The 57,671-nt window shown below is 62.4% G+C and carries 48 protein-coding genes and 1 tRNA gene (1 of these 49 running past the window's edge); 25 read left to right on the top strand and 24 right to left on the bottom strand.

What is annotated here, in order from left to right; translation table 11 throughout:
* From ACLKMW_RS12685 to ACLKMW_RS12640, 10 genes are all read left to right on the top strand, one after another.
* Positions 1-395: the end of a M3 family oligoendopeptidase gene (locus tag ACLKMW_RS12685; RefSeq protein WP_415724824.1), read on the top strand. The gene continues 1,441 nt to the left of window position 1, outside the view; the window shows 395 of its 1,836 coding nt (coding positions 1,442-1,836); its start codon lies beyond the left edge, outside the window; its stop codon occupies positions 393-395.
* 32 nt (positions 396-427) lie between these two features.
* Complete coding sequence (locus ACLKMW_RS12680) at positions 428-1,576, top strand: aminodeoxychorismate synthase component I (protein ID WP_415724823.1); 1,149 nt, start codon at positions 428-430, stop codon at positions 1,574-1,576.
* Positions 1,525-2,184: an aminotransferase class IV family protein gene (locus tag ACLKMW_RS12675; RefSeq protein WP_415724822.1), complete on the top strand. Its 660-nt coding sequence runs from the start codon at positions 1,525-1,527 to the stop codon at positions 2,182-2,184. The genes ACLKMW_RS12680 and ACLKMW_RS12675 overlap by 52 nt, the downstream gene beginning before the upstream one ends.
* Before the next feature lie 111 nt (positions 2,185-2,295).
* A complete protein-coding gene (locus ACLKMW_RS12670; RefSeq protein WP_415724821.1) occupies positions 2,296-3,741 on the top strand; it encodes a homospermidine synthase in 1,446 nt (481 codons plus the stop codon).
* Positions 3,742-3,908: 167 nt separating this feature from the next.
* Positions 3,909-4,298, top strand: coding sequence for a hypothetical protein (locus ACLKMW_RS12665; protein WP_415724931.1), 390 nt, complete (start codon positions 3,909-3,911; stop codon positions 4,296-4,298).
* Between the two features lie 39 nt (positions 4,299-4,337).
* Entirely contained in the window at positions 4,338-5,591 is a 1,254-nt protein-coding gene (locus ACLKMW_RS12660; RefSeq protein ID WP_415724820.1) for a phenylacetate--CoA ligase family protein, read from the top strand.
* A 123-nt stretch (positions 5,592-5,714) separates the two neighbouring features.
* Complete coding sequence (locus tag ACLKMW_RS12655; RefSeq protein WP_415724819.1) at positions 5,715-7,556, top strand: 5'-nucleotidase C-terminal domain-containing protein; 1,842 nt, start codon at positions 5,715-5,717, stop codon at positions 7,554-7,556.
* Between the two features lie 109 nt (positions 7,557-7,665).
* Complete coding sequence (gene hemH / locus ACLKMW_RS12650) at positions 7,666-8,730, top strand: ferrochelatase (protein WP_415724818.1); 1,065 nt, start codon at positions 7,666-7,668, stop codon at positions 8,728-8,730.
* A gap of 120 nt (positions 8,731-8,850) precedes the next feature.
* Positions 8,851-9,804 carry an SPFH domain-containing protein gene (locus ACLKMW_RS12645; protein ID WP_415724817.1) on the top strand — a complete coding sequence of 318 codons (954 nt, stop codon included), beginning with the start codon at positions 8,851-8,853 and terminating at the stop codon, positions 9,802-9,804.
* Between the two features lie 12 nt (positions 9,805-9,816).
* Positions 9,817-10,275, top strand: a complete 459-nt coding sequence (locus ACLKMW_RS12640) for an NfeD family protein (RefSeq protein ID WP_415724816.1) — start codon at positions 9,817-9,819, stop codon at positions 10,273-10,275.
* Between the two features lie 4 nt (positions 10,276-10,279).
* Here the strand turns inward: ACLKMW_RS12640 and ACLKMW_RS12635 are convergent, their stop codons facing one another.
* On the bottom strand, positions 10,280-11,278 hold the full coding sequence (locus ACLKMW_RS12635) for a KpsF/GutQ family sugar-phosphate isomerase (RefSeq protein WP_415724815.1): 999 nt from the start codon (positions 11,276-11,278) through the stop codon (positions 10,280-10,282).
* Positions 11,279-11,515: 237 nt separating this feature from the next.
* Between ACLKMW_RS12635 and ACLKMW_RS12630 the strand changes: the two genes are divergently transcribed.
* Entirely contained in the window at positions 11,516-13,099 is a 1,584-nt protein-coding gene (locus ACLKMW_RS12630; RefSeq protein ID WP_415724814.1) for an outer membrane beta-barrel protein, read from the top strand.
* A 3-nt stretch (positions 13,100-13,102) separates the two neighbouring features.
* Here ACLKMW_RS12630 and galU read toward each other — a convergent pair whose 3' ends face one another.
* A complete protein-coding gene (gene galU, locus ACLKMW_RS12625; protein ID WP_415724813.1) occupies positions 13,103-14,008 on the bottom strand; it encodes a UTP--glucose-1-phosphate uridylyltransferase GalU in 906 nt (301 codons plus the stop codon).
* Between the two features lie 198 nt (positions 14,009-14,206).
* On the opposite strand from galU, the gene ACLKMW_RS12620 reads away from it, so the two are divergent.
* Complete coding sequence (locus tag ACLKMW_RS12620; RefSeq protein WP_415724812.1) at positions 14,207-15,433, top strand: lytic murein transglycosylase; 1,227 nt, start codon at positions 14,207-14,209, stop codon at positions 15,431-15,433.
* A 108-nt stretch (positions 15,434-15,541) separates the two neighbouring features.
* The gene (locus ACLKMW_RS12615) at positions 15,542-16,795 is read left to right on the top strand and encodes an SGNH/GDSL hydrolase family protein (protein WP_415724811.1); all 1,254 of its coding nucleotides are present in this window, start codon (positions 15,542-15,544) and stop codon (positions 16,793-16,795) included.
* 24 nt (positions 16,796-16,819) lie between these two features.
* Here ACLKMW_RS12615 and ACLKMW_RS12610 read toward each other — a convergent pair whose 3' ends face one another.
* Together ACLKMW_RS12610 and gltB are read right to left on the bottom strand one after the other, a co-directional pair.
* Positions 16,820-18,274 (bottom strand): glutamate synthase subunit beta, encoded by a 1,455-nt coding sequence (locus tag ACLKMW_RS12610; protein WP_415724810.1) that lies wholly within the window; start codon positions 18,272-18,274, stop codon positions 16,820-16,822.
* Between the two features lie 85 nt (positions 18,275-18,359).
* Entirely contained in the window at positions 18,360-23,087 is a 4,728-nt protein-coding gene (gene gltB / locus ACLKMW_RS12605; protein WP_415724809.1) for a glutamate synthase large subunit, read from the bottom strand.
* 495 nt (positions 23,088-23,582) lie between these two features.
* Between gltB and ACLKMW_RS12600 the strand changes: the two genes are divergently transcribed.
* On the top strand, positions 23,583-24,632 hold the full coding sequence (locus tag ACLKMW_RS12600; protein WP_415724808.1) for a threonine aldolase family protein: 1,050 nt from the start codon (positions 23,583-23,585) through the stop codon (positions 24,630-24,632).
* A 52-nt stretch (positions 24,633-24,684) separates the two neighbouring features.
* Here the strand turns inward: ACLKMW_RS12600 and ACLKMW_RS12595 are convergent, their stop codons facing one another.
* On the bottom strand, positions 24,685-25,152 hold the full coding sequence (locus ACLKMW_RS12595; RefSeq protein ID WP_415724807.1) for an Hsp20 family protein: 468 nt from the start codon (positions 25,150-25,152) through the stop codon (positions 24,685-24,687).
* A gap of 429 nt (positions 25,153-25,581) precedes the next feature.
* On the opposite strand from ACLKMW_RS12595, the gene ACLKMW_RS12590 reads away from it, so the two are divergent.
* Complete coding sequence (locus ACLKMW_RS12590; RefSeq protein ID WP_415724930.1) at positions 25,582-26,541, top strand: alpha/beta fold hydrolase; 960 nt, start codon at positions 25,582-25,584, stop codon at positions 26,539-26,541.
* Here the strand turns inward: ACLKMW_RS12590 and hisN are convergent.
* Together hisN and ACLKMW_RS12580 are read right to left on the bottom strand one after the other, a co-directional pair.
* Positions 26,538-27,296, bottom strand: a complete 759-nt coding sequence (hisN, locus tag ACLKMW_RS12585; RefSeq protein ID WP_415724929.1) for a histidinol-phosphatase — start codon at positions 27,294-27,296, stop codon at positions 26,538-26,540. The genes ACLKMW_RS12590 and hisN overlap by 4 nt on opposite strands.
* 196 nt (positions 27,297-27,492) lie before the next feature.
* Entirely contained in the window at positions 27,493-28,386 is an 894-nt protein-coding gene (locus ACLKMW_RS12580; protein WP_415724806.1) for an N-formylglutamate amidohydrolase, read from the bottom strand.
* 204 nt (positions 28,387-28,590) lie between these two features.
* Here ACLKMW_RS12580 and cpdR point away from each other — a divergent pair, with 204 nt between their 5' ends.
* From cpdR to ACLKMW_RS12565, 3 genes are all read left to right on the top strand, one after another.
* Positions 28,591-28,953 carry a cell cycle two-component system response regulator CpdR gene (gene cpdR / locus ACLKMW_RS12575; protein ID WP_085466356.1) on the top strand — a complete coding sequence of 121 codons (363 nt, stop codon included), beginning with the start codon at positions 28,591-28,593 and terminating at the stop codon, positions 28,951-28,953.
* Between the two features lie 107 nt (positions 28,954-29,060).
* Positions 29,061-29,135, top strand: a tRNA-Val gene (locus ACLKMW_RS12570).
* Between the two features lie 194 nt (positions 29,136-29,329).
* Complete coding sequence (locus ACLKMW_RS12565) at positions 29,330-29,533, top strand: CsbD family protein (RefSeq protein WP_415724805.1); 204 nt, start codon at positions 29,330-29,332, stop codon at positions 29,531-29,533.
* 78 nt (positions 29,534-29,611) lie between these two features.
* On the opposite strand, the gene ACLKMW_RS12560 is transcribed toward ACLKMW_RS12565, so the two are convergent.
* The 12 genes from ACLKMW_RS12560 to ACLKMW_RS12505 all read right to left on the bottom strand — a co-directional run bounded on the left by ACLKMW_RS12560 (position 29,612) and on the right by ACLKMW_RS12505 (position 42,854).
* Complete coding sequence (locus tag ACLKMW_RS12560; RefSeq protein ID WP_415724804.1) at positions 29,612-30,268, bottom strand: outer membrane protein; 657 nt, start codon at positions 30,266-30,268, stop codon at positions 29,612-29,614.
* 143 nt (positions 30,269-30,411) lie between these two features.
* Positions 30,412-31,476, bottom strand: coding sequence for an ABC transporter ATP-binding protein (locus tag ACLKMW_RS12555; RefSeq protein ID WP_415724803.1), 1,065 nt, complete (start codon positions 31,474-31,476; stop codon positions 30,412-30,414).
* Positions 31,477-31,496: 20 nt separating this feature from the next.
* Positions 31,497-32,288 (bottom strand): ABC transporter permease, encoded by a 792-nt coding sequence (locus ACLKMW_RS12550; protein ID WP_415724802.1) that lies wholly within the window; start codon positions 32,286-32,288, stop codon positions 31,497-31,499.
* Positions 32,285-33,175 (bottom strand): ABC transporter permease, encoded by an 891-nt coding sequence (locus ACLKMW_RS12545; protein ID WP_415724801.1) that lies wholly within the window; start codon positions 33,173-33,175, stop codon positions 32,285-32,287. The genes ACLKMW_RS12550 and ACLKMW_RS12545 overlap by 4 nt, the downstream gene beginning before the upstream one ends.
* Before the next feature lie 48 nt (positions 33,176-33,223).
* Positions 33,224-34,327 (bottom strand): ABC transporter substrate-binding protein, encoded by a 1,104-nt coding sequence (locus ACLKMW_RS12540; RefSeq protein ID WP_415724800.1) that lies wholly within the window; start codon positions 34,325-34,327, stop codon positions 33,224-33,226.
* Between the two features lie 240 nt (positions 34,328-34,567).
* Positions 34,568-35,740, bottom strand: a complete 1,173-nt coding sequence (locus tag ACLKMW_RS12535; protein ID WP_415724799.1) for an iron-containing alcohol dehydrogenase — start codon at positions 35,738-35,740, stop codon at positions 34,568-34,570.
* A 178-nt stretch (positions 35,741-35,918) separates the two neighbouring features.
* On the bottom strand, positions 35,919-37,307 hold the full coding sequence (locus ACLKMW_RS12530) for an aldehyde dehydrogenase family protein (protein WP_415724798.1): 1,389 nt from the start codon (positions 37,305-37,307) through the stop codon (positions 35,919-35,921).
* Between the two features lie 203 nt (positions 37,308-37,510).
* Positions 37,511-38,881 (bottom strand): glutamine synthetase family protein, encoded by a 1,371-nt coding sequence (locus tag ACLKMW_RS12525; protein ID WP_415724797.1) that lies wholly within the window; start codon positions 38,879-38,881, stop codon positions 37,511-37,513.
* 104 nt (positions 38,882-38,985) lie between these two features.
* Entirely contained in the window at positions 38,986-40,053 is a 1,068-nt protein-coding gene (locus ACLKMW_RS12520) for a TRAP transporter substrate-binding protein (protein ID WP_415724796.1), read from the bottom strand.
* 132 nt (positions 40,054-40,185) lie between these two features.
* Complete coding sequence (locus tag ACLKMW_RS12515) at positions 40,186-41,514, bottom strand: TRAP transporter large permease (protein WP_415724795.1); 1,329 nt, start codon at positions 41,512-41,514, stop codon at positions 40,186-40,188.
* Positions 41,511-42,023 (bottom strand): TRAP transporter small permease subunit, encoded by a 513-nt coding sequence (locus ACLKMW_RS12510; protein WP_415724794.1) that lies wholly within the window; start codon positions 42,021-42,023, stop codon positions 41,511-41,513. Before ACLKMW_RS12510 ends, ACLKMW_RS12515 begins: the two co-directional genes overlap by 4 nt.
* A 42-nt stretch (positions 42,024-42,065) precedes the next feature.
* Complete coding sequence (locus ACLKMW_RS12505) at positions 42,066-42,854, bottom strand: N-formylglutamate amidohydrolase (protein WP_415724793.1); 789 nt, start codon at positions 42,852-42,854, stop codon at positions 42,066-42,068.
* Between the two features lie 165 nt (positions 42,855-43,019).
* Here ACLKMW_RS12505 and ACLKMW_RS12500 point away from each other — a divergent pair, with 165 nt between their 5' ends.
* From ACLKMW_RS12500 to ACLKMW_RS12485, 4 genes are all read left to right on the top strand, one after another.
* On the top strand, positions 43,020-43,847 hold the full coding sequence (locus ACLKMW_RS12500; protein ID WP_415724792.1) for a MurR/RpiR family transcriptional regulator: 828 nt from the start codon (positions 43,020-43,022) through the stop codon (positions 43,845-43,847).
* 284 nt (positions 43,848-44,131) lie between these two features.
* On the top strand, positions 44,132-45,313 hold the full coding sequence (locus ACLKMW_RS12495) for an efflux RND transporter periplasmic adaptor subunit (protein ID WP_415724791.1): 1,182 nt from the start codon (positions 44,132-44,134) through the stop codon (positions 45,311-45,313).
* 13 nt (positions 45,314-45,326) lie between these two features.
* Positions 45,327-48,461, top strand: coding sequence for an efflux RND transporter permease subunit (locus ACLKMW_RS12490; protein WP_415724790.1), 3,135 nt, complete (start codon positions 45,327-45,329; stop codon positions 48,459-48,461).
* Between the two features lie 173 nt (positions 48,462-48,634).
* Entirely contained in the window at positions 48,635-49,114 is a 480-nt protein-coding gene (locus tag ACLKMW_RS12485) for a MaoC family dehydratase (protein WP_415724789.1), read from the top strand.
* Positions 49,115-49,121: 7 nt separating this feature from the next.
* Here the strand turns inward: ACLKMW_RS12485 and ACLKMW_RS12480 are convergent, their stop codons facing one another.
* From ACLKMW_RS12480 to ACLKMW_RS12460, 5 genes are read right to left on the bottom strand one after another with little or no spacing between them, the layout of a single operon-like run.
* Positions 49,122-49,322: a hypothetical protein gene (locus tag ACLKMW_RS12480; RefSeq protein ID WP_415724788.1), complete on the bottom strand. Its 201-nt coding sequence runs from the start codon at positions 49,320-49,322 to the stop codon at positions 49,122-49,124.
* 43 nt (positions 49,323-49,365) lie between these two features.
* Positions 49,366-49,944, bottom strand: a complete 579-nt coding sequence (locus tag ACLKMW_RS12475; RefSeq protein ID WP_415724787.1) for a sarcosine oxidase subunit gamma — start codon at positions 49,942-49,944, stop codon at positions 49,366-49,368.
* A complete protein-coding gene (locus ACLKMW_RS12470; protein WP_415724928.1) occupies positions 49,937-52,930 on the bottom strand; it encodes a sarcosine oxidase subunit alpha in 2,994 nt (997 codons plus the stop codon). The genes ACLKMW_RS12475 and ACLKMW_RS12470 overlap by 8 nt, the downstream gene beginning before the upstream one ends.
* The gene (locus ACLKMW_RS12465) at positions 52,930-53,322 is read right to left on the bottom strand and encodes a sarcosine oxidase subunit delta (RefSeq protein WP_415724786.1); all 393 of its coding nucleotides are present in this window, start codon (positions 53,320-53,322) and stop codon (positions 52,930-52,932) included. Before ACLKMW_RS12465 ends, ACLKMW_RS12470 begins: the two co-directional genes overlap by 1 nt.
* Positions 53,323-53,344: 22 nt before the next feature.
* Positions 53,345-54,598 carry a sarcosine oxidase subunit beta gene (locus ACLKMW_RS12460; protein ID WP_415724785.1) on the bottom strand — a complete coding sequence of 418 codons (1,254 nt, stop codon included), beginning with the start codon at positions 54,596-54,598 and terminating at the stop codon, positions 53,345-53,347.
* A 335-nt stretch (positions 54,599-54,933) separates the two neighbouring features.
* On the opposite strand from ACLKMW_RS12460, the gene rpsU reads away from it, so the two are divergent.
* The 3 genes from rpsU to ACLKMW_RS12445 all read left to right on the top strand — a co-directional run bounded on the left by rpsU (position 54,934) and on the right by ACLKMW_RS12445 (position 57,420).
* Complete coding sequence (rpsU, locus tag ACLKMW_RS12455) at positions 54,934-55,191, top strand: 30S ribosomal protein S21 (RefSeq protein WP_415724784.1); 258 nt, start codon at positions 54,934-54,936, stop codon at positions 55,189-55,191.
* A 139-nt stretch (positions 55,192-55,330) separates the two neighbouring features.
* On the top strand, positions 55,331-56,224 hold the full coding sequence (locus tag ACLKMW_RS12450) for a tetratricopeptide repeat protein (RefSeq protein WP_415724783.1): 894 nt from the start codon (positions 55,331-55,333) through the stop codon (positions 56,222-56,224).
* 119 nt (positions 56,225-56,343) lie between these two features.
* On the top strand, positions 56,344-57,420 hold the full coding sequence (locus ACLKMW_RS12445; protein ID WP_415724782.1) for a D-alanine--D-alanine ligase family protein: 1,077 nt from the start codon (positions 56,344-56,346) through the stop codon (positions 57,418-57,420).
* The last annotated feature ends 251 nt before the right edge of the window (positions 57,421-57,671 follow it).

The following is a 57,671-nucleotide window of genomic DNA, read 5'->3' as shown; positions in this document are numbered from 1 at the left end:
GCAAGGTGCATGCCGAGCGTCGCAACGGCGAACTGACCGCCGACCGGATCGGCCAATTCTGGTTGGAAGTACAGGCAGAAAGCCTCGGACCTGCGATTGGCCTTCAGGATGGCTACGAGACATTCTGGACCTATATCCCGCACTTCATCCACTCACCGTTCTACGTCTACGCCTATGCCTTCGGCGACTGCCTGGTGAATTCGCTTTACGCGGTCTACCAGAACGCGGAACGCGGCTTTCAGGAGAAGTATTTCGACATGCTGCGCGCCGGCGGCACCAAGCATCACTCCGAACTGCTGAAGCCGTTCGGGCTGGATGCCTCGGATCCGGCGTTCTGGCAGATCGGACTTGCCGTCATCAGCAATCTCATCGACGAGCTCGAAGCTCTGGACTGAGACGGATATATTTTTCAAAGGTCTAGAGCGCGATGCCAGCCTCACCGTTCGTCCTGTTTCGAGACGACCCTGCCGGCCATGAACTGCTGTTCGACCGGCCGCGCGAAATCATAGTCGCCGATAGCGCAGCCGATTTCTTCGCAGCCCTTGACGCCGCACAGGCCGCGCACGAAGCGGGCAAATGGCTTGCCGGGTATTTCTCTTATGAAGCCGGCTACCTGCTCGAGCCGAAGCTGCGCCCGATCCTGCCCGAGGGACGGCGCGCGCCGCTGGTTTGCCTCGGCGTTTTCGATGGCCCCTCGGAAAACGACTTGGCGCCGTTTCGCCAGCCGGCCACCAACGGGCCGATCTTCGACGCGCGCGCCACCTGGAAGTTCGAGGACTATGAGAAGCGCTTTTCACGGCTGCACCGGCATCTGCGCGCGGGCGACTGCTATCAGGGTAATCTGACGTTCCCGATACACGCCAGTTGGTCCGGCGATCCGCTCGCCGCTTTCGACGCGCTGACGGAGCGCCAGCCAGTGAAATATGGCGCGCTGGTGTCGCTCGGCAGCCCCGTGATCCTGTCACGCTCGCCGGAACTTTTCTTCGAAGTAGACGACCAGGGCTGGATCGAGACCCACCCGATGAAGGGCACGGCGCCACGCGGCGCAACACCTGAGGAAGACAGAGCCCAACAGGACTTTCTGCGCAACGACCCGAAGAACCAGGCGGAAAACCGCATGATCGTCGATCTGCTGCGCAATGACATCTCGTTGATCAGCGAAGTGGGCAGCCTCGACGTGCCGGAACTGTTCCGCATCGAGACCTATCCGACGGTTCACCAGATGGTCAGCCGGGTCCGCGCCAAGCTGCTGCCGGATCTGCCGATCGCCAGGATCTTTGCGGCACTGTTTCCCTGCGGGTCGATCACCGGCGCGCCGAAAATCCGCGCGATGGAGATCCTGCACGATCTGGAAGGCACACCGCGTGACGCCTATTGCGGCGCCATCGGCTGGATCGCGCCCGGCGGGCCCATGCGCTTTTCGGTGGCGATCCGCACCATCTCGCTGCATCCGGACGGCGAGGCCATCTACAATGTCGGCGGCGGCGTGGTCTTCGATTCCACCGCTGAAGAGGAATATGCCGAATGTCTGCTCAAGGCCCGGTTCGCGACAGGGACACTGCCGACTTCGAGCTGATTGAAACGCTGCGCTGGGAACCATCCGGCGGCTTCGTGCGGCTGGAGCGGCATCTGGCACGGCTTGCCGCATCGGCGCGTGAACTCGGCTTCGCCTATTCCGAAATGCAGGCGCAGCGCGCGCTCGATGCTGTTGCCCTCGGTGACAGCGCATTGCGGGTGCGCCTCACGCTGGACGCAACCGGCACGACAGACGTCACCACGCAGGCGTTTTCCCCACTCGCAGCCGACACCGTCTGGACGCTTGGCATCGCCAGCACGCGACTCGACGCCGCCGACCCGCTGCTTCGCCACAAGACGACAAGGCGGCAGGCCTATGAGGCCGCGCGCGCGGAATTCCCGCGTGAGATCGCCGACGAGGTGATCCTGCGCAACCACAATGGCGAGATTTGCGAGGGAACGATCACGACGATCTTCGCGGATTTTGGCGACACCCGCCTGCTGACGCCGCCGCTCGGCTGCGGGCTGCTGGCAGGCGTGCTACGCGCCGAACTGCTCGATGAAGGCAAGGCCGTGGAAGCGGTGCTGACGCCGAGCGATCTGCGCCAGGCGCGGGCGCTCTTTGTCGGCAATTCACTGCGAGGGCTCATCACCGCACGGCTGGGGTAAACCGCGCTGAGTTGGCGAATCCGCTTTATTGTGACGTTAAATTGTGATCTGGCGTTTCGCCTGCTGCGTGCAATCCTGCGCGAATCGTCGTGAACTGGAGCTTCCTCGAAGATGGCGAAACAGAAATGGCCCGTTTACGGGGAGATAACCGGCCCTGTCGTGATGATCGGCTTCGGGTCGATCGGCCGGGGCACGCTTCCTCTCATCGAACGCCATTTCAAGTTCGACAAATCGCGGATGACGATCATCGACCCGCGCGACGCCGACAGGCGCCTGGCAGATGAGCGCGGCATCGCCTTCCTTCAGGAAGCGGTGACGAAGGAAAACTACAAGGAGCTGCTGACGCCACTTCTCACCAAGGGCGGCGGCCAGGGCTTTTGCGTCAACCTTTCCGTCGACACCTCCTCGGTCGATCTGATGCGGCTCTGCCGCAAGCTCGGCGTGCTCTATATCGACACCGTCATCGAGCCGTGGCTCGGCTTCTATTTCGACGATCAGGCCGACAATTCGCAACGCACCAACTATGCATTGCGCGAAACGCTGCTTGCCGAAAAGCGCAAACATCCCGGCGGCACCACCGCGGTTTCCACCTGTGGCGCCAATCCCGGCATGGTGTCGTGGCTGGTCAAACAGGCGCTGGTCAATCTTGCCGGCGATCTCGGCGTCGATTTTTCAGTGCCGGAAACCGAAGACCGCGAAGGCTGGGCAAAACTGATGAAGAATGCCGGCGTCAAGGGCATCCACATCGCCGAGCGCGATACGCAACTGACCAAGAAGCCGAAGCCGATGAACGTGTTCTGGAACACCTGGTCGGTCGAGGGCTTCATCGCCGAAGGCCTCCAGCCCGCCGAACTCGGCTGGGGCACCCATGAGAAATGGATGCCTAAAAACGCCAAAGAGCAGAAGAAGGGCTCCAAGGCCGCGATCTATCTGGAACAGCCGGGCGCCAACACGCGCGTGCGCAGCTGGTGCCCGACCCCAGGCCCTCAATATGGCTTCCTGGTGACCCACAACGAAGCGATTTCGATTGCCGATTTCTTCACGGTTCGCGACAAGAAGGGCAAGGTTTCCTATCGCCCGACCTGTCACTACGCTTATCATCCCTGCAACGACGCCGTGCTTTCCATGCACGAGATGTTCGGCGCTGCCGGCAAGGCGCAGCCGGTGCAGCACGTGCTGGACGAGAACGAACTGGTCGACGGCGCCGACGAACTCGGCGTGCTGCTCTATGGTCACGCCCGCAACGCCTATTGGTTCGGATCGCAGCTGACCCTGGAGGAAGCGAGGCAACTCGCGCCTTACCAGAATGCCACCGGACTGCAGGTGACGTCGGCGGTTCTTGCCGGCATGGTGTGGGCGCTGGAGAACCCGCAAGCGGGAATTGTGGAAGCCGACGAAATGGATTTCAAGCGCTGCCAGGAAGTGCAATTGCCTTATCTCGGCCCGGTGAAAGGCTATTATACGGACTGGACCCCGCTTGAAGGACGCCCCGGTCTTTTCGAAGAAGATGTCGACGTCAAGGATCCGTGGCAGTTCCGTAACATACTGGTCCGTTAAGCCGGATGGATGAGGTCTTGAGGTCAGCAATTCCTTGCAATCATTCGCAAATGGGGTGATTGAGGTGAGGCGGACCAAGGCAGACTGCCAACAGGCGGATCCTGCTTAGAGACACAGAGCCTTACTCCGATCCGTCGGCATGAGCGGCTCCAGGAGAGGATTTGACCATGATGATTGCGCGCAAAATGTTTTCGGCTGCGGCGGTGCTGGCGGCGGCGGCCACCATCGCCGGTTGCATGAGCGCCGGCCCCGGCGGCGGTGGCCCGATTGCGGCGGCTACCCCAAGGGGTGTGGAAGGCAATTGGTTTGACCCGAATGGCATCCGATCGAATTTCAGCGGCGGCGTATTTGAAACGCGCACAACGGACACCAACCAGAAACTGGCTGACGGCAGCTATCGTATGATTGATGCACGCAATGTAGAAATCACTATGAATTCGCTCGTTCGCCAGACAACAAGCAACGTTAACTGCCTTCTGGTCTCCCCCAATCAGCTCAATTGCACCAGTGCCAGCGGCCAGCAATTCGTGCTGACACGAAGTCCAGCGGTCGGCTGACACGGCGAACCGACAGCCGGCCAAAGTGGGCAGACGGCGATGAACGCCTTTTTCGACCAGGCCGAAACCCGCGACCCCGCAGACCGGGAGCAGGCGCTTTTTTCCGCGCTCCCCGGCTTTCTGGAACATGCGATGGCCAAAGTGCCTGGCCTCGCCCGCTGGCTTTCCGGCATTGACGTGTCAAAGGTCACCGATCGGGCTTCGCTGGCCAGGTTGCCGGTTCTGCGAAAGCCCGAATTGATGGAGTTTCAGGCCGCGGAGCCGCCGCTCGGCGGCTTTGCCGATCCGGCGGCACTTGCCGGCAACCATATTTTCCTGTCGCCCGGACCATTGTGGGAACCGCAAGGGCTCGGCGCCGATCCGGCATCCGCGGCACGGGCCTTTTTCGCTGCCGGCATTCGCGCCGGCGATGTGGTTCACAACGCATTTTCCTATCACATGACGCCCGGCGGCTTCATGCTCGACGCGGGCGCGCGGGCGCTCGGCTGCACGGTTTTTCCCGCCGGCACCGGCAACACCGACATGCAGGTCGAGGCAGCCGCCGCGCTGAGGCCGAACGTCTATTGCGGAACGCCTGATTTCCTCAAGCTGATACTCGACAGGGCGGCCGAGACGGGCAAGGATTTGTCCTCCTTCCGGCGCGGCCTCGTCTCCGGCGGTGCCTTGTTCCCATCACTTCGCGCCGAGTACCGGGAGCGCGGCATCGATATTTTCCAATGTTATGCCACGGCCGAATTCGGCGTGATCGCCTATGAGAGTGCAGCCGCCGACGGAACGGCCAATCCGGGCATGCTGGTCAATGAACATGTGATCGTCGAGATCGTGCGCCCCGGAACCGGCGATCCGGTGGCGGAAGGCGAGGTCGGCGAACTGGTGGTGACCGGTTTTAACGCCGCCTATCCGCTGGTCAGGTTCGGCACTGGCGATCTTTCCGCCACGCTGCCGGGCGTGTCGCCCTGCGGCCGCACCAATATGCGCATCGGCGGCTGGATGGGCCGCGCAGACCAGCGCACCAAGGTCAAGGGCATGTTCGTCGATCCCAAGCAGATCGCTGAGATCGTCGGACGCCATCCCGAAATCGCCAAGGCAAGGCTTGTCGTTACCCGCGACGGCGACCGCGATGCAATGGTGCTCCAGGTCCAGCCAAAACCGGACAGCGCCTTGGACAAGGCGGCATTGGAGGCTTCCCTGCGCGATGTCACCAAGCTTGGCGGCCAGGTGGAGATCGTCGCCCCCGGCTCGCTGCCCAACGACGGCAGGATCATCGCCGACGAGCGCGACTACTCGAAGTAGCCGCCTGCCCGATTCCGCTTGCATCCTCCCGGACCGGGTGTGAACAATGGCGCGGACGCCATGTAGCACGACGGTCAAGGGCGGACGCTACGCTCCTCCCGCAAGATCATTGGGAGATCAGACATGACGAGACTAGCTGCGTTCGCCGCACTGTCGGTATCGGCCTTCGCCCTTTCTTCCACGCCCTCATTTGCCGACTACACGCTGCACATCCTGCACATCAACGATTGGCATAGCCGCATCGAGTCCAACAACAAATACGAATCGACCTGCTCGACAGAGGAGGAAAGCAAGGGCGAGTGCATCGGCGGCGCCGCAAGGCTAAAGACGGCGATCGACCAGCGTCGCAAGGCGCTGGAGGGCCAGAACGTGCTGCTGCTCAACGGCGGCGACAATTTCCAGGGCTCGCTGTTCTACGCCACCTACAAGGGGGCTGCGGAAGCGGAGTTCCTGAACCTGATGAAGTTCGACGCCATGACCGTCGGCAACCATGAATTCGACGACGGCGAGGATGCGCTGGCGCCGTTTCTCGACGTCATCGGGTTTCCGGTGCTCTCAGCCAACGTCAAGGCGAGCGCGCAATCGAAGGTCGGCAACCGCATCAAGCCCTCGGTCGTGCTTGAAGTGGGCGGCCAGAAGATCTGCATCGTCGGCGCCGTCACCGCGGACACGCCGGAAGTCGCCTCGCCCGGACCGAACATCACCATCGAGGACGATGTAAAGACAATCACCGCCGAGGTCGAAAAGCTGAAGGCTGAGGGCGTCAACAAGGTCATCGCGCTCACCCATGTCGGCTATCCGCGCGACAAGGAGATGATCGCGAAAATTCCCGGTGTCGACGTGGTCGTCGGTGGACATTCGCATTCGCTGCTGTCCAACACCGACGCCAAGGCCGAAGGCCCCTATCCGACGATGATCGACAATCCGGACGGCTACAAGGTGCCGGTGACGCAGGCCGCCTCCTATTCGAAATATCTCGGCGAGTTCAAGGTCGTGTTCGACGACGGCGGTGTGGTGAAGGAGGCAAGCGGCGATCCGCTCTATCTCGACAAGTCGATCGAGCCGGACCAGGCGGTGCTGGCCCGCATCAAGGAGCTCGGCGCGCCGATCGAGGAGCTGAAGAACAAGGAAGTTTCCGAGACGACCGCCGCCGTTGACGGCAGCCGCGAAAGCTGCCGCGCACGCGAGTGCGAGATGGGCAATCTCATCTCTGACGCCATTCTCGAGCGCGTGAAGGATCAGGGAATCGAGATCGCCTTGCAGAATGGCGGCGGCATCCGTGCTTCGATCGACGCCGGCACGGTGACGATGGGCGAGGTGCTGACCGTGCTGCCGTTCCAGAACACGCTGGCAACCTTCCAGCTTTCAGGCAAGGACATTTCGGCTTCAATCGAAGCGGGGCTGAGCGAAATCGAGGAAGGCAAGGGCAAGTTTCCGCAGGTGGCCGGCCTCAAATATTCCTTCGACAAATCCGTCCCGCCGAACGAGGGGCGGCTGAAGTCGATCGAAGTGATGGACGGCGGCGCGTGGAAGCCTATCGACCCGGACAAGCTCTATGGCGTGGCGACCAACAATTTCGTCCGTGGCGGTGGCGACGGCTACACGATTTTCGCTGACAAGGCCGAGAAGGCCTATGATTTCGGTCCCAGCCTCGAGCAGGTCGTCGCCGATTATCTGGCCGCGCATCGCCCCTATACGCCGAAGCTCGATGGCCGCATTACCGAACTCACGGCCGGAGCAACGGCAAGGACGGAAGAACCGGCGGCCGAGCCCAAAATGAACGGCGAGGCCAAAGCGGCGACCGCCGGCAGCCATGTCATTGCGGCCGGCGATACCTACTGGGATATTGCCGAGGCGACCTATGGCGACGGCGGCAAGTGGAGAATGATTGCGGACGCCAACGCCGCCTATGCGCCGAAACGCCTGCCGGTCGGCGCGACGCTGACCATTCCGCCGGCGAACTGAAACCACGCTCAGAAGCGGGTGACCGCGGCATCTCGCCTGCGGCCACTCGTTGCATTGGAATTCCCCCGCCCGGCCACTAAGTTCGGTCGTGCGCGGGAGAAACGCCTATATGAATCTGACGACCGAACCAGCCAAATCCGAACGCCAAACTGCAAGCCCGGTCACCAAGCCGGAAAAAATCGGCGTGCTGCTCGTCAATCTCGGCACGCCCGACGGCACCGCTTTTGCACCGATGTGGCGCTATCTGCGCGAATTCTTGTCGGACCGGCGCGTTATCGAGAAGTCGCGGATCACCTGGTACCCGATTCTATATGGCATCATCCTCAACACACGGCCGTCGAAGTCCGGCGCAAACTACGAGAAGATCTGGAACCGGGAGCGCAACGAATCGCCGCTCCTGACGCTGACGCGCTCTCAGGGCGACAAGCTGGCCGAGGCTTTGTCCGACCTGCCGAACGTCGTCGTCGACTGGGCGATGCGCTACGGAAATCCTTCCACCGAAAGCGTGGCGCGCAGATTGGTCGATCAGGGCTGCACGCGACTGCTGATGCTGCCGCTTTATCCGCAATATTCGGCGACCACGACGGCGACCGCCAACGACAAGCTTTTCGAAGCGCTGATGAAGATGCGCTTCATGCCGGCTTTGCGCAGCGCGCCTGCCTATTACGACGAGCCGGTCTATATCGAGGCGCTCGCCCGCTCGATCGAAAATCACCTGGCGACGCTCGATTTCGAGCCGGAGGTCGTCATCGCCTCCTATCATGGCATCCCGAAGTCCTATGCCGAGAAAGGCGACCCCTATCCTTCGCAGTGTTTTGAGACCACGCGGCTCTTGCGCGAGCGGCTGGGCTGGGACGAGAAAAAGCTGATCACCTCATTCCAGTCCCTGTTCGGTCGAGAGGAATGGGTGAAGCCCTACACCGACAAGACAGTGGAACGGCTGGCCCATGAGGGTGTGAAATCGATCGCCATCGTCAATCCGGGTTTTGCCGCGGACTGCATCGAGACGCTGGAGGAAATCGCGCAGGAAGTCGCGGGCATATTCCTCGATGCGGGCGGGAAAAACTTTTCGCATATCCCGTGCCTCAATGACAGCGCCGAAGGCATGGCCGTCATCGAAAACCTGGTCCGGCGCGAATTGTCCGGCTGGGTCCAGTCTCCCGAAACCGCGTAAGACCTTGAATCTACGCCCAATCCGTCCGAAAACGATTCCGATGTCCAGGGTTATGCGCTAAGAGATCATCGCAAAGAGGCGCTCCGCGCGCCTTTGCGCGGTCAAATGAGGGAGCCCTGAATGCCGTTCACCGGTCTGGACATCATCATCCCCGTTCTCGTCATTCTGGTGTTGCTGGTGCTGGTCACCGGCATCAAGACGGTTCCCCAAGGTTACAATTACACCGTCGAACGCTTCGGCCGCTACACAAGGACGCTGAGCCCCGGCCTGAACCTGATCATTCCGTTCATCGACCGCGTCGGCGCCAAGATGAACATGATGGAGCAGGTGCTCGACGTGCCGACGCAGGAGGTCATCACCCGCGACAACGCCATCGTCGCCGTCGACGGCGTCGCCTTCTATCAGGTGCTCAACGCACCGCAGGCCGCTTATCAGGTCTCGGGCCTGCAGAACGCTATTCTGAACCTGACGATGACCAATATCCGCTCCGTCATGGGATCGATGGACCTCGACGAACTGCTCTCCAATCGCGACACGATCAATGAGCGGCTGCTGCGCATCGTCGACGAAGCCGCCCAGCCCTGGGGCATCAAGATGACGCGCGTCGAGATCAAGGACATCAACCCGCCGGCCAATCTGGTCGAATCGATGGCTCGTCAGATGATGGCCGAGCGCAACAAGCGCGCGCAGATATTGGAGGCCGAAGGCCTCAAACAGGCGCAGGTGCTCGAAGCCGAAGGCCGCAGGGAAGCCGCCTTCCGCGACGCCGAAGCGCGCGAGCGCGCAGCCGAGGCGGAGGCGCGCGCCACCCAGGTCGTCTCCGAGGCCATCGCCAAGGGCGACGTGCAGGCGATCAACTATTTCGTGGCCCAGAAATACACCGACGCGCTGGCCAAGATCGGCTCGTCGAGCAACAACAAGGTGGTGCTGATGCCGCTGGAAGCATCTTCGCTGATCGGCTCGCTCGGCGGCATCGGTGCGATTGCCCAGGAAGTTTTTCAGGGCGACGGCGCAAACGGCGCGCGGCGTCCGTCCTCACGTCCGCCAAGCGTGCGCACGCCAGACCAGAACTGAGGCGCAAACCGGATGCTGGAGCGCATTTTCTTCGAACTCGGACCGTGGAACTGGATGGTCCTTGGCTTCGTGCTTCTGGCGCTGGAGATCGTTATTCCCGGCGTTTTCCTGCTGTGGATCGGCATCGCGGCACTGGTTACCGGCGCGATTTCGCTGCTGATATGGGACGTCGGCGCATGGATCTGGCAGGCGCAGGTCCTGGTTTTCCTGCTTCTGTCGTTGATTTCAGCCTATGCCGGAAACAGGGTCATGGGCGGCCGAAACGGCAAGACCGACCAGCCGCTGCTCAATCGCCGCAGCGAGCAACTGATTGGCAGGACCGCGACGCTGACCGAGCCGATCCGCGAGGGACGCGGCCGCATCCGGCTAGGCGACACGCTTTGGCGCGTCTCCGGACCGGATCTGCCGACCGGCACCCGCGTCCGGGTCGTATCGGTCGAGAATTCCGAACTCGTCGTTGAAGCGGAGTAGAGGTTTACGCCACCCCGATACGCAGCAGATCGTGGAAATGCACCACGCCGACGGGGCGCTCGTCCTCGACGACCACCAGCGCGCTGATATTGTGCTCGTTCAATATGGCGATCGCAGCACTGGCCAGCATCTGCGGCTTCACCGTCTTCGGCGAGCGCGTCATCACGTCTTCCACTGCCAGCTCGCCAAGATTGCGGTCGAGATTGCGCGCAAGGTCGCCATCGGTGACGATGCCGGCAAGCTTTCCTGCCGCATCGACCACGCAGACGCAGCCGAAGCGCTTTTTCGATAGAACGGTAACGGCGCGCGGCATGCTGGTGCCGAGCGGCACCACCGGCACCGCCTCGCCCGAATGCATGATCTCGGCAAGCCGGGTGAGGTTGGCCCCGAGCCTGCCGCCAGGATGGAAGGTGCGGAAATGGTCGGCGGTGAAGCCTCGCGCTTCAAGCAGCGCGACCGCCAGCGCATCCCCGATCACCATCTGCAGCAGCGTCGAGGTGGTGGGGGCCAGGCCATGCGGGCAGGCTTCCGACACACGCGGCAGCACCAGAACTATATCGGCCTCGCGCGCAAGCGCGGAATTTTCACCGGAAGTCAGCGCGATCAGCGGGATGGCGAAGCGCCGCGCATAGGCGACAATGCCCTTGAGTTCCACCGTTTCACCGGACCACGACAGGGCGATGATCGCATCGTCTCGCGCAATCATGCCGAGATCGCCGTGATTGGCCTCGGACGGGTGGACGAAAAAAGCCGGCGTGCCGGTGGAAGCAAGCGTGGCGGCGATCTTCGAGCCGATATGGCCGCTTTTGCCGACGCCGGTGACGATGACGCGGCCGGCAATGCCGGCCAACAGTTCCACTGCCTCCGCGAACGGCTCCGAGAGCCCGTTTTCGAGTGCATCGGCCAGTGCTTGAATGCCAGCCTGCTCGGTCGTTACGGTGCGCATCGCCGAGGCGATCGCTGCCTTGCTGTCGGTCCGGCTTCTTGATGTTTGCACATGCATGGCGATGCGATTAGCGCGTTGCAGGGCGGCTGTCCAATATTATCGCCCTGCCTTCATTGCTGGCAGGCGCGTTTTCAACCCTCCGTTAACCATCGCGATTTACGGTTCGGTAAGCATGGCGCCGAGCGCCTTCAATGCAGTCAGGTGACGATGTCTCGGGGGCCAACAGACCAAAAGCGATGCTGGACGCTGAATGCGCTGCGGACCTCGATTTGGTCGGCGGTTGCAGCGAGCGCATTGCTGTGGGCACTCCCGGCTCAAGGACAAAGCCTTGGCCCGCTGCGCGGACCCGTTGAGGAAGCACCGCTGCGCGGCAACACGCTGGCAAACAGGCTAACGCCTGCAGCGCCCTCACAAGGCACGGCAGTGCCATACAGTCCGCAGAGCCCCGGAGCCGTTCCCGATACGGCCGCTGCCGACGCCCAAACGGACCCGTTTGCCGGCGAAACGCTGCGCAGCTCGGCGGCACCTTCCACTGCGCGGGAGCGCCGCGAGGCGCGGACGGGCGGAACGCAGCCCGAGCCCGACGAAGAAACGGCGATCGACAACACCGCGGCCGAGCCGCTCGATGATGTGGCGACCGGCACGCTTCGCGCGCAGACGATCGATGCGCAGCAGGATTTTCCGCTCGACGAGGGTGCTGCCCGCGTTCGAAGCATCGAGGACCTTGAGCGAGCGCGCGACGAAAATCCGTTTTCGGCTGTAGGGATCCGCGCCGGCACCTTCGTGCTGCGTCCTTCGCTCGAACAGGGCGTCACCGCCACCACCAACGCCAGTTCGAGCACCGATGGATCGGATGCAATCCTTTCTGAAACGACATTGCGTCTCAACGCGGTGTCCGATTGGAGCCGGCATTCGGCGGCGCTCGACGCCTACGGAACCTTCCGCAAAACACTCTCGGGCGAAGAAATCAAGGAAACCGAAGCCGGCATCGACGCCAGCCTTGATCTCGATCTCCGCGACGATTTGCGGGCACGCGGCGAGCTCTTCTATCTGCGGCGGCCGGAGTCAGCCTCCTCGCCCGTGTTTATTGCCGGGACAGTGTCGCAGCCGATCCGCCAGACGTTCGGCGGCAGCCTTGGCGTGGAGAAGGATGTCGGCAAGGCGCGCTTCGGCATTGCCGGCAGAGTGGAGCATGACATGTTCGGCGATGCCGAACTCTCCACCGGCGGGGTGCTTTCGCAGAAGGAGCGCGATTCGACCTTGGCGACGCTTGCGCTGCGCGGCGGATACGAGATTTCGCCCGCACTCGCCCCATTCGTGGAGCTCGAGGTCGGCCGCCGTTTCTACGACCAGGAGATCGACAGCAGCGGCTTTGCCCGTTCGTCCGATCGGCTTGGCGCCCGCGCCGGGGTGGAACTCGACCTCGGCGAGAAATTCTCCGGCGAATTTTCTGCCGGCTGGCTTCGCGAGAGCTTCGACGACGATCGCCTCGACCCGATCGACGGCCCGAGCATCGGCGCGAATCTTTCCTGGTCGCCGGAGCGCGGCACCATCGTCAACCTGGCGGCCACGACCATCATCGAGGGCACGACCACGCCAGGCGAAAGCGGCTCGATCCTGCATGCCGGCCGCCTTTCGGTCGAACGTCTGATCCGTGCCAATCTGACCGGCAACGCCGCGCTGGGCGCACAATATCGTGACTATGCCAGCTCGAACGGCCATGACCTGACGCTGAGCGCCGAAATCGGCGCGACCTGGTGGCTGAACCGCTATGCCGGCCTGGTCGGTCGGCTGCGGCATGAACAGCAAAGAAGCAACCTGCCGGGCCGCGACTACGACGCCAGCAGTGCGTTCCTCGGTCTCAGGGTACAGCGCTGAAGCTCAGCGAGGCGCCTGGCGGCGCTCGATCGGCTTCAAATCCTCGAGCATCTTCTCCAGCATGGCGGCGATATGCGCGTGCATGTCCGGCCGCCACAGCGAGAATGCCACATTGGCCTCGATGAAACCTTCCGGCGAGCCGCAGTCGAACGTCCTGCCGGTATAGTGATAGCCGTAGAACGGTTGTTGCTTGCCGAGCTTCAGCATCGCGTCGGTGAGCTGGATCTCATTGCCTGCGCCGCGCTCCTGCCCTTCCAATATGCCGAAGATTTCAGGCTGCAATATGTAGCGGCCGTTGAGGTAAAGATTGGAAGGTGCGGTGCCAGCCTTCGGCTTCTCGACCATGCCGGTGATCTCGAAGCCGCAATGGACGTCCCTGCCGCGCCCGACAATGCCGTATTTGTGGGTCTCGGCCGGATCGCATTCCTGGACGGCGACGATGTTGTTCCCGGTCTCGCCGTAAAGCTCGACCATGCCTTTCAGGCAGCTTTTGTCCAGTTGCATGATCATGTCTGGCAAAAGCAGCGCGAACGGCTCGTCGCCGACCAGATCGCGCGCGCACCACACCGCATGCCCGAGGCCGAGCGGCACCTGCTGGCGGGTGAAGCTGGTTTGGCCGGGCGCCGGCTGCAGGCATTGCAATCGCGCAAGCTGATCGTCCTTTCCGCGCTGCGCCAGCGTATCGTAGAGCTCGAACTGGATATCGAAATGATCCTCGATGACCGCCTTGTTGCGGCCGGTGACGAAGATGAAGTGCTCGATACCCGCCTCGCGCGCTTCGTCGACGACATATTGGATGACGGGCCTGTCGACGACCGTCAGCATTTCCTTCGGGATCGACTTGGTTGCCGGGAGAAACCGCGTGCCGAGCCCCGCGACGGGAAAGACAGCCTTGCGCACTTTTTTCATTTGACGACTACCTACATGCCCATGAGACCACGACGGGCGCGACACTCTCACGCCGAGATTGAAGAATGTTGAATTCGCTCCGCAGCGCCGCTCTGTCAAATTTCATCGATTTTTGGGCCGCGATCCGTCTATGGTAAACTGATTGATAACCGCGTTCGGCGATGAATGAGTCTTCCGCAGATGGACAAGGAGGAAAGCATGCTCGTTCGCAAGTCCGCAACACGTTTTGCAGGCGCCGTCGCGGCCATTGGCCTGTCGATGGCGGTTTTCCTCCAGGCCGCTCCCGCTTTCGCCGATGCCGGCTTCCAGAACTGGGTGGGACAGTTCCGGGCAACGGCGGCGCAGAGCGGCATTTCCCGCTCGACCTTCGACCGTGCTTTTCGCGGCGTGCGCGAGATCGATCCGGAGGTTCTGGAGAAAGCGCGCTACCAGCCCGAATTCACCGCGCCCGTATGGGATTATTTCGACAACCGCGTACATGAGCAGTCGGTAGCCACAGGCCGCGCAATGGCGCGGCAGTGGAAGCCTTGGCTCGACCGCATCGAGGCCAGGTTCGGCGTCGACCGCCACATCCTGCTGGCTATCTGGTCGATGGAATCCAACTATGGCGAAATCCTCAAGAAAGACAAGGTGATGCGCAGCGTCGTGCGCTCGCTGGCGACCCTTGCCTATGCCGACAAGAGGCGCGCCAAATTCGCCCGCACCCAGCTCATCGCGGCACTGAAGATTCTGCAGCGCGGCGACATCGATGAAAGCCATCTGACCGGCTCCTGGGCCGGCGCAATGGGGCACACCCAGTTCATTCCCACCAGCTATCAGGCCTATGCGGTCGACATGGACGGAAACGGCCGGCGTGATATCTGGAACTCGGTTCCCGATGCGCTCGCCACCGCCGCCAATCTGCTGCGCAAGAATGGTTGGCAGACCGGCAAGACCTGGGGCTATGAGGTGACGCTGCCGGCCGGTCGAAAATTCCCGGGCGGCTCGATGGCGCTGTCGAAGTGGGAAGCGATGGGCGTTACCCGCGCGCGCGGCAAGCCGTTCAGCCATCCCTCCGATAAGGCCGAACTCAAAGCCCTGGAAGGCCGCAACGGACCCGCTTTCCTGATGACCAGGAACTTCTTCGTCCTCAAGCGCTACAACAATGCCGACAAATATGCGCTGGCCGTCGGCCTGCTGGCAGACGAGATCGCCGGCTATGGCGGTCTTGTGCAGGACTGGAACCGGCCGTTCACCAAGCTCAGCTTCGAGGAGAAGCAGGAGCTTCAGAAACGGCTTTCGGTCTATGGTTATTATGACGGCAAGCTCGACGGCAAGATTGGCGAAGGTTCACGCGCTGCGATCAAGGCTTTCCAGGCCAAGGCCGGCTTGACGCCGGACGGACATCCGAGCATGGAAGTACTGTCCACACTCAGGAAAAGATAGCAATTCCGGCTAAGTGGGAACCGGTTTCGGTCGGGGTTGCATGAGACCAGCGAATTGAGCGGTTGAGCGATGCCATCGCAATCGGACCACTTGGGAACGGAGCGTCAATTGCCGGCAGTCAAGCGCCTGACATTCCGGGGCTGGATTTCGGCGCTCCTCATCGGCCTGGCCGTTCTCATGTCCGGCTTTTCCATCGCCGCACCGACGCTCGCTTATGCGCAGGAATCCAGCATCCGCACATGGTCGCTGCGCAAGCTGTTTGCGCCGCGCAAGCAGGAGCGCCTGGAACCGCGGGCCGATGTTCAACGGTCCGCCCGTCCCAAGGCGCGGACGAAGAAGTCGGTGAAATCGCGCGGCTCCGCTATCGCTCGTCAGCGCGCCGAGCCCGAGGCCCCGGTTGTCGAAAAGCAGCCGGACGCCAAGGTCGTTCTCGTCGTCGGCGACTTTCTTGGCGGCGGGCTGGCGGAGGGTCTGACGGCCGTCTACGCCGAAAATCCGCGCATACGCATTGTCGACAAGTCAAATGGTTCCTCGGGCCTGGTGCGCGAGGACTTCTACAACTGGCCGCAGGAAATCGGCCCGCTGATCGAAGCCGAAAAGCCGGCGGCGATAGTGGTCATGCTCGGCTCCAACGACCGCCAGCAGTTGCGCGTCGATGGCGCTAGCGAGGCTCCGAGAACCGACAAATGGACCAAGGAATACGACCGGCGCACCAAGGCCTTCGCCACTGCGATCAGGCAGCACAAGGTGCCTCTCCTCTGGGTCGGCATCCCGGCATTCAAGTCCTCGAAGATGACATCGGACATGCTCGCCTTCAACGAAGTTTACCGCACCTCCGCCGAGAGTGTGCAGGGCGAGTTCGTCGATGTGTGGGATGGTTTCGTCGACGAGAATGGCTCGTTCGTGACCGTCGGGCCCGACATCAACGGTCAGCCGGTGCGGCTGCGTTCCGATGACGGCATCAATCTCACGCGCGCCGGCAAGCGCAAGCTCGCCTTCTACGCCGAAAAGCCGCTGAACAAGATGCTCGGCGAAACGACCTCTCCCAATGCTGCGGCAACCGCGCCGGCCGCCCTGCCCGCACTGGCACCCGACGGAGGAGGCGTTCCGGCTCCGATTGATCGCACCGTGCCGATCTCGCTCAACGATCCCGAGCTCGATGGCGGCACGGAACTGCTCGGCGCCCGCCCAAGCGCCGACATCGCGGCGCGCTCGCCGACCGACCGGCTGACGATCGATGGACTTGCCCCCGAGGCGGCGCCCGGACGGGCGGACGATTTCTCATGGCCACGCCGGACCGCATCGCCGGCAACGACGGCAGCTCCAACTACGCCGGAAACCACCGCCACAATCAATCGCTGATGATTGCCTGCTCCGGGTAGCAAACTACCGCGGCAACACGCTTGAGCCCATCAACGCCTCGTCGACGGAGCGCGCGGCCTGCCTTCCCTCGCGGATCGCCCACACCACCAGCGACTGGCCGCGCCGGACATCGCCTGCCGCATAGAGCCGGTCGATGCTGGTCCTGTAGTCGCGATCGTTTGCCGCCACATTGGCCGAGCGCCGGCTGTCGGTGACGGTCTTAAGCACTCCGTCAAGTTCCTTGAGCACGCTGTTCTGGAAGGGGCCGGCAAAGCCTATGGCGATGAAGGCGAGATCGGCGCGGATGACGAATTCGGTTCCGGCAATGGGCTTGCGCAGCTCATCCACTTCGCAACAGCGCACGCCGGTAAGCTGGCCATCTTCGCCGATGAACTCAAGCGTCGCCACCTGGAATTCTCGTTCCGCACCCTCGGCTTGGGAGGAAGAGGTGCGCATCTTGGTCGCCCAATAAGGCCAGACCACCAGCTTGTCTTCCTTTTCCGGCGGCTGTGCACGGATGTCGAGTTGGGTGACGCGCACCGCGCCCTGGCGAAACGCGGTGCCGACGCAGTCCGACGCCGTGTCGCCGCCGCCGACCACCACGACGTGCTTGCCGCCGGCCAGGATGGGCTCGGCTGGCCAGGCCACGGACCGGATATCCTCGCCGCCAACTCGCTTGTTCTGCTGGACGAGATAGGGCATCGCATCATGCACGCCGTCGAGATCGTCGCCCGGGATATTGGCCGGACGCGGCGTCTCCGAGCCGCCGCAGTAAAGAACCGCATCGTGCTGCGCCAGAAGATCGGCAACCGTCACGTCGACGCCGACATTGACGCCACAGTGGAAGATCACGCCCTCGCCCTGCATCTGTTCGACGCGCCGGTCGATATAGTGCTTCTCCATTTTGAAGTCGGGGATGCCGAAGCGCATCAGCCCGCCGGGGCGGCTCTCGCGCTCGTAAACGTGGACCTCATGGCCGACACGGCCGAGCTGCTGGGCCGCCGCCATGCCGGCCGGGCCGGAACCGATGATGGCCACGCGCTTTCCCGTCTTCTTTTCCGCCGGATATGGCCGGATGTGGCCAAGCTCATAGGCCTTGTCGGCCAGCGCCTGCTCGATGGTCTTGATGGCGACCGGAATGTCCTCGAGGTTGAGCGTGCAGGCCTCCTCGCAAGGGGCGGGACACACCCGTCCGGTGAACTCCGGGAAATTGTTGGTCGAGTGGAGATTGCGGATCGCCGTGTCCCAGTCGCCATTGTAGACGAGGTCGTTCCAGTCCGGAATCTGGTTGTGGACCGGACAGCCTGTCGGGCCATGGCAGTAGGGCACACCGCAATCCATGCAGCGCGCCGCCTGTTTTTCCACTTCCTTGTCCGACATCGGCAAGGTGAACTCGTGGAAATGCCGGATGCGGTCGGCAGCCGGCTGATACTTGTGCACCTGCCGGTCGATCTCAAGGAAGCCTGTTACCTTGCCCATTTCAACGCTTTCATTGGTGAGGCCCCGCGCCTGCGGCGGCCTTTTGCTTACGCCTGCGGAAGCCGGCGCGGACATCGCGCGCCCGCTATTCCGCCGCCACGCCCATCCGCATGTTTTCCATCTCGATCAGCGCACGGCGATATTCGACCGGCATGACCTTGCGGAATTTCGGGCGATAGTTCGCCCAATCGTCAAGGATCTGCCTGGCGCGCGTCGAGCCGGTATAATGCAGATGGTTGGAGATGAGCTGATAGAGCCGCTCCTCGTCATGGCTGGTCATATCGCCGGAGACATCGACGCGACCCTTGTGGTCGAGGTCGCCGCCATGATGGTGCAGCCGCTCCAGCATGTCGTCCTCTTCGGGCACAGGCTCGAGCTCGACCATCGCCATGTTGCAGCGCTCGGCGAAATCGCCGGCCTCGTCGAGCACATAGGCGACACCGCCCGACATGCCGGCCGCGAAATTGCGCCCGGTCTGGCCGATGACCACGACGACACCGCCGGTCATGTATTCGCAACCATGATCGCCGACGCCCTCGACGACCGCCACCGCGCCGGAGTTCCTGACGGCGAAACGTTCGCCGGCAACGCCGCGGAAATAGCACTCGCCTTCGATTGCGCCGTAGAGCACCGTGTTGCCGACGATGATCGACTCCTCGGCAACGAGCTTCGAGCTTTCCGGCGGGCGGATGACGATGCGGCCGCCTGAAAGACCCTTGCCGACATAGTCGTTGCCGTCGCCGATCAGTTCGAACGACACGCCGCGCGCCAGGAACGCACCGAAGGACTGGCCGGCGGTTCCGGTGAGCTTCACCGAGATCGTGTCCTCGCGCAGCCCCTTGTGCTTGTAACGCTTGGCGACTTCACCGGAGAGCATGGCGCCGGCCGAGCGATCGACATTGCGGATTTCGGCCTCGATGACAACCGGCTGCCGGGACTCCAGCGCCGGCTTGGCGGCCTCGATCAGTTTGCGGTCGAGAATGTCGTCGATCGGGTGCTTCTGGCGTTCCGTCCAATGCATCGCTTCGCGTGGAGCTTCGGGCTTGTGGAACATGCGGCTGAAATCAAGGCCGCGCGCCTTCCAATGGTCGATGAGCTCGCGCTTTTCCAGAAGATCGGCATCGCCGATGATCTGGTCGAGATGCGAAAAGCCCATCCCGGCAAGCAACACCCTGACTTCCTCGGCAACATAGAAGAAGTAGTTGATGACGTGCTCGGGCGTGCCCTTGAAGCGCTTGCGCAGGACCGGGTCCTGCGTGGCGACGCCAACAGGGCAGGTGTTGAGGTGGCACTTGCGCATCATGATGCAGCCGGCCGCGATCAGCGGCGCCGTCGAGAAGCCGAACTCGTCGGCTCCAAGCAGCGCGCCGATGATGACATCGCGGCCGGTACGCAGACCACCATCGACCTGCAGCGCCACGCGTGAGCGAAGCCCGTTCAGCACCAGCGTCTGGTGCGTCTCGGCAAGGCCCATTTCCCAGGGGCTGCCGGCATGCTTGAGCGAGGTCAACGGCGAAGCGCCGGTGCCGCCGTCATAACCGGAGATGGTGATGTGGTCGGCGCGCGCCTTGGCCACGCCCGCGGCGACCGTGCCGACGCCGACTTCAGAGACGAGCTTGACCGAAACGTCCGCCGACGGATTGACGTTCTTCAGATCGTAGATCAGCTGCGCCAGATCCTCGATCGAATAGATGTCATGGTGCGGCGGCGGCGAAATCAAGCCGACGCCAGGCGTCGAATGGCGGGTTTTGGCGATCGTCGCATCGACCTTGTGGCCGGGCAATTGACCGCCCTCGCCGGGCTTTGCGCCTTGCGCGATCTTGATCTGCATGACGTCGGAATTGACCAGATATTCGGCGGTCACGCCGAAGCGGCCCGACGCGACCTGCTTGATCGCCGAACGCTCAGGATTCTTCTTGCCGTCCGGCAGCGGCAGGTAGCGATCCGGCTCCTCGCCGCCCTCGCCGGTGTTCGACTTGCCGCCGATCGCGTTCATCGCCCGCGCCAGCGTGGTATGCGCCTCACGCGAAATCGACCCGAACGACATGGCGCCGGTCGAGAACCGCTTGACGATCTCGGCCGCCGGCATCACCTCGTCGAGCGGCACGGGCTTGCGTCCCGTCTCGGCGGCCATCCTGATCTTGAACAGGCCGCGAACGGTCTGAGCCCGCGCCGACTCGTCGTCGACCTGCTGCGAGAACTCCTTGAAGGTTTCAGGCGAGCCCTTGCGCACCGCATGCTGCAAGGTCGCGACCGCGTCCGGCGACCACATGTGCGCCTCGCCGCGCATGCGGAACATATATTCGCCGCCGACCTCCAGCGCATTGCGAAGCACCGGATCGTTGCCGAAGGCATCGTTGTGGCGCCGCACCGTCTCGGCCGAAATCTCCTCCAGCCCGACGCCCTCGATGAGGCTCGCCGTGCCGGTGAAATACTTGGCGACAAAGTCGGACTTCAGCCCGATGGCGTCGAAAATCTGCGCGCCGCAATAGGATTGATAGGTCGAAATGCCCATCTTGGACATGACCTTCAAAATGCCCTTGCCGATCGACTTGATGTAGCGCGAGACGATTTCATGGACATCGACTTCCGGTGGAAACTCGCCGCGCCTGTGCATGTCGGTCAGGGTGTCGAAGGCGAGATAGGGGTTGATCGCCTCCGCGCCATAGCCGGCAAGACAACAGAAATGATGTATCTCGCGCGGTTCGCCGGATTCGACAACCAGGCCCACCGAGGTCCGCAAACCCTTGCGGATCAGGTGGTGGTGCACGGCGGCGGTGGCCAGAAGCGTCGGGATGTCGATGCGGTCCGGGCCGATCTGCCGGTCGGAGAGGATGATGATGTTGTAGCCGCCGGCGACGGCCGCTTCCGCCCGCTCGCACAGCCGCTCGATGGCAGCCGGCATGCCGGCGGCACCCTCGTTGACCGAATAGGTGATGTCGATGGTCTTGGTGTCGAAGCGGTCCTCGGTGTGGCCGATCGACCTTATCTTCTCCAGGTCGGCATTGGTCAGGATCGGCTGGCGCACCTCGAGCCGCTTGCGGCGCGACGAGCCCACAAGGTCGAAGATGTTCGGTCGCGGTCCGATGAACGACACCAGGCTCATCACCAGCTCCTCGCGGATCGGATCGATCGGCGGATTGGTGACCTGGGCGAAATTCTGCTTGAAATAGGTGTAGAGCAGCTTGGCCTTGTCGGAGATGGCCGAGATCGGCGTATCGGTGCCCATCGAGCCGACGGCTTCCTGCCCCGTGGTCGCCATCGGCGCCATCAACAGCTTCAGGTCTTCCTGCGTGTAACCGAAGGCCTGCTGGCGATCGAGCAGCGAAACGTCCTTGCGCAGGGCCCGCGGCTCGACCGGATTGAGGTCCTCAAGGATGAGCTGGGTGTTGGCGAGCCACGACTTGTAGGGATGCTTGGCCGCAATCTCCGACTTGATCTCCTCGTCGGAGATGATGCGACCCCTCTCCAGATCGATCAGCAGCATGCGGCCCGGCTGGAGCCGCCATTTGGTGACGATGCTTTCTTCCGATACGGGCAGCACGCCGGCTTCCGAGGCCATGATGACGCGATCGTCGTCGGTCACCACATAGCGCGCCGGACGAAGCCCGTTGCGGTCGAGCGTGGCGCCGATCTGGCGCCCGTCGGTGAAGACGACCGCCGCCGGCCCATCCCACGGCTCCATGAGGGCCGCGTGATATTCGTAGAACGCCTTGCGGTCGTCATCCATCAGCTTGTTGCCGGCCCAGGCTTCCGGGATCAGCATCATCATGGCATGCGGCAGCGAATAGCCGCCCTGCCACAGGAATTCGAGCGCATTGTCGAAGCAGGCCGTATCGGACTGGCCCTCATAGGAGATCGGCCACAGCTTCGAAATGTCGTTACCGAACACTTCCGAATCGACCGAGGCCTGGCGCGCGGCCATCCAGTTGACGTTGCCGCGCAGGGTGTTGATCTCGCCATTGTGGGCGACCATGCGATAGGGATGCGCAAGCCGCCAGGACGGGAAGGTGTTGGTGGAGAAACGCTGGTGGACGAGGATCAGCGCCGATTCGAAGCGCGCGTCGGCAAGGTCCTTGTAATATTCGCCGACCTGATAGGCCAGGAACATGCCCTTGTAGACGATGGTGCGGGAGGAAAGGGAGACGATGTAGAAATCGTTGTCGCGCCCGCCGGCCTCCTCGTAGAGCCGACCTGAAACGACCTTGCGCAATATGTAGAGCCGCCGCTCGTAGTCGTCGTCGTTTTCGATCGCCGGGTTGCGGCTGAAGAAGGCCTGGCGATGAACCGGCTCGGAGGCGGCGATATCCGGAGCCTTGGAGAGAGAGGAATTGTCGACCGGGACATCGCGAAAGCCGATCAGCTTCTGGCCTTCGAGTTCGGCCACTTCGGCGATGATGCCTTCGATATGGGCCCTCTGCTCGGGATCGCTCGGCAGGAAGAGCTGGCCGACGCCATAGTGACCCGCCGGCGGCAGGTCGATGCCCTGCTTGGCCATCTCCTCGCGGAAAAAACGGTCGGGAATCTGGACTAGCAAGCCGGCGCCGTCGCCCATCAGCGGATCAGCGCCCACGGCGCCGCGATGGGTGAGATTGTTCAGCATGAACAGGCCGTCCTTGACGATCTGATGCGACTTCTCGCCCTTCATGTGCGCAATGAAACCGACGCCGCAGGCGTCATGCTCGTTGCGCGGATCGTAAAGCCCTTGCGGTACCGGGCCAGCCGAGGCGCGGCGAGCGGATTTGACGGTCTCGGTTTTCGGCTGCGCAAGCGCAGAAGGCTGCATCGTCACAGAGGGCGTCATGTCCGTCATAATCCCTTCCTTCCGTCTTCAACCGGTTCAGGCGGGTGATCGCTCGTTGGCAGCCTTGCGGCAGACCCGTCCAGTCGTCGGCACGTCTATTTCGAATGTCCGCGCAAGACATGCCGCTCGGGCTCGCATGCCGTATTCCGACGGCGACGCCTTTTAGCCGCCCACGGGCGGAAGCCAGCGCTGACCACGGCTACGGCCGGAGACGTCGATGATACGCCGAATCCGCCACGCTTTGCGCAGATAAATAAGACAGCACTGCTGTCCTAATTTGCTTATTACAGAATTTTTTGGCCCGCACAAGACGGTTTCACAAAAAAACGGCGGCAAACGCGCAATAAACTTTCGTCAACTGAGTTACCTGGACAACTTTCCATCGTCTTGATTTTTCGGTTCAATTCGCCTGCCATTGCGGAATGCCATGCCCTGGGCCTTGATGCCGCCGGCCAAAGCCGATCTAGGTCAGGCACGCTCAACCGCATCGAATGGGATGGTCACATGTTTTTTGCTTCGGACAATTGGGCAGGCGCGCATCCGAAAATCGCCGCGGCACTCGGCGCGAACGCGTCGGGCTTCGACGCGGCCTATGGGAACGGTGAGCTCGACCGCGCGGTCGCCGATCGTTTCAGTGCCCTGTTCGAGCGCGAGGTCGCCGTCTTCTTCGTCGCCACCGGCACCGCCGCCAATTCGCTGTCGCTTACCTTGGTCAGCCAACCGGGCGGAATTTCGTTCTGCCACCGCGAAGCCCATATGATCGAGGACGAATGCGGCGCGCCCGAATATTTCACGGGCGGCGCGCGCCTCTTTCCCGTCGATGGGCCGCTCGGGAAAATGACGCCGGAAAGTCTCGAGGCGGCCATCTCCCGCTACGAGCCGGAATTCGTTCATGCCGGACGGCCGACGGCCGTGTCGATCACCCAGGCCACCGAAGTCGGCACCGTCTATAGCCTTGAGGAAATCGACGCGATCTCGACAATCGCCAAGCGGCGTCGCCTGCCCCTGCACATGGATGGCGCCCGCTTCGCCAATGCGCTGGTGGCACTGGACACGACGCCCGCCGAAATGACCTGGAAACGCGGCGTCGACATCGTCTCCTTCGGCGGCACGAAAAACGGCTGCTGGTGCGCCGAGGCCGTCATTCTTTTCGACACGTCCAAGGCCCGTGAATTCGGTTTCCTGCGCAAGCGCGCCGCGCAACTCTTTTCCAAGTCGCGCTTCATCGCCGCGCAGTTCGACGCCTATCTGGACAGCGGGCACTGGCTGGAAACCGCCCGCCATTCCAACGCCATGACGGCGCGCCTGGCGCGCGCGATCAATGCATCCGGCAAGGCGCGCCTCGGCTGGCAGCCGCAGGCCAACGAGGTCTTTCCGATCATCAAGAGAGAAACGGTGGAAAGTCTCACCAAGGCAGGCGCCATGTTCTATCCATGGAACGCACCGCGGGGTTTTGCCGATCCGATCGGCGAGGACGAGACCATGTGCCGACTGGTCACCAGTTTCGCGACAACCGAGGCCGAGGTCGACCGCTTTGCGGAACTGATTGCCTGAGCCGATAAAAAAGCGGCGCCCGGAGGCGCCGCTTTCGCTCGGGAGGAGCGATTTATTTGGTGGTCGTGGCTTCGATCTGCTTCGCAGGCTTGTCCGAGCCCGCAATCTCGATCTTGCGCGGCTTCAGTTCCTCGGGAATGGTGCGCTTCAGATCGATGTGCAGAAGGCCATTCTTCAGCTTGGCCCCGGTGACATCGACATGGTCGGCAAGCTGGAAGCGGCGCTCGAAAGCGCGCGAGGCAATGCCGCGATAAAGCACCTCGGAGCCTTCGCCCTCGGTCTCATCCTTGCGCTCGCCTTTGATGCTGAGCACGTTGCGGTGCGCTTCAATGGCGATTTCATTCTCGGAGAAACCTGCGACCGCCATGCTGATGCGGTAGGCATCTTCGCCAGTGCGCTCGATATTGTAAGGCGGATAGGTCTGGCCGCCTTCGGGCTGAGCAAGCGAGTCAAGCATGGTGAACAGCCGGTCGAAACCGACGGTCGAGCGATAGAGCGGGGAAAAGTCAACGTGACGCATGGTTCTGTTCTCCTGTTGAGCAACACGGTTTGCGTGTGACCTGCGTCGAAACCCATCATGGCGTTCCGGTGCGGTCAGCGGTCCCATTCGTGGCGACCGCATCAGGAATCTGGGGAGCGTCGGAAGCCATTTCAAGGCTTTGCAGTGCCTGAAAAACGATGAATGGAAGATGAACCGGCCCTTCGGGCGACGTTCATGCTGCCTTGGCTAGATTGGCTCCGACTTGTTGAACAAGCGGGTTGCAAACGCTCCCCGCAACGAGGCCGAGCCGGGTGTAACGTCCCTTCCTCCCGGATCGACAGACCGGAAGCCAGCCTGCGCTGCTTCCGGTCATTTTCTTCGAAACCGCCTTCTGGATTTTTGTTCGCTTTTCGGGCCTATGCTTGCGCAACACTGGCAGGCTGCCTTGGAACGGCTGTAAGCATGAAAATGGCGGACTATTTCTACCACATCCCCGAAAACCCCGTACCGGAGCATGGGCTTTCCGGGCACTTTGCCTCGCGCGACGGCAAGCGGCTTCGCTACGGGGTCTTTCCGGCGACGGTTCAGCCGGCGAAGGGCACGATTGTCCTCCTGCCTGGACGAAATGAGTGCATCGAGAAATATTTTGAAACCGTGCGCGAGCTGGCGGCGCGCGGGTTCACTACGGCTACCTTCGACTGGCGCGGCCAAGGCGGCTCCGACCGTCTCATCGGCGATCCGGCGCGCGGCTACGTCCGCAGCTTCTTCGATTATGTCCTGGATCTCGAAAGCTTCTTCGCCGAGATCGTCCTGCCGGATTGTCACGGCCCCTATTATCTGCTTGCCCACTCGACCGGCGCCACGGTGGCCCTGCTCGGCGCGCAATCGCTGGTGAACCAGGTGCAGCGCATGGTGCTGATTGCGCCCTTTCTGGCGCTCTGCAAATCGCCGCTGACCATGCATACGATAGGCCGGCTTGCCACCGCCCTCTACTATACCGGGTTCAGCCGGCTCTATGTAGCTGAGCGCAAGCGCCCGCGTGAAATAGTGCCGTTCGCCGCCAACAAGCTTACCACTGATCCGGTTCGCTACCGGCGCAACGCCCTGCTCTATGAGAACCACCCGAATTTAGCCCTGGGCGGTCCGACGGTCGCCTGGATCAAGGCGGCCTGCGAAGCGTCGGCCACCATTCAGGACCCGGACTTCATCGCGAAGATCCGGATTCCATCATTGATCATCGCCGCCGGCGCCGACGAAGTGGTGTCGAACGAGGGGATCGAGCATTTCGCCCGACGGCTGCGGCTCGGCTCGCTGCTGACGATCGACGGCGCGCGTCATGAAATCCTGCAGGAGGCCGATTTCTTTCGCGAGCAGTTCTTCGCCGCTTTCGACGCCTTCATTCCGGGCTCGGACTCAACAGCGCCCTAACCGGCGCCATAAAGCACCCTCATTGCCGCCTCATGAAGTTCCGGCGTCGCCGCCGCCAGTATGTCGCCGCCCTTCTCCGCCGGACCGCCGGCAAATGTGGTGATGACGCCGCCTGCCTGTTCGATGATCGGGATCAACGCAACGATGTCGTAGGGCTGAAGGCCGCTTTCGGCTACGAGGTCGATATTGCCGGAAGCGAGCATGGCGAAGGCATAGCAGTCGGTGCCGTAGCGCGAGAGCCGGACCTGCCGTTCGAGCCGGTCGAAGCGCACACGCTTTTCACCTTCGTAAAGTGCCGGAGTCGTGGTGAACAGGGTCGCATCGCCAAGCATGGTGGTCTTGCGGGTCGAAAGCGGCCGGTTGCCGCCTGGGCCTTCGTAGTGGGAAGCCGAGCCGTCCGCATAATACAGTTCGCCGGTGAAGGGCTGCGACATCATGCCGGCCACCGCGTCCCCATCGACAGTCAAACCCACCAGCGTGCCCCAGACCGGCAGGCCGGAGATATAGGCGCGCGTGCCGTCGATCGGATCGATCACCCATACGTGGCTGTTGGTGGCGTTTTCGGCGCCATATTCCTCACCAAGTATGCCATGGTCGGGGAATTCGTCGTTGATCAGCGCGCGGATGACCCGCTCTGCCCCGCGATCGGCCTCGGTGACCGGATCGAACCCGCCCGCAAGCTTGTTGGACACCTCGCCCTGCTGGCGAAAACGCGGCAGCGTCTGGGCGGCGGCTGCCTCGGCGATGCGCCGCATGAACTGAACCGTGACCGGCAATTGCCTCTCCTTGAAATGAGCGCGACTATCGCCCGCAGACGCATGCATTGCCACATCTTTCTTGTTCGAGCAAAGTTCCCCCTGCCCGCGCGTCCGAATGGACGCACAAACACGCTCCGCGCAAATCCGCCGTGTTCGACGATCCCACCTGAACGCGTTTGCCAGCCGCGATGCGCTATTCGGCGGCCAGCGGCGTCTCGCCAGTATCCTGGTGCTGAAGCTCCATCAGATCGGAGCAGAAGCGTGTCAGATCGTCGGCCAGCGCGTCGAAGCCGTCCGACTTCTGAAATGTGCGCTCGTTCATGTAGAGGCCGCGGTTGACCTCGATCTGCAACGCATGGCGATTTCGCGCCGGGCGTCCATAGTGTTCGGTGATGAAGCCGCCGGCATAGGGCTTGTTGTGAGCAACCCTATAGCCCATCGACAGGAGCAGTCCGATGGCGTTTTCGGTCAGGGCGCGCGATGCCGAAACGCCGAAACGGTCGCCGACGATGAAATCTGGTCGCATACCGGTTTCACCGATGCGGATACTGGCCGGCATTGAGTGGCAATCGATCAGCACGACCGTGCCGAAACGCATCTGCGTCTCGACCAGCAATCGCTTGAGCGTGGTGTGATAAGGCTTGTAGATGCCTTCGATGCGCTCCACCGCCTCGGCGAGCGGCAGGCGCGAAGGATAGATATCGAGACCCTCGCCGACCAGCTTCGGCACCGTGCCGAGCCCGCCGGCAACGCGCGCCGAACGGATGTTGGCGAAAGACGGCAAGGGCTCGATGAACATGCGCGGGTCGAGTTCCCAGGGCTCGCGGTTCACGTCCAGATAGGAGCGCGGAAAATTCGCGGCCAGAAGCGGCGCGCCGAGCATGGTCGCACCTGCGAACAACTCATCCACGAATGAATCCTCGGAACGGCGGATGGCGTTGGCGTCGAGTCGCACCATCGATAGGAAGCGCTGCGGATAGTAGCGGCCGCTGTGCGGAGAATTGAAGACGAACGGCGCGCTCTGGGTTGCGCCCGACCGCACCTCGAACGGCGCGACGGCCGCAAAATCATCGAGCGCCGAAATCATCTTCTAACCTGTGAAACTCGCTTGGCCATGCGCTTGAAACTGCCATCTGCCATAGGCCGTGTCCAGTCGCGCGGCCCTCATCAATGGCGAGCACGCGGCGCGATGCTGCCACATTCACTTGATGTTTACCGTCCAGGATTCATATACAGGATGGTTAACGAAACCGCGCCAGGCGGTTTTGCAAGGTGAATCGGACAGGACATGATGGCACGCATCCTTCTGGCGGAAGACGACGATGACATGCGCCGGTTTCTGGTGAAGGCGCTGGAACGCGCCGGCTATGACGTGAGTGATTTCGACAATGGCGCAAGCGCCTACGAGCGGCTGCGCGAGGAGCCGTTCTCGCTGTTGCTGACCGACATCGTCATGCCCGAAATGGACGGCATAGAGCTCGCTCGCCGCGCCACCGAAATCGATCCCGATCTCAAGGTGATGTTCATCACCGGCTTTGCCGCCGTGGCTCTCAACCCGGATTCGAAGGCGCCGCGCGACGCCAAGGTGCTGTCGAAGCCCTTCCATTTGCGTGACCTCGTCAATGAGGTCGAGAAGATGCTCCAGGCCGCCTGAACCAGCGGCTTAAGCCATTCGGCAAGCGCTCCATCAAAGGAGCGTCTTTCCGCTTTCCACCTATTGACGCGCGCAGGCATAATGTGGTGTATGCGCCTGCATCGGATGGGCGTGTAGCTCAGCGGGAGAGCACTGCATTGACATTGCAGGGGTCACAAGTTCAATCCTTGTCACGCCCACCATCCTTTCAATAACTTAGCCGCTATCTCTTCCTCAGCCGCACAGAGATTTGAACGCGGTCGTGACCCTGGCGACAGGGTGACGCCGAACTATGCCGCCATCGGCGTCAACGATTTGCCTTGACCTGAACGGTGAACCAAACCGCCCGGCTATCGTTTAATCCTTATGCGAATGATCGCTGAACAAGGAGAAAACGATGGACTGGGACCGCGTGGAAGGCAACTGGAAGCAGATCAAGGGCAAGGTGAAGGAGCAGTGGGGAAAGCTGACCGATGACGATCTTGATGAGATCGCCGGCCGTCGCGATCAGCTCGAGGGCAAGATTCAGGAGCGCTATGGCCTTGCGAAAGATCAGGCCCAACGAGACATCGACGATTGGTACGGTCGCCAGACTTGGTGATAAATTGCGTTAAAGCAACAGCCCGTCGCCTCGCGAGGCGACGGGCTTGATGTCTAGGTCATACCGTGCGGCGTCGAGTTAGAACTTATACGCCAGACCGACCGACACCGTATGATTCTGGATCTCCACATCGTCGATTCCGCCAATGGTTTCACTGCCGAAATCGTAGAACCGGTATTCAGCCCGGCCGATCCAGTTGTTGGTGAAAGCATACTCGGCACCGGCACCGATGGTCCAACCCGTGAAACTTTCACTTTCGTCCAGGGTGACCCCCCCAATCGTGGTTTCGGCGGAGACTTCGCTGAAGGCAACACCGGCAGTGGCGAAGAAGAGCGTGCGGTCCCAGGCGTAACCTACGCGACCACGCAACGACGCCAGATAATCGGTGCCAACCTCAACGTCGAACCCCGGGAACGCGAAGGTTTCTTCGTTCCACACCGCATTGATGTCCGCTTCCGCACCGAACACGAACGCACCGCTCTGCCAGTTGTAGCCCGCGTAGCCACCAAGCAGGCCGCCGTCGAAGTTATCCGAAAGGATATCAGTGCCGTCACTGAGTTCGCCGTCAGACCAGGCATATCCGCCCTGTAGGCCGAGATAACCGCCAGTCCAAGTAAACAGCGGTACTTCGGCGATCGGTGCCGGTGGTTCTTCGACCACGACGTCTGCCGCCATCGCGCCGCTGGCCGCAAGAAGTGCGATCGCCGACGCTGTGAAGAATGTCCTTAGATGCACATTACCCTCCTGAGTTCAAAACCCCCGAGACCCAGCATCCACCCTTGTCATCATCCTACAGGCAAATAACTCTCTGACTATTGTATTTGGGTCACAGCAATGCAGGGAAATACCGCAATCACTGGCAAAAAAAGCCTACATTTTCACTTCAGAATCAGCAGGTCCCGCGCCGCGAAGCTGATGTCGGTTCTTTCGCCGACGGCAGGCGGCGGCGCGCTCGAATTGTTGAACGTGTCGAGCGACACCACGCTGCGGCCGACGCCGACCCGCACGCGGATGACCGAGCCCAGGAAATGAACGTCCAGTATCTGCCCCGACAGGCTGGTGTCGCCGTCATTGGCGCGCCCGAGCGAGATCGCTTCCGGGCGCAGCGCCAGCGATATCGCATCGCCCGATTTCGCGCCGTCGAGCGGCTGCGCAAGCACGATCTCGCCGCCGTCGACACGCACCCTGCCGGCCGCCGCATCGGCAACGGCCCCGTCCAGCACGTTCAGCGTGCCGACGAAGTTCGCCACGAAACGCGTCGCCGGGTGGTTGTAGATTTCGAAGGGTGTCCCGACCTGCTCGGCATGTCCGTCATGCATGACGATGATGCGGTCGGACATCGACAGCGCCTCTTCCTGATCGTGAGTCACGAAGATGGTGGTGATGCCGAGCTTTTTCTGGATTTGGCGGATTTCGTCGCGCAGCGACAGGCGGACCTTGGCGTCCAGTGCCGACAACGGTTCGTCGAGCAGCAAGAGCCGCGGCTTCGGCGCCAGCGCGCGGGCCAGCGCCACGCGCTGCTGCTGGCCGCCCGAGAGCTGGTAGGGATAGCGGTCGGCGAACTCCGGCAGCTTGATGATGCCGAGCATCTCGGCGACCCGCGCATCGGTTTCGGCCTTGGGCGTGCCGGCAACCTTCAGCCCGAAGGCGATGTTCTGCGCCACGGTCAGATTGGGAAACAGCGCATAGGCCTGAAACACCATGCCGATGTTGCGCTGGTTCGGCTTGAGATTGGTGACATCCTTGCCGCCGATCAGGATGCGGCCGGCGCTCGGCTCCTCGAAGCCCGCAACGATGCGCAGCATCGTCGTCTTGCCGCAGCCGCTCGGCCCGAGAAACGAGATGAACTCGCCGGGCGCCACGTCGAGATTGAAGTCCTTGACCACGACGGTCGCGCCAAAAGCCTTGCGGACACCCTGGATGCTGAGAAACGTTTCGGCCATCGGCGGCGCGCCCTTTCCGTTCAGTTGGAGCGGCTCGAGGTTCTGGGCGCGAACCTGGAGACGATCTGGATCATGGCCATGCAGGCCCAGGTGATCACGAAGGCGATCACTGCAAGTGCTGCCGGCTCATAGGCGCGGTTGGCGCCGATGAACTGCAGATAGGGACCGAATGCCGGCCGGTTGAGCAGCGCCGCCATGGTGAATTCGCCGATGACGATGGCGAAGGTGAGAAACGAGCCCGAAAGCACGGCAAGCAGCACGTTGGGCAGGATGATGCGGGCGATGATCGTTCCCCATCCGGCGCCGAGAATTTGCGCCGCCTCGGTCAATGTCCGCACGTCGATGGTTCGAAGTCCGGTATCGACGGCCCGGTACATATAGGGCAAAGCCAGCATGACATAGCCGAACACCAGCAGGATGTTGGTTCCGGTGGCCGATCCGGTCAGCGGCAGGAACGACGAGGTGTTGTAGAGGCGGATATAGCCGAACACCACCACGATTGCCGGAATGACCAGCGGCAGAAGCGTGACGAACTCGATATAAGGCCGCAGGCCAGGCAGGCGCAGTCGGACCCAATAGGCGGTCGGCACGACAATGAAGATGCCGACGATGATGGTCAGCAGGCCCACCACGACCGAATAGCCGAAAGTGGCCTGGAATTGCGGATCGGCGAGCACGACCCAATAGGCGTCGAGGCTGTAGACGCCGCGCCGCATGCGCAGCGAAAACTCGACCATGCCGATCAGCGGCAGCGCAAAATAAAGGCAGCCGAGCGCCAGCAGGAGCGAGGAGACGATGCGGCCTTTTTTCATCTGAGCCACCGTTCGGCACGCGCCCTGAGCCAGATATAGATGCCGTTGGAGAGGCCGGTTATCACGATCATGCCGAAGGCGAGCGCATAGCCGAGATTGGGGTCCTGCAGCACGTCACCGCGAATCTGCGTGAAAAGCACGATCGGAACGATGTTGAGCGACGAGCCGGTCAGCGCATAGGCCGTCGCCACCGCGCCGAAGGCGTTGGCGAAAAGCAGTACGATCGTGCCGAGAAGTGCCGGCCACAGCACTGGCAGCGCCACCATGCGCCAATATTGCAGCCTGGACGCGCCGAGGCTGGCGGCTGCCTCGCCCCATTCCTTCTTCAACCCGTCGAGCGCCGGAGTGATGATCAGGATCATCAGCGGGATCTGGAAAAACAGATAGGTGATCGTCAGTCCCCAGAAGCTCAACAGGTTGAAGCCCGTGGCGTAGAGATTGAAGCCGAACACATTCATCAGGAAGGCGGTGAGCAGGCCCGTGCGCCCCAGCGTCGCCAGGAACGCGAAGGCGAGCGGAATGCCGGCAAAATTGGAGGCGACGCCCGAAAATGTCATCAGCGGCGAGCGCACCCAGCCGGGCAGCCCGCCTATGGTAACGGTTGCCGCCATCACAAATCCCATCAGCCCGCCGATCAGGGCCGAAGCCAGACTGACTTTGATCGAAATCCAGTAAGCCGCCATGATAGAGGGCGTGAACAGGTTGACGATGTTCTGAAGCGTGAACGCGCCTTCCCTGTCCTGAAAGGCGCCCGCAATCAGGTTGAGCGTCGGCAGGAGAAGAAACAGCAGCGCAAACACCGCAAACGGCACGATGCCCAGCCAGTCGAGCGGCAAGCGACGGCGCGTTCGGGCGGATTGCGCAGTAAGGACGTCCTGATGGGCCATGGGAAAGCGCGATCTTCCCGCCCCATGAGCGGAAAGATCGCCCATCCGTTACTGTACGTTGGCGCCTACGACGCTGCTCCAATCCTTGGAGATCACTTCCTTGGCGGCAGCCTGCTCTTCAAGCGTGGGGAATACCGCCTTTTCGTACGCCGCTGCCGGCGGCATCTTGTCGAGCAGCTCCTGCGGAATCTTGCCCTTCTTGGCGAGATCGTTGAAGCGGATCGGGTGGCAGTAGCCCTTCAGCCAGAGCAACTGGCCCTCGTCGGAATAAAGGTGCTCCATCCACAGCTTGGCGGCGTTCGGATGCGGCGCATGGGCGCTGATCGCCTGGACATAGACGCCGGCAATAACGCCGGAATCCGGGACCACCACTTCAACCGGCGGGTTGCCCTTCAATTCGTCCTTGCCCGAGAGCGCGTTGTAGTCCCAATAGACGACAATCGGAGTGGCACCCTGGGCCAGCGTGCCGGTCCTGGCCGTTACCGGCACGAAATTGCCCGCCTTGTTGAGGTCGGCGAAATATTTCAAGCCCGCTTCGGCCGCCGCCGCGCCCGAGGCCGCGCCGGTCGAGAGGCCTGCCGCCTGTACGGCCAGGATCGCCTGGTTATCACCGAGCGGATTGCCCGAGAGGGCTACGCTGTTGGCATATTCCGGCTTCAGCAGATCGGCCCAATCCTTCGGCACGTTCTTGACGATGTCGGTGTTCACCATGAAGGCGAGCACGCCGTAATAGTCGGCATACCAGTGGCCTTCGGGGTCCTTCACCTCGTCGGGGATCGTGTCCCAGGTAGAGACCTTGTAGGGTTGTGTCAGGCCTTCGGCCTTGGCCGAGGGGCCGAAGGCATAGCCGACATCGATCACGTCCGGCGCCTGCGGGCCGGTATTGCCCTTGTTGGCCTTGATCGCCTCGATCTCGTCGGCGGAGCCCGCGTCGGGGTTGAGTTCGTTGACTTCGATGCCGTATTTCTCCTTGAACGAAGAAATCACCTCACCGTAGTTGCACCAGCTATGCGGCAGCGCGATGGTGGTGAGGGTGCCTTCCGCCTTGGCGGCGGCAACCAGCTCGTCCATCGATTGCGCCGATACGAAAACCGTGGTCGCCATCAGCGCAGCCGCCGAAAGCGAAAGCATCTTCCCCGCGAAATTGAACATATGTTCTCTCCATTGAACTGACGCCACTCGACGCCGTCGATGCGGTTATCGATAACACGTGACAGTCCGATGAATATCGGACCGCAGGAACGCCCCGAGCGCGGAAGTTAACTCCTTTTAATTGTTCGTAGCAATCGGGCGGAGTCCTGTTCCGGCTAAATATCCGGTTCGGCGCGAGCGGCACCGGAAAATTGCGTCGATGAACCTGGATCGAGTTGATCCAGGCTCACCATAATCCGCTCAGATCGTTCCCGACAGCGCCTTGTCGAGCAGGCCGAGCGCCGCTTGCTTCGTCAGCTTGACCGGATTGCCGCCGGCGGTCGGATCGACAATGGCCATTTCGGCAATCAAATCCTTGCGTGCCTCGTCCATGGAGAGATCCTTGATCAGTCCGGGCAGCGAATGCGGAACCTTCAGGTCCTCGCGCAGCTTCAAAACTGCCTTGGCAAAGCCCTCGAAGCCGCCTGCAATGCCGCAATAGGCGGCAAGGCGGACGATGCGTTCCTCGATCGCATCGCGATTGAAAGCCAGCACATAGGGCATGAAGACCGCGTTGGTCATGCCGTGATGGGTGTCGTAAAGCGCGCCGATCGGATGCGACAGCGAATGGATGGCGCCGAGCCCCTTCTGGAAGGCGGCAGCGCCCATAGCGGCGGCCGACATCATATGCGCGCGCGCCGTCAGGTCATTGCCATTGGCGAAAGCCTTGGGCAGGTTCTCGAAGACCAGCCTGATGCCCTCGACGGCGATGCCATCGGCCATCGGATGATAGCCCGGCGCGCAATAGGCTTCCAGGCAGTGGGCCAGCGCGTCCATGCCGGTGCCGGCGGTGATGAAGGGCGGCATGCCGACGGTAAGCTCCGGGTCGGCAATGACGATCTCCGGCAAGAGCTTCGGATGGAAGATCACCTTCTTGGTGTGCGTGGCCTCATGTGTGACGACGCCGGCACGGCCAACCTCCGAGCCGGTACCGGCAGTGGTCGGCACGGCGACGATCGGCGCGATCGCGTCGGCATCGGCCCGCGTCCACCAATCGCCGATGTCCTCGAAATCCCAGACCGGCCGTGTCTGGCCCGCCTGGAAGGCGATCAGCTTGCCGAGATCAAGGCCGGAGCCGCCGCCAAAAGCGATGACGCCGTCATGCTTGCCCTGCTTGAACGCGGCGATACCGGCCGTGAGGTTGGACTCGACCGGGTTCGGCTTGACGTCGGAAAAGACGGCATAGGGGATTTTTGCCGCATCGAGGATCTTCAGCGTATTGGCGACCACCGGCAGCCTGGCGAGACCCGGATCGGTGACGAAAAGCGGGTTCTTGATGCCGGTTGCCGCAAGCGCGTCGGGCAGTTCGGAAATGCGGCCGGCGCCGAAGCGCACCGTGGTGGGATAATTCCATTTGGAGACGAGGTTGGTCATGAGGTGCGAGTTCCCGATTGATATGTACATGCCCCCTCACCCGGTTTGCGGCGCAAACCACCCTCTCCCCGCAGGGAGAGGAGGGCACCGGCGTTGCCGCCAGTCTCTTCTCCCCAATGAGGAGAAGGTGGCCCGAAGGCCGGATGAGGGGGTGCGGTCCTCATCCATTATCCAAGTCTCAGATCGCCTCTCTGAGATGATACGACTTGGGCCGGGTGAGATTGTCATAGCCGATGGGCGACAGCGCCGCCCCGCGGCCGGTGTCCTTCACGCCGGTCCAGACCAGCGCCGGATCGAGATAGTCGCAGCGGTTCATAAACACCGTGCCGGTCTCGATGCGGTCGCCGAGGCTGGCGGCCCGGTCGGCATCGCCGGTCCACAGCGAAGCGGTCAGTCCATAGGGGCTGTCGTTCATCAGCGCGATCGCCTCTTCATCATCCCGCACCTTCATGATGCCGACGATGGGGCCGAAGCTCTCCTCGCGCATCACGCTCATCTGGTGGTCGACGCCGGTCAGCACCTCAGGCGGGATATAGGGAGAACCGGCGCGGTCTTCGGCGACCTTCATATTGATGTGGGCAGTGGCGCCCTTGCGCAGCGCTTCGGCCTTCTGTTCGCGGATGAGATCGGCAAAGCGCGCCTGGGCCATCGGCCCCATGGTCGTCGCCTGGTCGAGCGGATTGCCGACGACATATTCCTTGGTCAGCGACACGAAACCGTCGACGAAATCGTCATAGACCTTCTCATGCACATAGACGCGCTCGATACCGCAGCAGCACTGGCCCGAATTGAAGAAGGCGCCGTCAACCAGATTGGCGATGGCGAAGTCGAGCTTGGCGTCGGGCAGCACATAGGCGGGGTCCTTGCCGCCAAGCTCGAGGCCGAGCGACATGAAGGTGCCGGCGGCCGCCTTCTCGATCGCCCTGCCGCCGGCCACCGAGCCGGTGAAATTGACATGGTCGATCTTGCCCGAGCCGAGCAGCCTTTCGGTCTGCGCGTGGTTCATCACGATGTTCTGGAACACGCCCTTCGGCAGGCCGACCTTTTCAAACGCCTGGGCGAAACGCTCTCCCACCAGCAAGGTCTGCGCGGCGTGCTTGAGGATGACCGTATTTCCGGCCATCAGGGCGGGAACGATGGTGTTGACGGCGGTGAGGTAAGGATAGTTCCACGGCGCAATCACCATGACGACGCCAAGCGGCTCCTTCTTGACATACCGGCGGAAACCTTCCTTGGGGTTTGACGCCATCATGGGCTTCAGCGCCTGCTCGGCGATCTCGACCATGTAGGTCACGCGCTCCTTGACGCCGCCGAACTCCCCGCCATAGCGGGTCGGGCGCCCCATCTGCCAGGCGATTTCCGGCACGATCTCGTCATTCATCGCCACCAGCGCTTCGAGCATGGCCAGCATGTACTTGCCGCGTTCCGCACTCGGGATGCGGACCCAGTCGGCCTGTGCCGCCTTGGCGCGCTCGACTGCTGCGTTAATGGCTTGATCGGTCGCGATCGGCCTCTCGGCATAGATCGAACCGTCGATGGGGGATTTAAGCTTGACCGTTTCGGTCATCGGTGTGCTTCCTTTTTTTGAGACACCCCCCTCTGGCCTGCCGGCCATCTCCCCCTCAAGGGGGGAGACTAAGCTGGCATCATCCTTTACGCGCAGTCTCCAACGCACGAGGTGGGGCGGCGACAAAGGTGAAGGCCGCTCTCCCCCCTTGAGGGGGAGATGGCCGGCAGGCCAGAGGGGGGGTCGTGGGCATCATTGCAAACTCAGTACCGCTCGAACCCCCTGTGCAGCTCCCAGTCGGTGATGCGGCGGTCATATTCCATCTGCTCCCAGCGCGCCGTGTGCGTATAATGGTCAACCACCTCAGTGCCGAATGCCTCCTTCAGCATCTCTGACTTCGTCATGGTTTCGATGGCGTCGCGCAGCGTCTTTGGAATTTCCGGCAAATCCGCCTGCTGGTAGGCGTCGCCGACGAAAGGCTTTTCAAGCTCCAGCTTCTCGTCGATGCCGGCCAGCCCTGCCGCGATCAGTGCGGCGAAGGCGAGATAGGGGTTGAGGTCCGCACCGCCGATCCGGCACTCCATGCGGATACCCTTGGTGCCCTCGCCGCAAAGGCGGAAGCCGGCTGTGCGGTTGTCGTCGCTCCACATGATCTTGGTGGGGGCGAAGGTTCCGGCCTGGAAGCGCTTGTAAGAATTCACGTAAGGCGCCAGGAAATAGGTATAGTCCTTGGCGTATTTGAGCTGTCCCGCGGACCATTGCCGGCCGAGTTCCGACAGTCCGTAAAGCCCCTTTTTGTCCAGGAAGAGCGGCGTCTTGCCATCGGCGCTCCAGAGCGAATTGTGGATATGGCTGGAATTGCCGGCGAGATCGTAGTGATACTTCGCCATGAAGCAGACCGACTTGCCCATCTCGTGGGCGATTTCCTTCGCCCCGTTCTTCAGGATGACATGGCGGTCGGCCGTCTCGAGCGCTTCGCCGTAGCGGAAATTGATCTCCTCCTGGCCCGGACCCCATTCCCCTTTCGAGTTCTCGATAGGGATACCGGCGGCATTCATGTCATTGCGCAGCCGGCGCATATAGGCCTCTTCCTTGGAGGTGATGCCGATCTGGTAGTCGCCAATATAGGGCGATGCCGTATCGAGATTGCGCCAGCCTTTGTCGCGCGCACTGCCATAGGTTTCGTCGAACAGATAGAATTCGAGCTCGGAAGCGAAATAGGCAAGAAAGCCGCGCTGCTCCAGGCGCCGAAGTTGCCGGCGCAGAACGCCGCGGGGAGAGTGCGGCAGGTCCTCATTGTCATGGTGGCCGAGTACGTCGCAGAGCACCAGCGCCGTCTTCTCCAGCCACGGAACCCGCCTGATCGTCGAGAGGTCGGGCTTCATGACGAAATCGCCGTAGCCCTTCGACCAGCTCGCGGCCTTGTAGCCCGGCACCGGCTCCATATCGATATCGTCGGCCATCAGATAGTTGCAGGCATGCGTCTCCTCGTAGCCGGATTGCACGAAGAAACCTGCCAGGAACCGCTTGCCGATGAGCCGTCCCTGCATGTCGACCGCGCAGACCAGCACCGTATCGATCTCGCCATCGGCGACTGCTTTCTTCAATTGATCGAAGCTGAAATTTTCGGCCATTCTCGACTCCGCCGCGACTGTGGGCGCTTGGGTTTCAACAGGGTGGCCCGGCCAACATTCGGCTGGCCGGGCCGTGGTTCAGGCGTCCGGACGCGCCGTCTCGCTCATCCGTAGCGGTAAGGCGCTCCGGCCTTGCGCATGGTCTCGGAGTATTTCTTCAGTATATCGACCACCTTGGCATTGCGCGGGCTCTTGGCTGCGATCTCGTCCCAGAACTTGAGCGCCTCGTCTTCCACCGTCTTCCATTCGGCTTCCGGTATGGTGGTGAGTTCGAGCTTGCCGCCGGTGGTGCGGTAGTGTGCTTCGCCCCACCAATACCAATGCTGGCGGTAGTAGTGCGACGAATCCATCGCCAGCTTGAACAGTTCCTTGAGATGGTCGGGAACCGCATTCCACTTGTCGGTGTTGGCAAAGAACGAGCCGGACCAAGCACCCGAGATATTGTTGGTGAGGTAGTATTTCGTCACGTCGGCCCAGCCGACCGTGTAAGTTTCGGTGGCGCCGCACCAGGCGATGCCGTCGAGCTCGCCGGTCTGAATGGCAACCTCGATGTCCTCCCAAGGCAGCGTCACCGGAACGACGCCGAGGCGGGTCAGGAACTGACCGCCGGTGGGGAAGGTGAAGACGCGCAGCCCCTTCAGGTCCTCGAGGCTGCGGATCGGCTTGGTGGTGGCGAAGTTGCAGGGGTCCCAGGCGCCGGCGCTGAGCCAGGTCACACCCGGCACCTCGGCATAGGCTTCTTCCCAGATCTCCTTCAGCCCATACCAGTTCCAGAGTACGGGCACGTCGAGACTGTAGCGCGAAGCGAACGGGAAATAGGCGCCGAAAACGGCCACATCGACGGGCGAAGCCATGGAATCGTCGTCGCTCTGCGCCGCATCGATGGTGCCCGACTGCACGGCACGGAACAGCTCACCCTGCGGCACGAGCTGGTCGGACGTGTAGAGCTCGATCATCATCTCGCCGTTCGCCGCCTTGTTGAAGGCGTCGAGTGCCGGCTTTATGACGTGCTCGGCCAGCGCCGGACCGGCATAGGTCTGGAGCCGCCACTTGATCGGGCTTTGGGCGCGCACATAGGGCGCTGCCAATGTGGTCGCGCCAACGGCCCCCGCCGTCGTCAGTACCGACTTCCTCAGGAAATCGCGCTTGCTTATCGTCTTACGGTCATCCATCTCACTAGTCTCCCATTAAGTAGTTGGATTCCACACACTCGCCGCCAGGCTGGTCTTCCCGCGCGAGGTCTGCTGCCTGCCTGTTCTCCTTCTCCTTTGCTCACTCCCGCCCTTTGAACGAATGGATCATTGTCAGCCGCGGCCGGAATAGAGGTTCGGCAGCCACAGCGCGATCTCCGGAAAGATCATGAGAATGACGATCGACAGCACCATCAGCAGAAAGAACGGAATGATCGACCGGTAGATGTCGACAAGCGTGATTTCCGGCGGCGCCATCGCCCGCATGAGGAACAGATTGTAGCCGAAGGGCGGGGTGATGTAGGCGATCTGGCAGGTGATCGTGTAAAGGATGCCGAACCAGATGAGGTCGAAACCGAGCCCCTTGACCAGCGGTATATAGAGCGGCGCGACAATCACCAGCATCGCCGTATCGTCGAGGAACATGCCCATGATGATGAAGGAAAGCAGCATCATGATCAGGATCGTCCACGGATTGAGATCCCAGGTATCGAGCAGCAGCCGTTCGATCGCCTTGACCGCGCCCAATCCGTCATAGACCGCACTGAAACAGAGTGCGGCCAGGATGATCCACAGGAACATGCAGGAGATGGCAAGCGTGTTTCGGGTCGTATCCTCCAGCACCTGCCAGGTCAACTTGCGCGTGAACAGCGCCGCCAGAGTGGCGAGCAGCGCCCCCACGGCCGAGCTTTCCACCAGGCTGGTGACGCCGGTCATGAAGAAGCCCATCATGATGCCGAAAACACCCAGCGGCAGCAGGCCTTCGCGCAAAAGCAGGAACTTCTCGGAGCGGGTGATCTGGGCCCGCTCCTCCCTGGGCAGGATCGGTCCCAATTCAGGCTGAATGCGGCAGCGCACATAGATGTAGATGCAGAAGATCGCCGCCATCATCAGGCCCGGCATAATGCCGGCCAACCAGAGTTGCAGCACCGGCTGGCGCGCAATCATGGCATAGAGCACCAGCACCACGCTTGGCGGAATGAGGATACCGAGCGAACTGCCGCCCTGGATGACGCCGGTGACCATCACCTTGTCATAGCCGCGCCTGAGCAGTTCGGGCAGGGCGACGGTTGCACCGATTGCGAGACCCGCGACGCTGAGCCCGTTCATGCAGGAGATCACCACCATCAGCCCGATGGTGCCGAGCGCCAGGCCGCCGCGGATAGATCCGAACCAGACATGGAACATGCGGTAGAGATTGCTGGCGATGCCGGATTCCGACAGCATGTAGCCCATGAACACGAAGAAAGGCACGGTGATCAGCGGATACCAGTTCAGCACCTGGAAGCTGGCGTTGAAGGGCAACTCGAAGGAGCCCTCGCCCCACAGCCAAAGAGCCGCCGCCGTGCCGACAAAGCCGATGACGCCGAACACCCGCTGACCAGTGATCAGCAGCGCCATCATCGTGGCGAACATGAACAGCGTGATGAATTCCGAAGTCATGTGATCGGCTTCCCGCGCGCGATGGCGATGTCCTTGAAGAAGCTGGAAACAGCCTGCAGCAGAACGAGGAAGATGCCGAAGGTCATGATCGTCTTGATCGGCCACAACACCGGCGCCCAGGCGGTGTAGTTCTTCTGGTCGTAAGAAATGGCGTATTGCGTGCTCGACACGCCGCCGATGAACAGAACCGCCAGATAGAAAATCACGAACAGGATCGTGATCATATCCGTCACCGCCCGATTGCGCGCCGAAAGGCGATCGTAGAACAGATCCATGCGGACATGCGCGCCAAGCTGCATGGAGTAGGCGCCGCCGAGGAGATAATAGGCGGAGAGCATGAATTGCGACATCTCCATCGCCCAGTTGATCGGAACCCCGAGCATGACGCGCGAGGCCGTCGCATAAAGCAGGATGCCGGCCATCGGGAAGATCAGGTACATGGCGACGCGCCCGATCCGATGGTTGAGCGCATCGACATACCGCACGAACAGTCTTACGGGCTCAGGCACTGTCTTCGTCCATCGGTTTGCACCTCCCCTGCACGATCAGCCTCAGACCCGTTCCACGCCGGCGCATTCGGCAGGCTGCACGCCTGCGAGGATCGCGGCCAACAGGTCGGCCCATTTGCGTTGCCCGGCGCCGTTGGCGATCTCGTCGTTGCGGATTTCGATCATCGCGCAGGCAAGGCCACGCGAGCGGCCGTGGCGCTCCAGGCTATAATAGACGAGATCGGCCGGCGAGTAGGGCTGGTTGACCCCGACATTGAGGCCCACGACCCCTTTCAGCGCCGAGATCATCGGTCCTGCCAGCCTGTCGTCCTCGTCGTGGATAACGCCGATCTGCCAAGGCCGGTCGATGCCCTTGTAGCGCGGCGTGAAGGAATGGACCGACACCAGCCGCGTTTCGCTTCCCTTCTGCAGCCTTTCGGCAATAACGGCATCCACCGCCTCGTGAAATGGGGCCCAGGAGAGAGCGATGCGCGCCTGCCGGTCGTCGGCGGAAAGGTTGCTGTTCCCAGGAATGATCGTCGTTTCGCTGGCTTCGGAAATCAGATCCGGTGCATCGAGCGGGCGATTGCAGTCAATGATGAGCCGCGAAATGCAGGACTCCACCAAAACGGCGTCAAGCGCCTCGGCCAAGCGTCGCGCGACCGGCAATGCGCCGGGATCCCAGGCGATGTGGCGCGCCAGATCGGATTTCTCCAGACCGAGATCGGCGAATTCGGCCGGCATGAAGTTCGAGGCGTGATCGCAAATGACGACGTAGGGGCTGGCACCGCCACGATTGCTGACTCGCACCGAGGCCGCCGCATCACTCGCCGTAGAAATGCCTGCTCCCATTGCCCAGTTCCCGGACTACGCTGTAACATCTGTTACGTATTTTTATTCTTTGCGTGTCGGTGGATGATTTCATACATATTCTCGAGCTTTGTCAAACGTGTTTTCACGTAGGCGGCTCACAACGGGGACATGCCGCGCGTCGCACGCGCGAACCGAGGGAAAGTCATGACATCGAGCATTGCCGAGCTTATCTCCGAACGCATCGATACGATGCCGGCCGGCGAACGGCGCGCCGCGCAGACATTGGTGGCGAACTATCCGCTGATCGGCCTCAAGACGGTCGCCGATTTCTCGCAACAAGCCGGCGTCAGTTCGCCGACCATCCTGCGTTTCGTCTCCCGCCTCGGCTTTCATAACTATGCCGAGTTTCAGGCCGCATTGCAGGATGAGCTGGCCGCGCAGTTGCAGTCGCCCCTCTCCCGAACCGAAAGCCAGCCCGCACGTGATCGGGGCAAGACCTCGCCGGTGCTGGAGGCGACGCTGGAAAACGTCCGCGAGACTTTCCGCCACATATCGGACAAGCAGATCCGTGACATCGTCGCCAAGCTGGCGCAGCCGCGCGCAAAGGTCTTTCTGATCGGTGGCCGCTTCACCGACCCGATCGCCAGCTACATGACCGTTCACATGACGATCGTCAGGCCGAACGTCTTTCATCTGGCAGGCCAGGAAAGCGTGTGGCGCGATCGCCTGATCGACATGGGCAAGCGCGACGTGCTGCTGATCTTCGATATCCGCCGCTATCAGGACAGCCTGCTGCGTTTCGCCGAAAAGGCGCATCAGCGCGGCACGGACATCGTGCTGTTTACCGACCAGTGGCTGTCGCCCATCGCGCGCTTTGCCGGCCATGTCATTGCCGGGCGCACATCCGTTCCTTCGTCCTGGGATTCGTCCGCCGCGCTTTTCGTCATGGCCGAGACGCTGATCGGCGAATTGACGCGCGAACTCCAAGCCGGCAGCGCAAAGCGCATCCGGGAGATGGAGGATTTGCGCTGAGCACCTGACGGACCCGCGCGCCGCCAACAATTACCGATAATTAAGGTGCCAAGCTGCAAGAAACGGCATAAAGCCCACTGCTGGCCTTGTGTTGCTTTGTGCCTGGAGCGCCGTGCGTCCAAACGGACGCACAAGGACGCTCTAACTCTTTGATTGAGCATCGGATCGATCCGAAACCGGATTCCACTTTTCGGTCCAATGCTCTAAGATTGCAGTCCTTTCGCTTTCTCCGGACAGTGGAAAGCCGGGCAATCGCGAAACGTGTGTGAAGACCCGGAGTGCCGATGGCCGTCTGGAAACAGATACTCTTTCTGCTGGTCGCCCTCGCCGCCGCCGCGGCGGCCTGGCTGAACTTTTTCCCCGGTGCACCGGAAGTCCTTGCCCGCTGGGGCATCGAGTGGGCTGAAGCCACACCCTCCAAAGGCAGCGGCAATGCCGTGGACATCAGGCGGCAGAGTGACCGCGGCCCGCAGACCGCCGTCATCACGGCACCGGTGATCACCGCGACCATCAACGACAAATTGTCCGCCATCGGCACGGGACGCGCCAACGCCACAGTCGCCGTCAATCCTTATGTCGCCGGCCGGATGACCGAACTGACGGTGACCTCCGGAACCGAGGTGGAGGCTGGAACAATTATCGCGCGGCTCGATTCGGACGTAGAGCAGATTGCGCTCGAACGCGCCAGGATAGCGCTTGACGACGCCAGGGCCAAACTCGAGCGCGCCAGGACCCTGCGCAGTTCCAACGCGGCAACGGCGGTTCAGGTCGCCGACGCCGAAGTGGTGCTCGAAAATGCCCGGCTGGCGGTGCGTGATGCGGAACTGACGCTCGAACGACGTGCGATCACCGCGCCGATTTCCGGCATCGTCGGCATTTTGCCGATCGAGGCCGGAAACTACGTCACCACGCAGACCACGGTCGCCACCATAGACGACCGCTCGCATATCATCGTCGATTTCTGGGTGCCGGAACGCTTCGCAGGCATCATCGCCGTCGGCGCGCCGCTGACCGCCAGCCTCGTCGCCCGACCGGGCCTTTCCTTCGAGGGTACCGTCAGCGCCGTCGACAACCGTCTGGACGAACAAAGCCGGACCCTTCGCGTTCAGGCGCGGTTGGACAACCGCGACGACACGCTGCGGGCCGGAATGTCGTTCCAGATTGCCATGCGTTTTCCTGGTGATACCTATCCTTCGGTCGATCCGCTGGCGATCCAGTGGGGAACGGATGGCGCCTTCGTCTGGGCGATACATGACGGCAAGGCCAGGCGCACGCCGGTGCGCATCATTCAACGCAACACCGAATCGGTGCTGGTAGCGGCCGACATCAACGCCGGCGATCTGGTGGTCACCGAGGGCGTCCATGTCGTGCGTGAAGGCGCCGAACTGCTGATCGCAAAGGCTGACCCCCGTGCGTCGGGCGCCGCCATCGATGCCGTTCCGGCCAATGCCGCCAGCGGCTCGTGACGGGCGGGCGAAGATGACGGACCTGCACAAGGGCAATGGCGAAACCGGGATGACGGCGCTTTTCGTGCGCCGTCCGGTTCTGGCCTTCGTCATCAACATCTTGATCGTCGTTGCTGGCCTCGCCGCCTTCTTTGGCGTGGAGGTCCGCGAACTGCCGGACGTCGACCGGCCCGTCATCACCATCTCCACCGACTATGCGGGCGCGGCTGCCGAAACCATCGATCGCGAGCTGACGAGCGTGCTTGAGGGTGCGGTCTCCCGCGTCACCGGCGTGAAGTCGATCTCGTCTAGCTCCTCCTACGGCCGCAGCCGCGTAACCGTCGAATTTGGCGACGGTGTCGATCTGGACGTCGCCGCCTCCGATATGCGCGACGCCGTCGGCCGCGTCACCAACCAGCTTCCAGACGACGCCGACCCGCCGCGCATCGTCAAGGCCGACGCCAATGCCGACGCCGTGCTGAGGCTTGCCGTCACCTCCGAGACGATCGCGGTGGAGGACATGACCATATTGGTCGAGGACCAGATCGTCGACGCGCTGTCGGCGGTGCCGGGCGTCGCCGACGTGCAGGTCTATGGCGACCGCGAAAAAATCTTCCGCATCGATGTCGATCAGGCGCGGCTTTCCAGCCGCGGCCTGACGATCGCCGATATCCGCAGCGCACTGGCCTCGATGGCGCTCGATACGCCAGCCGGCGCACTGAGCACGAACGACCAGAACATCATCGTTCGCACGACAGCGGCGGTGGCGACGCCAGAGGCTTTCGAAAGCATGTTCCTCGACGCGCGCACGCGGCTCGGCGACGTGGCGACCGTAACGCTCGGGCCGGATATCGGCCTGTCGTCACTCAGATCCGACGGCAAGACCGGCATCGGTCTCGGCATCATCCGTCAGGCGCAATCCAATACGCTCGACATTTCCGAGGGCGTGCGGGCGGCGGCCGCGGCGATCCAGAAAACGCTGCCGCAGGGCATGAACATCCGCGTCACCAGCGACGACGCGACCTTCGTCAAGGGCGCCGTCCATGAAGTGGAGATCGCGCTGATTCTGGCGGTGACGATCGTGCTTCTGGTGATCTATCTGTTCCTGCTCGACTGGCGGGCCACGCTCATTCCAGGGCTGGCCATGCCGGTGGCGCTGGTCGGCACCATCGCCGCGATCTATCTTGCCGGCTTCTCCATCAACATCCTGACATTGCTGGCGCTGGTGCTGGCAACCGGCCTTGTCGTCGACGACGCGATCGTGGTGCTGGAAAACATCGTGCGCCGACGCAACGAGGGCATGGGCCCGCGCGCCGCCGCAGTGCTCGGCACGCAGGAAGTGTTCTTCGCGGTTATCGCAACCACGGCAACGCTCGCTGCGGTGTTCGTGCCGCTTTCCTTCCTGCCGGGCCAGACCGGCGGACTGTTCCGTGAATTCGGCTTCGTGCTGGCGATGGCCGTGCTGCTGTCGGCAGTCGTGGCCCTGTCGCTCTGCCCGATGCTGGCCTCCAGGATGCTGTCGGCGGCCGAGGCGAAGCATGAGACGGAAAGGACGGGCCTGACCGCCCAGCTTGGCCGCAAGCTTGCCAAGGTCTACCGGCGCGCACTTCATGCCTGCCTCGACGCCCCCGTGCTCGTGGTCGTCGTCTCCATTCTCTTCGCCGGCGCGGCCTATGGCGCCTTCGGCCTGATCCGGCAGGAACTGACCCCGACCGAAGACCGCTCCATGGCGCTGATGCGCATTTCGGCGCCGCAGGGCGTCAGCCTCGACTATACCGCCCAGCAGATGCGGCGAATCGAACAGCTCATCCAGCCGATGCGGGATTCCGGCGAGATCGAAAGCACATTCTCCAACACCGGATCGGGCGGATCGGTCAGCAGCGGCTTCATGGTCATGTCGCTGGCGCCATGGGAAGAGCGGCAGCGCTCGCAGCAGGAGATCATGGCCGAGATCAGCGCGCTCGCCACCAAGGTGCCGGGGGTGCGCGTCTTCCCGATCACGCCGAACAGCCTCGGCATTCGCGGCGCCGGCAGCGGCCTCCAGTTCGCTGTCGTCGGCAACAGCTACGCCGAGCTCGGCACCGCCGCCAACAAGATCATCGCCGAAATGGAGAAGAATCCGGGCTTCCGGCAACCGCGCCTCTCCACCGACGCGACCCAGCCGCAATTGGCGATCGAGATCGACCGGGAACGCGCCTCCGACCTCGGGATCGACATCGGCGGACTGGCCGAGACCATCCAGGCGATGCTGGACGGGCGCGAGATCGGCAAGGTCTTCATCGAGGACCGCAGCTTCGACGTGAAGCTCGTCTCCACGACCAATCCGATCAACGATCCGACGGATATGGAAAATATCTTCCTGAAGACCAAGGACGGGCGTTTCGTGCCGCTGGCGACGATCGCCACGTTGACCGAGCGCGCTGTCCCGCCTTCGCTGGCGCGCGAGCAGCAATTGCGCGCCGTCGCCATCACCTCGAACCTGGCGCCCGATTTTGCGCTCGGCGATGCGTTGAAGGCCGCGGAAGCCATCGCGGCACCCCTCTTGCCGCCCGGAAGCCGCGTCGTGCCGCTGGCCGAGGCCGCGACGCTTGGCGAAAGCAACAGCGGCATGCTGGCGGTGTTCGGCTTTGCGCTGGTCATCGTGCTCCTGGTGCTTGCCGCACAATTCGAGAGCTTCGTCAGCGCCGTCATCATCATGGCTACGGTGCCGCTCGGACTTGCCTGCGCCGTGTTCGCGCTGCTGCTGACCGGAACCAGCCTCAACGCCTATAGCCAGATCGGGCTGGTGATGCTGGTCGGCATCATGGCCAAGAACGGCATCCTGATCGTCGAATTCGCCAACCAGTTGCGCGATCGCGGCATGGGCTTGCGCCAGGCGATCGAGGAAGCCTCCAACATCCGCCTGCGCCCGGTGGTGATGACTATGATCTGCACCGTGCTTGGCGGCCTGCCGCTGGTTCTGGCCTCCGGCGCCGGTGCCGAAGCCCGCATCGCGCTTGGCTGGGTGATCGTCGGCGGACTTGGCATGGCGACTGCCTCGACCCTGTTTCTGACTCCCGTCGCCTATCTGCTGCTCGGCCGCTTCGTGACGCCGAAGGTCGAGGAAGAAACCCGCCTGAAGCGCGAACTGGAAGAAGCCGCCTATGCGGGCGTCGAACCGGCCGAATAGGCCGAAGGTCCAGCCTCCCGGATGACGCTCTATTCCCTTTGGAAGAACGGCCCTGCCCGATGACATTGCCAGCGCGACACTGTATCTGTGCTGTCGGCCTTTCCGTCGGGTAACGACCGGCAGGCCCGGACGATGGTCCGTCCTTCGCAGCACAATATGACAAGGCGTTCTTCTTGAAACCGATAACGATTGACCAGCTTCTGTCCGGGGTCGGAACGGAAATCGGGGTTTCCCCGTGGCGCGTGGTTACGCAGACGATGATCGACCAGTTCGCCGATGCGACGGACGATCACCAATTCATCCATTGCAATCCCGAGCGGGCGGCACAGGAAACGCCGTTCGGCGGCACGATCGCCCATGGTTTCCTGACGCTGTCGCTGCTTTCGGCCATGACCTATGAAACCATTCCACCGCTCGAAGGCGGCGGCATGGGCATCAATCACGGCTTCGAGAACCTGAAATTCGTGGCGCCGGTTAAGACCGGCTCACGCGTGCGCACGCGCTTCTTCCTCGCCGACGTCAAGGTGCGGCCGTCCGGATGGGTGCAGGTCGCCCATGACGTGACGATCGAGATAGAGAATTCAAAGAAGCCCGCCCTTACCGCGCGCTGGCTGACGCTGACTTTTGCCGACCCCAATCACAAGACCAAGTAGCGAAGCATCAGGGCTTCTTTTTCCCACGGTCGGGACTACCCGGTATCGAAGTCGAGATCACCGAAATCGGGTCGCTGGCCGGAAAAGTGTCTTCCAGCCCCTCGTCGAGTGCTTCCTCGCGCTGCTTCCTTGTCCCCTTGCCATCGGCGCGCGAGGTCTTTTCCGGCTGTTGGGACGTGTTCTTGCCGTGTTTGCCTGGCTTTCCCATGACCGGCATCCTACAGCCGCGCCATCGCTATGGGAACCTGAATTCAGGCGGCGGCGTCGACCGCCGCCTGCGAGAGGAATGCCAGTGCATAGTCGGAGAACGAGCGCCAGCACTCGACCCGAAACGTGTTCTCGGCGGCGCGATAAAGCACGATCTCGATTTTGCCGAGGACAGTGCGTGAGCATGCGCCGACGGGAAACGCCGCCAGCGACAGGTCTTGCGGGCAACCGGCATTGAGCGCTGCCGCCGCCGAGAGCCCGGTGACCTCGATGGCGACGTTGCGGTGGGAAATGTCGACCGCCGAGTGAAGCGCCTTCACGCCGGAACAGTCGGCCAGCGGATTGCCGCCCGCATCGTCTATCACCAGCCATTCGTCCGGTCCGAGCCAGAGTGCCGCGCGGCCGCCCGCGGCGGCCGCTGTCTTCGGCGCTCTCGGCAGTGTCAGGCCGAGCGCTTTCGAAAGCGCGGCGACCGAGGCGGCAGGTGCGCGCAGGGAAATCCTCGTCGCCGAAGCGGATACGGAAATCCTGATGCCGTCGGCAGAAAACTCCCTGCCGGCCAGCGCCGGCGCGCGGGCGACGGAAGGCTTCGCGGTGGTCTTTTTCGTGACGGCCCTAGCCATTGAGGCGCTCCCCCTTCTCATCGAAGAACACGGTACCGGAAACCTCGACCTCGACAACGTGGTCGGGCATCGGCACGTAGAGCGTTTCGCCCAGGCGATCGCGCCCGTCCTGCACCAGCGCCAGGGCTATCGAATGACCGCAGTTTTCCGACCAGTAGCTCGACGTCACATGGCCGATCATCTTCATCGGAACGCTCTGCTTCGGATCGGCGACTATCTGCGCGCCCTCTTCCAGTACGGTCTTCGGGTTCTTTGTCCGCAAGCCGACGAGTTGCTTGCGACCCTTGGCCATCAGATCCGGGCGGGCCATGCCACGAATGCCGACGAAGTCGGTCTTCTTCCTGCCCACTGCCCAATCGAGCCCCGCATCGCCCGGAGTGACGGTGCCGTCTGTGTCCTGTCCGACGATGATGTAGCCCTTTTCGGCGCGCAGCACGTGCATCGCCTCGGTGCCGTAGGCGCAGGCGCCATGCTTCTGGCCCTCGGCCCACAGCGCTTCCCAGATTGCTTGGCCGTAGTCTGCCGGAACGTTGATCTCGAAGCCGCGATCGCCGGTAAACGACATGCGAAACAGCCGGGTCGGCACGCCGCAGATTGTGCCTTCGCGCACCGACATATGCGGCAGCGCCTCGTCGGACAGGTCGATGCCCTCGACCAGCGGCTCAATGATATTGCGGGATTTCGGCCCCTGTACCGCAATCACCGCCCATTGCTCGGAGATCGAAGTCAGCCAGAGATTGAGATGCGGAAATTCGGTCTGGAGATAGTCTTCCATGTGGTTCATCACGCGGGCGGCACCGCCGGTGGTCGTCGTCACATGGAAGCGGTCGGGCGCAAGTCTGCCCACCACGCCGTCATCATAGATGAAGCCGTCCTCGCGCAGCATCACGCCATAGCGGCAGCGGCCCGGCTCAAGCTTCTCCCATGGATTGGTGTAGAAAAGCTCCATGAACTTCGCCGCATCCGGACCAACGACCTCGATCTTGCCGAGCGTCGAGGCGTCGAACAGGCCGGCGGACTGGCGCACCGTCCGACATTCGCGGTTGACCGCCGCATGCATATCCTCACCCGGTCTCGGGAAATACCAGGCGCGCTTCCACTGGCCGACATCCTCGAACACCGCGCCATGCGCCTCCGCCCAGCCATGCATGGCGGTCCGGCGCGTCGGATCGAACAAAGCGCCGCGCCCATGGTTGACGATGGCGCCGAAGGTCACCGGCGTATAGGGCGCGCGGAAGGTGGTGAGGCCGACTTCCGGGATGTCCTTGTCCAGCGTCTCGGCGGCAATCGCCAGGCCGTGCATGTTCGACGTCTTGCCCTGGTCGGTTGCCATGCCGGTGGTGGTGAAGCGCTTGACATGCTCGATGGAATGCATGCCGTGGCGAACGGCAAGGCGGATGTCCTTGGCCGTCACGTCATTCTGGAAATCCACGAAAGCTTTGACCGCCTTGTCGGGTTCTGCGCCCGGAGCCGCACCGACCATGCCGCCGTTCCACACCTCGGTGCTTTCGGCCTTCGGCCGGCTTGCTTTTGCCGCCTTCGATCCGCTGTCCCTGGCCGCTTTTTCGCCGGCGGCATAGGCCTCGTCCACGGTTGCGGCAAGGCTGTCGGTGCCGTTGCAGGCGCCGACCGAAACACAGTCCTGCGCGTAGGTTGCAGGTAGGAAGCGCTTGCCCGCCTCGTCGAAAGCCACCTTGCCGCGCGACTGCGAGAAGAGATGCACGGACGGGGTCCACCCGGCCGACATCAGCAGCGCATCGACCGGTATCGTCCGCTCGGCGCCGCCATTCTTCTGCTGGATCGTCATCGAAGAGACGCGCAGCCTGCCCCTGGTGCGCACGACGGCGCGACCGTGATTGATCTCGATGCCGAGCGCCCGCGCCTCGTCTACGGCCGGGCCGGATGGATTGTCGCGCAGGTCGACGATGGCCGCGACGTCGATGCCGGCTTTCTTCAGATCGATCGCCGCCGCATACGCTGTATCGTTAGCCGTGTAGACGCCGACATTCTGCCCGACCGCAACGCCGTAGTGATTGAGGTAGGCTCGCGCCGCGGATGCAAGCATGACGCCTGGCCTATCATTGTCGGCAAAGACGAGATGCCGTTCGATGGCGCCCGTGGCGAGCACGACCCGTCTGGCGCGGACCTGCCAAAGGCGCTCGCGCGGCAGCGCCTTGTCGGGGCTTGCCAGATGGTCCGTGACGCGCTCGGCAAGGCCGACGAAGTTCTGCGCGTAATAGCCGAACGCCGTGGTGCGCGGCAGCACGCGGACATTCTGCATGGAAACAAGCTTGGCAACCGTCTCCTGCGCCCAAGACCAGCCATCGGCGCCGTTAATGATCGCGCCCTTTTCGAAACGCAGCGCCCCGCCGAATTCGGCCTGCTCGTCGCAGATGATGACGCGCGCGCCGGTTTCGGCCGCGGCGAGCGCTGCCGCCAGTCCTGCCGCGCCACCACCCAGCACCAACACATCGCAATGCTCGAAGCGCGAGGCATAGTGGTCGGGATCGGGCTGGTCGGGTGCGACCCCGAGGCCCGCCGCCGCTCTTATGTTCGGTTCGTAGAGCTTCGTCCAGGCCGCCTTGGGCCACATGAAGGTCTTGTAGTAGAAGCCGGTCGAAAGCATCGGCGAAAACAGGCCGTTGACAGCACTGATGTCAAATGAAAGCGAAGGCCAGCGGTTCTGCGAATTCGCCGTCAGTCCGTCATAGAGCTCCTGGACGGTGGCGCGGACATTGGGCGTCTTGCGTGCAGCGTCGCGCTCGATCGACACCAGCGCATTCGGCTCCTCCGCCCCGGCCGACAGGATGCCGCGCGGGCGATGATATTTGAACGAACGGCCGACGAGATGAACGCCATTGGCCAGCAGCGCCGAAGCCAGCGTATCGCCGTCGAATCCAGAAAAATTCTGGCCGTCGAAGCTGAAGCGGACCTTTTTCGCCGGCGTCAGACGGCCTTGGCCGGGAATGCGGAACGAAGCGGTCATCATGCCTCTCCCTTCTTCGCCGCAGTGCGCTTCCTGGCCGCTGGCTTCCTGGCGTTGAGCTGATCGGGCGGACGGTTGGCGTAAGCTGCCGGGCCGCTTTCCTTTGCCGTCTTGGAAAGGTCGGGTTTCGGCTCGCCGGCCTTGTAGGTCACAACGAACTTGTCGGTAACCGTGTCGCGCGCGGCATTGAAGAAGCGGCCGCAGCCATGAATGTGGCGCCAGCGCTCGTAGATCAGCCCTTTTGGATTGGAGCGAATGAAAAAGAAAGCCTCGAAGTCCTCGTCGCTGGTTGCCGCGATGTTGGTGGAACGCACGATGTGCGCCTCGCCGGCATTGCGGAACTCGAGCTCGGGGCGCTCTTCCTCGCAATAGGGGCAGTGGATGAGAAGCATTTTCGGAAGGCTCCTTGCGGGATCAGTGCGCGACGGCGGCAGCGGCCGCCTCATCGATCAGGCGACCGGTGCGGAAGCGTTCGATGGTGAAGGGCGCGTTGATCCAATGCGGCTCGTCGCGGGCAATGGTGTGGGCAAAGACGTTGCCGGAACCGGGTGTCGCCTTGAAACCGCCCGTGCCCCAGCCGCAATTGACGTAAAGCCCCTTGACCGGCGTCTTGGCAAGGATAGGCGAGCGATCGGGCGTGACATCGACGATGCCGCCCCAGGAGCGCAGCATCTTCATGCGCGTGAACATCGGGAACATCTCGCAAATGGCGTCCAGCGTGTGATTGAGGATGTGCAGGCCGCCGGTCTGGGAATAGGAGATATACTGGTCGGTGCCCGCGCCGATGACCAGTTCGCCCTTGTCCGACTGCGAAATATAAGCGTGCACCGTGTTCGACATCACCACGCAGGGAAACACCGGCTTGACCGGCTCGGACACCAGTGCCTGCAGCGGATAGCTTTCAAGCGGCATGCGCACGCCGGCCATGTTCATGATGACCGACGTATGGCCGGCCGCGACGACACCGACCTTCCTGGCACCGATGAAGCCGCGCGAAGTCTCGACGCCGATGACCTCGCCGCCCGGTGCCCGGCGAACGCCGGTAACTTCGCAGTTCTGGATGATGTGGACGCCGCGCGCCGAAGCCGCGCGCGCATAACCCCAGGCGACCGCATCATGGCGGGCGGTGCCGCCGCGCCGCTGAAGTGCGGCGCCCACCACCGGATAGCGCGCATTCTTCGAAATGTTGAGCGGCGGGCAGAACTCCTTCGCCTGTTCCGGCGTCAGCCATTCATTGTCCACGCCGTTCAGCCGGTTGGCATGGATATGGCGCTTGAACACCTGCACGTCGTGGACGTTGTGCGCCAGCATCATGACGCCGCGCGGGCTGTACATGACGTTGTAGTTGAGGTCCTGCGACAGGTCGCTCCACAATTTCACTGCATGGTCATAAATGGCGGCCGATTCGTCGTAGAGATAGTTGGAGCGGATGATGGTGGTGTTGCGGCCGGTGTTGCCGCCGCCGAGCCAGCCCTTTTCCAGCACCGCCACATTGGTGATGCCGTGCTCCTTGGCAAGGTAATAGGCCGTTGCCAGCCCATGCCCACCCGCCCCGACGATGATCACCTCATACTCGGACTTGGGCTCCGGCGAGGACCACTGCTCTTCCCAGCCTTTGTTGCCGCGCATCGCCTCGCGCGCTATCGCGAATACAGAATATTTCCGCATGGCTCATGCCCCGTGGATGCCGGAAGGATCGTTCCCGATCAGGAAGTGAGGTCTACCACTAGCCAATAGCCGGTGCCAGTCTTGCGCTGTTTGCGACGGCAATTGACGCTTTGGGAAAGGCATGCCTGCCCGATCGACGGCAAGCACGCCATCACGTGTCGTGCGCAGGGACGTCTAAGGCCGACACAGGCCGCAGACTGGCAAAGAATGCATTCTTCTCTCGACATTGCTCCGTCATTCTGCTATCAGCCGACGCAATTCGCGGTGGTGACCGCTGCGGAAGCGAGTGGCTATTCGCCCGCTTTATGACATAAACGCAAAGAACAGGATTGCCCGTGCAGGTACTCGTCCGCGACAACAACGTTGATCAGGCGCTCCGCGCGCTGAAGAAAAAGATGCAGCGCGAAGGCATCTTCCGCGAAATGAAGATGCGCGGCCATTACGAGAAGCCGTCCGAGAAGCGCGCGCGCGAAAAGGCCGAGGCCGTCCGCCGCGCCCGCAAGCTGGCCCGCAAGCGCGCCCAGCGCGAGGGCCTGCTGCCGATGACGCCCCGCCCGGCTCCGGCCGCTGGCGCAGCACGTCCGGCGCGTTGATCTCGCCAACATTTCGTCCTTTTCCAAGGATAGCGGAAGGTGGGGTGATGCAAAATCACCGCCACCTTTTTGTTTTGCTCCGCGCGCATTTCGAGCAGGAGCCGAAACCGGATTCTCCGGCATAGAAGGAAGAAGCAGTATGAACGCACGCGTGATCGATTCTAACCAGTTAGAGCCGGATGCGGGCGGCAAATCACTTCATACTTCTCTTCATATTTCCTGGCGCGGATCTGCCATTGCGGTGGCGCTGCTCTCCAGCCTTGCACTTTCCGCCTGCCAGACGGCCGGCCCGACCGGAGAATTGACCACCATCGACACGGCTCAGGGTTCGAGCGAAAACATCTCGTCGCTGACCTCCGTTATTGAACGCAACCGAAACAATCCCGAGGCCTATAATGTGCGCGGATCGGCCTATGGCCGCGGCGGCAGATACAAGGAAGCGCTGAAGGATTTCGACACGGCCATTCAGCTCAAGCCGGATTTCTATCAGGCCTATGCAAATCGCGCCCTGATCCACCGCTTTCTCGGCGATCAGGCAGGCGCTCTTAACGATTACAACCGCGCCATCCAGATCAACGCCAGCTATGACGCAGCCTATATCGGGCGCGGCAATCTTTACCGCAAGGCGGGCAGAATCCAGGAGGCCTTCAACGATTTCCAGAAGGCCATCCAGCTCGATACGACCGATGCCCGCGCCTATCACAATCGCGGCCTGATCTACCAGCAGCAGGGCCAGCATGCTTTCGCCATCGAGGATTTCTCGACGGCGATCTCGCTGTCGCCTGAAGCCGAGGAACCCTACAATGGGCGCGGCCTGTCCTATCTCGCCACCAATGACGAGGACAATGCCTTCGCGGATTTCAACATGGCCATCAAGCTGAACGACAACGTCGCGGAGAGCTGGGCCAACCAGGCGCTGATCTACGAACGACGCGGCGACAAGGCGCGAGCGGCCAAATCCTACGCCCGCGCCGCCCAACTCGACCCGAACTACAAGCCGGCCACAGAGGGGCTGGCGCGCACCCGCGCATAGGACCACTCCGCACGGCCCAAACAATTGCCCGCCCTTGAACCTCGTCGCAAGGAATGTAGAAGACCGGGGCGAGCGTGACGCGGCTTCAAGCCGTTTCACGGGATTTTTTGGAGACGCTCATGGCCGACACCTCGAAAAGACTGCGTATTGTCGTGCTCTTTGGCGGGCGCTCCGCCGAGCATGACGTCTCGGTGCTTTCGGCAACCAATGTCATGCGCGCACTGGATCCGGCGAAATACGATGCCGTTCCGGTCTTCATCACCCGTGAAGGACAATGGCTGCTGAGCAGCTTCGAGGACGGCACACTGGCGAAGCCCTCCAGCGGCACGGAGGTCTGCCTGGTGCCGGGCGGATGCGGGCGGATGATGGCGATCCCCAACACCGGCACACCCCACGAACTGCCGAAGGTCGACATCCTGTTTCCCGTCCTGCATGGTATCCACGGCGAAGACGGCTCCGTGCAGGGGCTCGCGGAGGTTGCGCGGGTACCGCTCGCCGGCTGCGGCATTCTCGGTTCGGCCGCCGCGCTCGACAAGGACATTGCCAAGCGGCTGCTGAACGAGGCTGGCCTGCCCACAGCGCGGTCCGTCACAATCCACTACGATGCGGCACCGGCCTTTGCGGAACTGCAGAGCGCACTCGGGCTTCCGATTTTCATCAAACCGGCCCGGCAGGGCTCCTCGGTCGGCGTCAGCAAGGTTTTCAACGGCAGCGACTACGAGGCGGCGCTCACCGAAGGTTTCAAGCACGACCGCAAGCTTCTGGCCGAAGAATTCATCCGCGGCCGCGAGATCGAATGCAGTGTCCTGGAAGATGCACAAGGCGGCCTTTTCGTCTCCCGCCCCGGCGAAATCGTGCCGGCCGAAAGTCACGGCTTCTACAGCTACGACGCCAAATATGTGGACGAGGATGGCGCGGCACTTAAAGTTCCGGCCGAACTGCCGCATGAGATCGAAGGCAGGATCCGCGAGTTGGCGGCAAAGGCCTTCCGTGCAGTCGGCTGCGACAGCATGGCCCGCGTCGATTTCTTCGTGACGCCGGACATGCGCCCCCTCGTCAACGAACTCAACACCATTCCCGGCTTCACCGATATCAGCATGTATTCCAAGGCGATGGCGGCAAGTGGCATCGACTATTGCGAGATCATCGACCGGCTCGTTGCGCATGGGCTTGAGCGCGCTACACGACCGGCCTGAGGCGGAAAGCGTCGTCAAAATCCCCGACCAACACGACCGACTTGCATCGTAAGGATCAGGCTTTCGCAATGTCGTAGAGAGCTGACCGCATGTCAGATGCGGTGCCTGAAGGTGATTCGATTCTCATAAAATGGTTAGGGCCGGCTCCAAAGAGCCGGCCCTTTTGTCTCAGAGATGCCCGCCCGGCTTCAGTGATCGAAAGCCTTGACGATTTCCTCGGTCATCTTCTTGGCGTCGCCGAGCAGCATCAT

Source organism: Borborobacter xinjiangensis, assembly GCF_047739745.1.
Lineage (GTDB): Bacteria > Pseudomonadota > Alphaproteobacteria > Rhizobiales > Rhizobiaceae > Pseudaminobacter.
Note: the sequence above shows the minus strand (reverse complement) of the source record. Positions and strands in the feature narration are given on the sequence as shown.

Coding starts and splice junctions, on each gene's coding strand:
- ACLKMW_RS12680 (WP_415724823.1), top strand. CDS start 428: ATGCCAGCCTCACCGTTCGTCCTGTTTCGAGACGACCCTGCCGGCCAT.
- ACLKMW_RS12675 (WP_415724822.1), top strand. CDS start 1,525: ATGTCTGCTCAAGGCCCGGTTCGCGACAGGGACACTGCCGACTTCGAG.
- ACLKMW_RS12670 (WP_415724821.1), top strand. CDS start 2,296: ATGGCGAAACAGAAATGGCCCGTTTACGGGGAGATAACCGGCCCTGTC.
- ACLKMW_RS12665 (WP_415724931.1), top strand. CDS start 3,909: ATGATGATTGCGCGCAAAATGTTTTCGGCTGCGGCGGTGCTGGCGGCG.
- ACLKMW_RS12660 (WP_415724820.1), top strand. CDS start 4,338: ATGAACGCCTTTTTCGACCAGGCCGAAACCCGCGACCCCGCAGACCGG.
- ACLKMW_RS12655 (WP_415724819.1), top strand. CDS start 5,715: ATGACGAGACTAGCTGCGTTCGCCGCACTGTCGGTATCGGCCTTCGCC.
- hemH (WP_415724818.1), top strand. CDS start 7,666: ATGAATCTGACGACCGAACCAGCCAAATCCGAACGCCAAACTGCAAGC.
- ACLKMW_RS12645 (WP_415724817.1), top strand. CDS start 8,851: ATGCCGTTCACCGGTCTGGACATCATCATCCCCGTTCTCGTCATTCTG.
- ACLKMW_RS12640 (WP_415724816.1), top strand. CDS start 9,817: ATGCTGGAGCGCATTTTCTTCGAACTCGGACCGTGGAACTGGATGGTC.
- ACLKMW_RS12635 (WP_415724815.1), bottom strand. CDS start 11,278: ATGCATGTGCAAACATCAAGAAGCCGGACCGACAGCAAGGCAGCGATC.
- galU (WP_415724813.1), bottom strand. CDS start 14,008: ATGAAAAAAGTGCGCAAGGCTGTCTTTCCCGTCGCGGGGCTCGGCACG.
- ACLKMW_RS12620 (WP_415724812.1), top strand. CDS start 14,207: ATGCTCGTTCGCAAGTCCGCAACACGTTTTGCAGGCGCCGTCGCGGCC.
- ACLKMW_RS12610 (WP_415724810.1), bottom strand. CDS start 18,274: ATGGGCAAGGTAACAGGCTTCCTTGAGATCGACCGGCAGGTGCACAAG.
- gltB (WP_415724809.1), bottom strand. CDS start 23,087: ATGACGGACATGACGCCCTCTGTGACGATGCAGCCTTCTGCGCTTGCG.
- ACLKMW_RS12600 (WP_415724808.1), top strand. CDS start 23,583: ATGTTTTTTGCTTCGGACAATTGGGCAGGCGCGCATCCGAAAATCGCC.
- ACLKMW_RS12595 (WP_415724807.1), bottom strand. CDS start 25,152: ATGCGTCACGTTGACTTTTCCCCGCTCTATCGCTCGACCGTCGGTTTC.
- ACLKMW_RS12590 (WP_415724930.1), top strand. CDS start 25,582: ATGGCGGACTATTTCTACCACATCCCCGAAAACCCCGTACCGGAGCAT.
- hisN (WP_415724929.1), bottom strand. CDS start 27,296: ATGCGGCGCATCGCCGAGGCAGCCGCCGCCCAGACGCTGCCGCGTTTT.
- ACLKMW_RS12580 (WP_415724806.1), bottom strand. CDS start 28,386: ATGATTTCGGCGCTCGATGATTTTGCGGCCGTCGCGCCGTTCGAGGTG.
- cpdR (WP_085466356.1), top strand. CDS start 28,591: ATGGCACGCATCCTTCTGGCGGAAGACGACGATGACATGCGCCGGTTT.
- ACLKMW_RS12565 (WP_415724805.1), top strand. CDS start 29,330: ATGGACTGGGACCGCGTGGAAGGCAACTGGAAGCAGATCAAGGGCAAG.
- ACLKMW_RS12555 (WP_415724803.1), bottom strand. CDS start 31,476: ATGGCCGAAACGTTTCTCAGCATCCAGGGTGTCCGCAAGGCTTTTGGC.
- ACLKMW_RS12550 (WP_415724802.1), bottom strand. CDS start 32,288: ATGAAAAAAGGCCGCATCGTCTCCTCGCTCCTGCTGGCGCTCGGCTGC.
- ACLKMW_RS12545 (WP_415724801.1), bottom strand. CDS start 33,175: ATGGCCCATCAGGACGTCCTTACTGCGCAATCCGCCCGAACGCGCCGT.
- ACLKMW_RS12540 (WP_415724800.1), bottom strand. CDS start 34,327: ATGTTCAATTTCGCGGGGAAGATGCTTTCGCTTTCGGCGGCTGCGCTG.
- ACLKMW_RS12535 (WP_415724799.1), bottom strand. CDS start 35,740: ATGACCAACCTCGTCTCCAAATGGAATTATCCCACCACGGTGCGCTTC.
- ACLKMW_RS12530 (WP_415724798.1), bottom strand. CDS start 37,307: ATGACCGAAACGGTCAAGCTTAAATCCCCCATCGACGGTTCGATCTAT.
- ACLKMW_RS12525 (WP_415724797.1), bottom strand. CDS start 38,881: ATGGCCGAAAATTTCAGCTTCGATCAATTGAAGAAAGCAGTCGCCGAT.
- ACLKMW_RS12520 (WP_415724796.1), bottom strand. CDS start 40,053: ATGGATGACCGTAAGACGATAAGCAAGCGCGATTTCCTGAGGAAGTCG.
- ACLKMW_RS12515 (WP_415724795.1), bottom strand. CDS start 41,514: ATGACTTCGGAATTCATCACGCTGTTCATGTTCGCCACGATGATGGCG.
- ACLKMW_RS12505 (WP_415724793.1), bottom strand. CDS start 42,854: ATGGGAGCAGGCATTTCTACGGCGAGTGATGCGGCGGCCTCGGTGCGA.
- ACLKMW_RS12500 (WP_415724792.1), top strand. CDS start 43,020: ATGACATCGAGCATTGCCGAGCTTATCTCCGAACGCATCGATACGATG.
- ACLKMW_RS12495 (WP_415724791.1), top strand. CDS start 44,132: ATGGCCGTCTGGAAACAGATACTCTTTCTGCTGGTCGCCCTCGCCGCC.
- ACLKMW_RS12490 (WP_415724790.1), top strand. CDS start 45,327: ATGACGGACCTGCACAAGGGCAATGGCGAAACCGGGATGACGGCGCTT.
- ACLKMW_RS12480 (WP_415724788.1), bottom strand. CDS start 49,322: ATGGGAAAGCCAGGCAAACACGGCAAGAACACGTCCCAACAGCCGGAA.
- ACLKMW_RS12475 (WP_415724787.1), bottom strand. CDS start 49,944: ATGGCTAGGGCCGTCACGAAAAAGACCACCGCGAAGCCTTCCGTCGCC.
- ACLKMW_RS12470 (WP_415724928.1), bottom strand. CDS start 52,930: ATGACCGCTTCGTTCCGCATTCCCGGCCAAGGCCGTCTGACGCCGGCG.
- ACLKMW_RS12465 (WP_415724786.1), bottom strand. CDS start 53,322: ATGCTTCTCATCCACTGCCCCTATTGCGAGGAAGAGCGCCCCGAGCTC.
- ACLKMW_RS12460 (WP_415724785.1), bottom strand. CDS start 54,598: ATGCGGAAATATTCTGTATTCGCGATAGCGCGCGAGGCGATGCGCGGC.
- ACLKMW_RS12450 (WP_415724783.1), top strand. CDS start 55,331: ATGAACGCACGCGTGATCGATTCTAACCAGTTAGAGCCGGATGCGGGC.
- ACLKMW_RS12445 (WP_415724782.1), top strand. CDS start 56,344: ATGGCCGACACCTCGAAAAGACTGCGTATTGTCGTGCTCTTTGGCGGG.